Genomic DNA, 55,178 nt, shown 5'->3' with positions numbered 1-55,178 from the left:
CATCGACGTGGTGGCCGCGACCCTCTTCGGCCGTCCGCTGCCCGCCGGCTTCGCCGCCGTCGTCCACCGGGCCCTGCCGGTCGTCGTCGCCGGGGTGGGCCGCAGGGCCTACGGGCCCGCCGCCGCGCTCCTCGACCGGCTGCCCGGCCGCGAGCGGGAGCGCTACCGCACCGCCCTGGACGACATCCACGGCGTCGTGGACGCCCTCATCGACGCGGACCCGCACAACGCCGGCCTGACCCGGCTGTCGGCCGGCGCCGACCGGCGGCAGCTCCACGACGACGTGACCTCCCTGCTGATCGGCGGCTCCCACACCAGCGGCGCGGCCGCCGCCTGGCTGTTCATCCTGCTCTCGCGCCACCCGGAACTGCGCCGCCGGGTCCGCGAGGAGGTCGGCCGGGTCGTCGGCGACCGCCCCGTCGACCCGGCCGACCTCCCGGCGCTCGTCCTCACCCACCGCGTCGTCCGGGAGACCCTCCGGCTCTACCCGCCGATCTGGCTGTTCCCCCGCCGTGCCGCCGGCACGGTGGAACTGGGCGGCCACCGGTTCGCCCCCGGGGCCCAGATCTTCTACAGCCCGTACGCCCTGCACCGCGACCCCCGCTGGTACCGCGCCCCGGGCACCTTCGACCCCGACCGCTGGGACCCGCAACGGCAGCCCGCTCCCCCGCGCGGCGCCTACCTCCCCTTCGCCGCCGGCGTGCACGGCTGCCCCGGCGGCGACTTCGCGCTCGCGGAGCTCGCCCTGCTGACGGCGGCGGTCTCGGCCACCTGGCAGCTGGACCCGGTCCCGGGCAGCCGCCCCCGGCCGGTCGCGGCGGCCACCCTCGGCCCCGCGCCCCTCACCGTGACCGTGACCGCCCATCCCGGCCGCTGATGGGCGGCGGCCGCGCAGGCGGCGGCGCGCGGCTGATGTCGTCATCCATAGACCGTGTCGTATACGAGACCAGCACGTGGGTGCCGCCGCTCAGCGCCTCGTCTCGTACCTGGTCAGGACCACGCCGCCGGGAAACGTCCGTGTCTCCACCAGGTTCAGGTTCACCCAGTTGTCCAGCGCGGTGAAGAACGGCGTGCCGCCGCCCACCAGGACGGGATAGGTGACGATCACGTACTCGTCGATCAGCCCGGCGCGCATGGCCGCCCCGGCGAGCGTCGCACCGCCGATGTCCATCGGGCCGCCGTCCTCGGCCTTGAGCCGGGTGATCTCGGCGATCGCGTCGCCGGTGACCAGGCGGGTGTTCCAGTCGACCTCGCTGATCGTCGAGGAGAACACCACCTTCGGCGTGTCCCGCCAGTTCCGGGCGAACTCGACCTCCGCCGGGGTGGCGTCGGGCTGCTGGTCGCCGGTCGGCCAGTAGGAGCTCATCGTCTCCCACAGCTTGCGCCCGTACAGCGACAGGCCACTCGCCCGCCCCTGGTCGAGCCACCACTGGAACAGCTCGGGGCTCGGCGGTCCGCTCCAGGCGATGTCGTCGCCGGCCGCGGCGATGTAGCCGTCCAGGGTCAGGTTCATGCCGTAGACCAGTTTCCGCATGGCCCAGCCTTCCGTCCGTGGGTGTCCGGCGTACGGACCGGCGCGGCTCGGGACACCCATCGGTGCGCGATCCGGGCTCGCCGGCAGTCCTCGTGCTTCGAGCTCAGCCTGGTGTACTCGGCCGACACTGGCAAACCGCCTGATCCGACCTCACCCTCACGGGGGAATGCCACCGGTTCTGAGACCGGTCATGAGGGACAAGGCCGGTTGGAGGCTGCCCTGCCCTGTGCCGTGGATGCTCGAAAACTCCCCGTTCGACCTGGGCTCGCCCGGAGCCGATCCACTTGAACGCCGGATTCGAACAGCTCCTTCATCGGTTGCCTGCGACGTCCCCGGCACATACCCGAACTCGACTTCCGGGTATGCGTCTTGAAGAGAGCGGTGCCGCAGCAGCAGTCCCCCGTGCCCGCCCGCGAGTCCGAGGAGTCCGCCAGGTGATCGACTTCCAGGTGCTGACCGAGCTGGCCTTCCGCGAGGGCGTCGAGCGGATCGGCGTCGGTGTGGTGGTCCGCGACGCCTCCGGCCGGATCCTGATGATCCGCCGGGCCGCGCACGACGTCCTGCCCGGCCTGTGGGAGTACCCGGGCGGCGGCCGGGAGGACGGCGAACCCGTGCCGGCCGGGGCGGCGCGGGAACTGGCCGAGGAGACCGGGCTCACCGGCCTGCCGCTGGAGTACGCGCGGCACCTGGACTTCAGCAGCCAACGGGGCCTGCGCGTACGCCAGTTCGTCTTCACCGCCGTCGTGCCGGACGGCACCCCGGTCGTCCTCTCGCCCGACCATGACGGCCACCAGTGGGCCGACGCCGAGCGGCTGCCGCCGACCGGCGAAGGGCAGCGTACGGTGATCGAGTGGCTCACCGGCCGTCTGGCCGTACCCGGTTGGCGGCCGGCCGGCGGCTACCTCACCACCGTCGCCCGACCCAGCGCCTACGGCTGCTTCCTGGTCACCGACCCGCGGGGCCGCGTCCTCGGGATGCGCTCCGCCGTCGACCCCGGCGTGTGGAACTTCCCCGGCGGCAACGTCGAGCACGGCGAGACCCCCTTCACCACCGCCCTGCGCGAGGCCCGGGAGGAGCTGGGCCTCGACCTCGCCGCGGAGAATCCCGAAGCCGTCGCCCGCAGGCGCCTGGTCGCCGTCATCCACGAACAGGCCGGCGCCGAGCAGCCCGTCCCCGCCTGCGGCTTCGTCTTCGACGGCGGCGTCCTGACCCGCGAGCAGCAGTCCCGGATCCGCCTCGATCCGGCCGAGCACACCGAGTGGCGGTTCGAGACGGCCCACGACTGGCACGCCCGGATGACCCCCGCCCGGTACCAGCGGCTCCGGCAGGTGCTGCGCGCCCACCGCTCCGGTGTCCCGCTCTACCTGGAGCGCCCCACGCCGACCGACGACGACTTCGAGGGCGTCCTGGTCTTCGTCACCGACCGCGCCGGTCGACTGCTGATGAACCTGCGCGAAGACAGGCCGGGCATGGCCTGGCCCGGCTACTGGACTCCGATCGGCGGCTGGCGGGAGGCCGACGAGAGCGCCCGGGAGAGCGCGGTGCGCGAGGTCCGCGAGGAGGCCGGCCTCGAGATCACCGGCCTGCGGCCCCTCCCCGACCCGCACCACGACCACGGCCTCCCGCTCACCCGCGTCCTGCACGCCGTCTGGGAGGGCCCCGACAGCGACCTGCGGCTCGGCGACGAGGGCCTGGCCGTCCGCATGGTCCCCCTCGACGAGGTGCTCGGCCTCAAGGTCCCGCCCTACCTGCACCACTACCTGCCCCTGCTCGCCGCCGCAGCCGACCAGTCCACCGGGAGCACCGCATCAACCGCACCGACCCCACCGACCACACCGGCCACCTCGCGGACACGGCCGCCGGGGCACCGGGTACCGACCCGCTCGCGCTGGTCGTCGGGGTCCACCTCGTCCTGTTCGACGGCGGCACGGTGCTGCTCGGACGGCGCCGCAACACCAGCTACGCCAACGGGCTGTGGCACCTCCCGGCCGTTCACTAGGCAAGCCTGCTGTCGAGTTTCACGTTGTCGAGTTCGAACCCACCGTACCGGCCGAGGAGAGGACGAGGGACATGTTGAGTGCGGGCCCGCTGGCTGGAGCGAGAGTCTGCTGAACTACTGCTCCGTCCTGAGCAGTTCGTCGATGCCTGTATGGCAGCGAACCTCAGCGACCCGATTGGTGGACTGGCCGAGGCGCCCGGGATTGTGGCCTGGGCTGGGGCAGGTAGGTCCTGGCCCAGCCCAGGTACGTGATCACTGGTGCTTCGACTGGCCAAGGGACGCTGTCGCGGCTCGGTCGAAGGGCAGGTCCTTCAAGGGAAGCAGGTGTTTCGTCAACTCTGGCACCGCCTTAGACAAGCAGTCCATCGCAATTCCCAGCGCCTGTCGATGCTCGCGTGCGAAGAGGTGATCGAACGCCGGCGCCTTCCAGGCGTCGCCGCCGAGTAGGGCGTCAAATACCGCCAGGTCGATAGTCTGCGGTAGCTGGCGGGCGATGGGGCTTCGGCGTCGCAGCCGTTCGGCCAAGTCCATGAAGTTGACCAGCCAAGCTGGCGTCTGCGACATCGTGCTGCGGACGGAGGGGACAGGACGCTCGATCGCGGGTGCACCTGCCGACCGGTATGCCTGATGAATGGTGACGAGCTCCTCGCGGAGCAAGGCATCAGCCATCTCAGCTACCCGCAGGATCTGACGGTCGTGAGGGTCTCCGGTGTTCAGCCCCTGCTCAATCTCTCGGCGCGTCCCTTCGGAACCCACACTGTCGGTCCGGCCTCCGGCACGTAGGGCTGCGGATACCAGCGCTTGGAGAACGTGCCCTGCCAGCAGTTTGGCCAAAGGGTTGGGAAGAACCGTCCCGGCGCGTGTCACCTCATCCAGGGTCAGCAGCGCTCCGAGAACTCTGTGAGGTTCAGCCAAGAGCGCGTCGTGCCTGAGGAAGGAAACGAGCCCCGACGGAAGGTCTCCGATCTTCTTGAGCTGCTGGTCCGCGGCGGCGCTCTCCTCCTTAAAAGCGGTCTCCCCGATGGTGGCGAAGTGCTGCGGGACGTGCTCCAGGACTTGCTCACGACGCTCCAGCTCGGAGCTGGCAAACAGGTCAACCCCAATGTGGCGCGCTACCCCGCGGCCAGCCTCAGTAACGGTTTGGCGAACGAGCGCCGAGCGGTCCGCACCGACGAGTTCCTGCAGCCCCCGCAACCACAGAAGGCGGTCCTGCTCCCCGCTCTGTCCGCGGGTGGACTTGCACTCGCTGATGCCGATGTGGGGACGGAGTCTTGAGTCGAAATCGATCGACAGCACATCGACGTCCGTTACCGTCCGCAGCCGCCCTCCGACGCTCTGCGTGACGGGGTGACGTACACGGACAAGTGCGCCATCTGCGAACTCTGCTCGGGCGAACCGGCGTTCCAGTTCGTCGCCCTTCTCTTTTCCAACCCTACCGGTCATAGCGCCGCCGCCCCATTTCCTGTCGCAGTGCGGCAAGAATATCTTGCGAAGCGCTGGGACTGGGAGCTGCTTCCTTGGGCGACTGAACCAGGCGCCGTGCGCGTTCCGCTTCGGGATGGCGGTAGCCGCGCTGACCCTGGAGGGCACCCGACGTGGTATTTCCGTCCGCGCCATCCTCTAGGTAGGTAATGGCTTCCTCGGCAACGTCAGCCTGCAGGAGGACGAACTTCTTGAACCTGTACGCCGGCTCAACGCGGACGATTCCGGCTGTTTCAAGCATGGAGTAGTCAGTGCCGATATTAGAGGCATCTCCCGCCTCGCCGTTGCGTACCAGTTTTCGCAGGAAGGCCGTTGGCGCGAAAAGCCGATTGCTGGCAAATCTCCGGGCGAACACCATCGAGCCGATGAGCTGACGCACATGCCCGGACGGGTCGGCTCCTGTCGGGGCATCGAACACGGATCTCCCCATATGCGGAGAGAAGAGAAATGCCCGCTCTTGGCCTCCGAGCGTAGTAACGATAGATCGCAGCAGAAGCCCCTGGGAGACGGCAAAGTCCACCCACTTCCGATCCCCAGACCTGATTTCATCCTCGGGCATTCCAGCCGTCGCAGCCACCTCCTCCAAAACGCTGCTCAGTGCCGCTCGCACGACCCCGTCCTCGGCCTGCAAGGCGGCATAAGAATGATCTTTGTCGACTGCCCAGACATTGGGATTGAAGAGCACTTCATCCCCGTCGGCGCTACGCTGACGAGTGCAGAGATGCAGGGATTCAAGGTTCTCGATGGCCCGGAGGGCAAGGTCTTCAGGTCCAATTGCCGCGCACTCCTCCTTTGCCGTCGAAATGGTGATCGGCATTATAGTGGTCGTACGGAGAATCGCGAGAGCCATCATCTCAAGCGGTTCGGGCATGACGTTACCGAGAACGCTGTCGGCACGCTGGTAAAGGTCGTCGACGGGCGGGATTTTCTCGGACACCGCCTTGATGGCGCCCTCATGGTCACGCTCAAGGTCGACAAGGCCCAGCGCCTCAAGGGTGGGAAGGAACTCCCTTCGGATCTCCCGCTTGCTGATGCCTGCACTGACCCCAAGGGCCTCGACACGCTCGGGTGAGCTGACACCGCTGCCTCGTAGGCGCAGAGCGAGTTCAAAGATCCGGCCCGCGAACTCAAGCTGGGCAAGATCGGCCTTGGGCTGGCTGGCCCCGTAGGTGCTCAGGTGTCGTGACATGCCGACAAGAAGCTCTGCAGTTGGTAGCAACGAGGTCTCCAGGAGGGTGGCGACGAGTCGCCACAGCATCGGTGTCGTCCGGCGGCCGGGTGGCCCCGACCACAATCCATGTTGCGCCACATCCTGCCCGAATAGTCTAATTTTCGGGAGATCCGATCTCTGTCTGCGTGATAACGATCAGGCGATCGACGTCGGTGGTGATGGTCAGGAGCACGTGCAGTCAGCTCGCTTGTGGGCCTCAGCGACCCGGGGCCGACAGCCGCCGAGGGACGGCTGCATACCGGGGCCGACGATCGGGATCACCGTGCCGGTGCGGCCATGCTTGCCCTTGAGCTGCTCGTTCTCCATCTCCAGGACGTTGATGATCTGGGCGAAGGCCCGGTACCGGCTGTCAGCCGCTTGCTCTCGGCTTGTTCTCGGCCAGCGGTTCTATGGCCGCCTCCAGGTCCTGCCACAGCTCGCGCTCGCTGTCGGGGTCCTGGGTTCATCCCTGAAGCTCTGCGTGTTCTGGGACGACGAGGGGTCCTGCTGGCGCCGTTTCGGAAGGCGTGTCACGCCAGCGGAGGCACCGAGTTCCGTCTTGGCCTGCTCCAGTTCGAGCGACAGCTCGGCGATGATCCGGCGCATCACCTTGGTCCTCGAGCGCTCCTCGGCCAGATCGGTCCTCAGCTCCGCTGCCTCTGCCTTGAGCGCACGGTTGGCGTCGGCGAGTTCCTGCATCGCGGTCGGGGTGGAGTCCTGAGCCTTGGCTCGGGCCTGGAAGTCCTGGACGAGGTCGGTGTGGCCATAGACGATGTCGCGTCGAAGACCGCTCTCGGTGATCAGCTCGGATGCCGTGAGCTTTCCGGACGATGAGCGCAAGGGTGTGCCGGCCAGGAGGCGGTCGGCAGCCGCGCGGATGGCGGCCCGGTCTGCGCCCCGGTCGCGTGGTCGGCGTCCCATCAGTGCTCCCGCGTCTGGTTGTTGGAAACGGTCATACGCTCGTGCGCATGGATGATGGCTCGGCTGCCGGCTGCCAGGGCTGCGGCACGGTCGCGCAGAGGGCGCGGTGCCAGCCGGTCCCCGGCCGTGACCTCCCACCGCTCGAGCCGCAGTCGCTGCTCGACGATGCTCCGGTCGGTGAAGGCCAGGTTGGTGCAGGCCGAGCGGCATTCCGACTCGTCGGGGCCGTCCTCCGCGGGCAGGCCGGCCTCGAGCCGGGCCTGACGGCAGGCCGCGGTCTCGCGTCGCCACACGCAGGTCATGCCCTCGCCGTGGTGGATGTTCGGGTTCGCCTGGTCCAGGAGCCGCTCCACGCTCTTTCCGGCGGTGACCACGCGTCCGGCGAAGCGGGCACGAGCCCGTACTCGGTGCCGGTATTCGTCGGCCGAGGGCCCGGACACGTGCTCCCCCTTATCGAGCAGGCGCGCGTCCTGTTCGTTCTGTTCCAGCACCATCTCCAGGGTCTCGATGTGGATGTCGTCCATCCACGTCGTGTCGGAGTGCCCCGCGTAGCTCAAGGTCACTTTCGTGTGGACATGGGCGTACTGCAGGGCGGCTGCCACCAAGCCGCGTGGCCGGCGGACGATGAAGTACGCCAGTGTGCGGCGGAAGCGGCTGGCATGGAGGTGCTTGGTCGGATCCGGTGGGATCGGCAGGGCTTCGCCGGGGCGGTGGAAGGTCGCGTTCACCCAGGCCAGGAAGTCCTCCAGGTCGTTGTTGATCGACCAGGTCTGGCGGGCGTTGAACTCGTTCGGGCGTGCGGCGTGCGCGTTGGTGAAGCTGGCGGGAAAGAGGAACGGGTAGTCGCCGAGGCTCTCCAGCAGCGCGATGGCGGCGTGAACGGGGGCGACCACCACCCACGGGCGCTGGTCCTCCGTCGCCTCCTCGGGTAGCAATGAGGCGCGGTCGAAGCCCTTGCCCCGGCGGCCGACGATCAACAGCTCTCCGGTCTCTTCATCGGCTTCCCGGCAGCCGGGCCGCAGGTTGAGCACCTCGCCCGGGCGAGCGCCGCTGAGGTAGCAGATCACCACGAAACAGGCCGCCGCGACCATGCGGACCAGCGTCCGCAGCTCCGTGAGGGTGATGGGCGTCTCGCGCCAGGGCCGGCCGTCGATCAGCCCGGCTATCTGCCCGACGTAGGTGTCCTGTGCGATCGGCAGTCCTGAGTCGATCAGCATCCGTTTCTGGTTCGGGGTGATGCCCACACGAACCTTGAGTTCGGGCGTGCGGATCATGCGCTTGATGGTGTTGCAGTTGACCGTCACCGTGCCGTCCTTGTGCCGGAGGCCCGGAAGGGACTCGCCGGTGCGGCGGCACCGCTCGATGTACTGCAGCAAGCGGTCGGCGGTCGGCCCGCGATACTCGGCTTGGGAGGGATGAACGCCCGCGTTGATCTGCTGGTGGGTCACCCAGGCGTCGCGGACATCCGGGCCCACTGACTCCACGACGTGCAAGGCCCAGGCCAGCAGGGCAGTCATAGTCTCCGGGGCAATCCGGGGCGTCTTGTTCTCGCGGCCTTCGGCTGGGCGCTTCGGGTCGTCGTCGGACGCTTCCGGCCACGGGTAGCCGGTGGACAGGCGTCCTTCCTCGGGCAAGTGGGGGCCGTAGAGCCACAACGTGCGGACCGCGGCGAGCATGTCGATCATTCGGCCCTCTTTGCGTGCGAGGCCAAGGACATGCGCGCGATAGGACTCCAGGTCCTGCGCAGTGACATCGCACAGGCGTGTGATCCCGTGGCCGTCGAGCCACTTCGCGAAGATCTCCAGATCCATGAACCAGTAGCGGAAGGTGGCGACGCCGGCGCGCTCACCGCCACGCTGCAAGGTCGGATCCCCGGGGTAGGGGTGATCGAGTGCGGCCAGGAAGAAGCTCTTGAAGGGGAGTTGGAGGGTGTTCGGATAGCGGACCCAGGACAGAGCGGCGATGTTGACGTGCGCGTCGGGGTGCGCGGGTTTGATGTGCCAGAGCGGATCGCCGAAGCGGGAGAGCAGGGCCGGGTCGGTTCCCGCGCGAAGAGGCCGGTTGCGCAGGACGACCGTGTCCGCGGCCGGCCACGGGCTCTCATGCTGCTCGAACTGCAGGAGCGCGACTGTGGTCATCGCAGGTCCAATCGGCCGTCGAGGAGATCGTCGACCAGGTGCTGGTGGTCGTCCGTGAGGTCCGCGCGAGCCCTGCCGCGCTCGGCGTCGGTGTAGTGGTCGATGATGTCCTCCAGCTGCTGCAGGGGATCACGGAAGCGGGAGCGCCAGATCGCCGGGTCGAGGTTCGGTCGGCGCTGGAGGATGCCGTCGCGCACGGCCAGCTGGACCGGGAGCTGATGCGGAAGGGCCCGGGCGTTCTCGCAGCTCAGGCAGTCCAGAAACGAGGCCGGGCATGGCTGGCCGGGCTCCGCGACGGGGCTGGCGAGATGGTCGACGCACCCGACAGTGGCGGTGTCACGCTGGGCATCGAGGAGTTCCTTGAGCGACTGCGGCTCCAGCCCCACCTGGGCGGCGGCCCCGGCCAGGTCCTGGCGGGCCTGGGCGACGAAGTCCGCGGTGAAGACCGGGACGGCCTGCACGGCGCGGGCCTTGGCCACCTCCTGACGCAGAGCGGCGCCGACAACCCGCCGGCTGTCGGCCTGCACGGTGCGGCTGCCCTTGAGGTAGAGGTCGTTGAGGGTGCGCCGCGAGTGCGCGACAGGATGGCGCCGACGCTCCAGCGCCGTCTGCCGGATCCTCTTCACGTCCACCGCTGGCGGGCCGCCAGGCACGGCGTTCCTGGCAGCGGGAAAGCCGTGAGACCGTGCCCACGCCAGGACGTCGCTGGCGTCCGCCCCCGAGCCCCAGAACGATCCGGTCTTGCCGCTGCCGAGGTACAGCGAGGCGAACGCCGCTGGCGACCCGCTGTGTCGGCGCGCCAACTCGCTCAAAGACAAGAGCAGTTGGTAGAGCCTCAGCGGTGAGAGCATCAGCCGGTTTTCCTCGGCGCTTGCGGCGAACAGGTCCGCGAGATCGGCGGGCAGGTCCTCAAGAGCGGCGATCATGTGCTCCCGCTCGGGACCGCGACGTGGCTTGACTTCCTCGATCAGCACGACTGCGTCGCCCTCACGCGCCCCGCCGGGACGGAAGTTCGCGGCAGGCCAGGCCGCCACTGTGCCGAAGTTCTCCTGGGTCAACCCGGTCAGCAGCAGGCAGAACGCCGTCGCCTCCGACCGCGTCAGACACAGGCGAGCAGCCAGGACACGAAAGCCGCCCGCGCGTGCTACCGCCCGCGTATGGTCGCCAGAAGGTGTGCGAGGAAGCTCTCCGGTGCGGTCGAAAATCTCGAGAAGCGAGCCGACCTCCGCCTGGTGCAGACTCAGGGCCGGGTCGCCGGCGCGCCACCGGGCCAGCAGCTGGCGCCCCGACTCGATCCTCTGCCGAGCAAGCCGGACATCGCGGCGGGCGGCCGTCGTGATCGCCTGCCAGTCCCTGTCCGGATACGCGCCGGGCCGCTCGATCTCAGGCCCCTTGACGCGCACGTTCAGCAGCGCCTGCCGGGCTGCTTCAGGCAGCTCCGGGTCCTCTCGCAGCAGCGTACGCAGGCGCTTCACAGCGTCGTGCTGGCCGTGCCGCCCTTCGTGGTGGTCGACGAACGACTGGATGTGTCGCCCCGTCAGTTGCTCAGGCGACGTGGGCTGCGGATCGCAACCTGCAAGCACGTCGGCGAAGCCACTGGCGGTGTAGAAGTGCCCCTCGGCGGTCCCGAGGCGCTTGCTTGCTGTTCGGGCTGTCCCCACTCTCCGGCTGAAGGACCGGGCCAGCCACTGCTGCATGGCGGGCGCGACCTTGAACGTCGAGAAGTCATACGTCCTGGACCGGCGGCCCGACTCCTCTAGGAAGCGCACCAGCACCCCGCCGTCCTCAGGCAGGAGCCCACGCTGCGGCGGCTGCCAGGACGGCTCCGGCAGGGACGCCCGGCGCCCTCCCCGGCTCACCGCGCTCCCTCCACACCGCGCATCACCAGCGCACTGTCCGCCGCAGCCGCACGGACCAGCGCGTCCACCCCTGCCTGCTCATCCTCATCCAGCAACGCCATCAGGTAGTCGACTTGGAGCCCGGTGAACGGCTCCAGGTAGTAGTCGCGGGTCGTGTCCGGATGCGCATGTCCCATCAAAATCGACAAGGCATACCAAACATCACCGAACTGGTCACGAAGGTCCATGAGCTGTTCATCGGAGAAGCCGTCGACATGGGGCTGCCAGACGAGCGACAGCACCAGGAACCAGCGCAGGGCGAAGGAGTGGCGGAACATATGGGCCCGTGCCCACAACGGGCATTCCGCCCGGCGCCGCTCGCGCTGCTCGGGCGTCAGCTTCTCGGCGGCCAGGTCCACCCACATGTCGGCGATGCGCTCGTTGGCGTCGCGGAAGGTGTCCTCCCAGCCGCCTACCTTCTTCGGCAGCCCGTCGTGCGAGAGCCAGAGCGCCAGCGGCTCAAGGCCATTGGGCGTCCGGCGGAACAGCAGTCTCCGCTGATCCGGGCCGATCACATCGAGCGCCGTCGGCACCGACGATCCCGACCGCCCCTCCAGATGGAGCTCCCGTGTACGCGGGCTGTAGCCCGTCACGATCCACACCCCGGCCAGGCGGTCGTAGCGCCCGGCGCGCTGGGCACGGCGGATTACCTCCGCCCGGGAACCCTCCCACTCATCCATGTAGGAGGCCACCGAGCCCATCACCCGACGCGGGATCCGGTAGTACCGGCCCTCCTTCGCCCCCTTGATGCACGCCGCCGCCAGCCAGGCCCGCGGGAAGCGCCCCTCCTCGGACAGCGGCAGCTCGACATCCAAGATGCTCGCCCACTCCTGGACCCGCAGGCCGGTCCCGTAAAGCCCGTCAACGAAGGCCGTGTCCCGGTCCTCGTTGTACCCGCGCCAGCCGCTTCGCCGCAGGCCGTCAAAGCCGTAGCCGCGCAGACCGATGTTCCGCCACTGCTCGAACCCGGTTCGTAGCAGCCATTTCACCTGGCGCCGTCGAGTCGCGGCTGGCCGGATCGGATCCCGCCCGTTCCTGGCCAGCGGAACTCCATCCTCATTCAGCACGCCGGACGGACGCCTCGATCGCTCGGACTGACTCGGCAGCGACAGCACAGGATTGTCGATGCCGTAGCGCGGCTTGGCCCACGTGTAGAAACAGTTCAGCGCCGCCCGATCGGTATCGAAGCTCGTCCCCCTCACCCGCTCCTCGTTGCGAACGTCCGTGATGCGCCAGTCCTTGAACGCCTCGATGTCGCGCGCTGTGGCCTCATCCCAGGTACGGCCGAAGACGTGAAGGAAAGTCAGCCAGACCGCCAGCGAGTACGCGTACCGGCGCATCGTCCGCGCCGGTGCGCCGGCCATCGAGCCGGTCCGGAAGAAGAGGTTCACTCGCGGGTCCGCATAGCCCGTCGGAGCAATCAAGATCGGAGTGCCGTGCCGGGCCCCGTTCCGAGCAGCTCGCTCGTGGACGTCGCCGAACCACGCGAACTCCTCCTCCGCGACAAACGGAACCGCCCCCACCATCTCGTAGAAGTCAACGGACCAGCGCCCCAGACCATCCATAATTCCCCCATGCTCAGAGAGTTATTTCTACAGCACGCAGATGCCTGGAGAACGGCCGGGCACATGGAGCGGGGCGAGCCGGTCACCCGCGCCATGACGCGCGAGGCGGAGGAGGAACTCGGCATCACCATCGCCGAGGAGGACCTCGAACTCGTCCACACCCTGCACCACCTCGACACCGACCACAGCCGCCTCCAGCTGTTCTTCCGCCCGGCCCGCCACACCGGTCAGGTGCGCAACGCGGAGCCGCACAAGTGCGCGGAACTGCGCTGGTGGCCGCTCGACGGACTGCCGGCCGACACCGTGCCCTACACCGCACACGCCCTCCGCGAGATCACCCACGGCAACCGGCTCTCCGCCCACGGCTGGCCGGTGTGACGCCGGCACCACCGAACCCCCTCGCACCGACCAGCCGCGGAGGTCCGTCTCGCTCGACCTCCCGTGCGTCAGTCCGGCAGCCAGTGCAGTTCGCGTGCCAGGGCCTCGGCGGCGGCGCGGATGCGGCGGTGCAGGGGCGACTGCTCGCGTGGGAGGACCAGGTGGAGCGTCAGGCCGGGCGCACCCCTCAGCGGTCGCCAGGTGAGACCGGCCGGTTGCACCGTGGCCGCGGCTTCTCCGGCCGGGGCGAGGGTGACCCCGTCCCGCAGGTCGCGCTGGGACAGGTCGAAAGCGACAGCGGGCGTGTGGAACCGGGGGTGCGGTCGGGTGTCCCGGAACAGCGCGGACAGCTGATCGTGGACCACGGGGTTGGCCGCACGGTCCGGGAGCCGCAGCGGGTACGCGGCCGCGTCGGCGATCTCGATCTCCGCGCGTTCGGCCAGCGGATGGTGCTGCGCCAGCTGGACCCCGATGCGCGAACGCCGTAGCAGGAACCGGTGTACGCCATCGCCCGGTTGTTCACCGCGGGTGATCCCGGCATCGATGCGGCCGTCGGCGACCGCCGGGGAGATCTCCGGTGTCGCCATCGGGACCGCGCCGACCTCGAGTCCGCTGTTGTCGCGAATCAGCCTGTCCACCAGGGCCGGTGCCGTCTCGGCCCCGGCGCTGAGGCTGTATCCGATGCGCAGCGTGCCCAGTGCACCGGCTGCCGCGCTCCGGGCGGTGTCCCACGCCCGGTCCAGCGCGGCCAACGCGGGCGGAGCGGACTCAGCCAGAGCCGCACCGGCCGTGGTGAGTTCGACGCTGCGCGTGTTGCGGACCAGCAGGGCCGTCCCGAGTTCCGCCTCCAACCGGCGCATCCGGGCGCTGAGTGCGGGCTGTGCGATGCCGATCCGTGCGGCCGCGCGGGTGAAGTTCAACTCCTGTGCCAGCACCAGGAAGTACCGCAGGCTCACCGTATCCGGCGCCATGCGCCCTCCCCGCCGATTGATAACGATCCGTTCTGAGCCTAGTCCGAACAGGTCTTTCCCTCGACCGCCCGTCAAGCCCTAGCCTGCGGATGCCGGGATCGATCGATCCGATTGTCGGTCCGACGTCGGACGTGCCCGGCCGAACACAGGAGGTTTCCATGGCCAAGGGCTACTGGGTCAGCGCCTACCCCGCCGTTTCCGACCCCGAGCGGCTGACCGCCTACGCGGAGCTGGCCGGTCCGGCAGTCCGGGCCGGGGGCGGGCGCCTCCTGTCCCTTGACGGTCGGGTCGTCGCCCACGAGGCCGGAATCACGCAACGCGTCGTTCTGATCGAGTTCGACAGCTTCGAACTGGCCGTCGCGGCCTACGAGAGCGAGGCGTACCAGGAGGCGCTGGTGGCCCTCTCCGGCAGCGTCGAGCGCGACTTCCGCATCATCGAAGGCATCGACTGACCGGCGGGCCCGGCCGTCGCCGAGCATCGGGGGCTCTCGCAGTACCTGGATCACCAGGGTCTCCCAGACGTCCGAAACGCCTGCCAACCTGGTTGAGTCGAACGCGCCGACAACACTCCATGGACACGCACTGCGGCTCTACCTCCATCAGGTCGATTCAGCTGCCCCGTATCCGCGACCATGTCGGCGCGTTCGTCCACGACAGAAGGGGACGGAGACCAATGGCGGACAACCAGTTCACCACCCACACAGGGCTTTTCGATCTGAGTGGGAAGTACGCCCTCGTCACTGGCGGCACCAGTGGCATCGGGATGATGATGGCGCGCGGCCTTCTCCAGGCGGGCGCCCGCGTCGTCATCAGCTCACGCGACGCGGACAGGTGCGCGGAGGCACAGCGTCTACTGTCCGAATTCGGCGACGTTCATGCAATCCCCGCCGACCTGTCCAGGCACGACGAGTGTCAGCGCCTCGCCGATCTCGTCAAGGGCGACTCGGAACGCCTGGACATCCTCGTCAACAACGCGGGAGCGATGTGGCGCGAGCCGCTGGCGACGTTCCCGGACGAGGCCTGGGACGCGGTGATCGACCTCAACCTCAAGTCGCCGTTCTGGCTGGTGCAGGCGCTGCTCCCCGCACTTCGCGGGGCGGGCACCGCCGATGATCCCGCGCGGATCATCAACATCGGCAGTATCGCCGCCATCCACGTCGCCGAGTCGCCCAACTACTCGTACGCCAGCAGCAAGGCGGCACTCCATCAACTCACCAGAGTGCTTGCCAGGGAGCTGGGCCCCCAGCACGTCACGGTGAACGCGGTAGCACCGGGAGTGTTCCCGTCGCGGATGACGGCGTCCGCACTCGATGCCATCGGCGACACGATCGCGGCGGCGGCCCCTCTGCGCCGAATCGGCCGCGACGACGACATGGCGGGTATCGCCGTGTTCCTCGCCGGCCGGGCCGGCTCCTACCTCACGGGCGCCGTGATCCCGGTGGACGGCGGCATCGCGACGACCGCATCGGGTACCCCCTAGACTGCGGAACGGACTTACGGTGAGGAGATGGCCACGATGGATCCACGCACCGAGATCCGGGAGTTCCTCAGCTCGCGTCGCGCCCGCATCGCACCCGCGCAGGCGGGCCTGCCCGCTTACGGCGGCAACCGTCGGGTCAAAGGTCTGCGCCGCGAAGAGGTGGCGCTACTGGCGGGGGTGTCGGTCGACTACTACGTGCGCATGGAGCGCGGCAGCCTCGCCGGTGCCTCCGATGGCGTGCTGGACGCGCTGGCCTCCGCCCTGCGACTCGACGAGGCCGAGCGCCACCACCTGTTCCACCTCGCACGCCAGTCCAGGGCGCCCGGCGCCCCACCCCGGCGTAGGCCCGCCGTGACGGTGCGCTCGACGCTGCAGCAGGTGCTCGACGCGATCTCCGACGCACCGGCCTGGGTCAGTACCGGCCGTTATGACGTGCTCGCCACGAACAACCTCGCTCGCGCGCTGTTCTCACCGGTGCTGGCCGACCCGCGACGGCCCGCGAACACGGCGAGGTTCGTCTATCTGAACCCCGAGGCGGCCAGGGATTTCTTCGTCGACTACGACCAGATCGCCGGTGACGTGGCCGCGAAGCTACGCATGGAAGCCGGCCGCGATCCGCACGACGAGGAGCTGATCGCCCTGGTCGGCGAACTGTCGACGCGCAGTGAGCTGTTTCGGCAGCGGTGGGCATCCCAGGACGTGCGACTGCACCGGTCCGGCCGCAAGCGGGTTCGCCATCCGATCGTGGGCCGGCTCGACCTGGACGTCGAGTCCCTGGAACTGCCCGCCGAACCCGGCCTGCTTCTCAACGTCTACACGGCACCCGCGGGCACACCGACCGCTGACAATCTGGCGCTCCTGGCCTCGTGGGCGGCCACCCACCAGGCGCCGGCGACCGAGCGCGAAGCGGATGACGGACAGTCCAACCGTTGAAGGTGGCGCCATGGCGGCGCGATGATGCTTGACGCCGTGTCGGTGGCTCGGACAGGGCCGGCACTGGCATGGATGTTCCTCGAGCCCCGACCACCGTCCGCTCACCCACCCCGGAGGCAGCACCGTGGAGAGCCTTCTCCAGGCCGTGGCCGTGATCGCCCACGACCGCGACCGGAACCTGGTCGCGACCCTGCACTACGCCGCGAACAGCTGGATCACGGCGTCGGCGTGGACGATCCCCGGCGGCAAGGTCGAGGTCGGTGAGCGCCTCGACGAGGCCGCCGCGCGCGAGCTGCGGGAGGAGACCGGGCTGCTCGTCGAGCCGGCGGACCTGCGGCTCGTACACACCGTCCAGGTGCGCACGGGCTGGGACGGCGAGCACCCGTTCCTGCTGTCGGTGTTCCTCGCCACCGCGTGGCGCGGCGAGCTGACGAACACCGAGCCGGACAAGCACCTCGACGCGGTCTGGTCCCCGGCCGACGGGCTCCCGCTGCCGATGTTCCCGACCGCCCACGCCGCCCTCACCCACCACCTCTCCGGCGGGAGGGGCTTCTCCACCTACGGCTGGGACGACGAAGGCTTCGACCCGCGGGCCCTGATCGGCGCGTGACAGCGGCAGGCCGACGCCGACCGGGCCGCCCGCTTCCGGGGGTACCGTGGCGGCGCGCCACACCCCTCGGGCGACCGGTCGGCGGCGGACTGCCGGCGGGTCAGTGCAGCCAGGGCTGGTAGTTCGGGTTGTCCACGCAGCCGGACTCGACCAGGGAGGCGGTGGCCCGGTCGACCGGGCAGGCCCGGCTGATGAAGTGCCGGTCCACGCCGCCGGGGAACGCGACCTCCACCTGGTCGGCGTACTGGTGCTGGTCGCCGATGGTCGCGTTGACGTCGATGCCGCCGGGGGCGTCGATGAAGTAGTCCCAGGGCACCTTCTTCCACTTCTTGTACAGCTCGGGGTCGTAGGTGGTGCTGACGAACCGCGAGGGCTGGTTCTGCAGGACGTAACTGGTGATGTCGTACTGGCCGTTGACGGTGTCCTTCGGCGCGAAGCCCTGCTCGAAGATGACGGACGGGTCGCGGCCGTCCGAGCGGAAGAGCGGGTGGCAGTTCTTGCGCCAGTGCGGCGTGGGGGTGATGCGGGGTACGTCCACCCGGCGGTCCACGGCGGCGTACAGCGGGTCCGGGCCCTCCGGGATGCTCTCGAAGGTGCTGGCGGGGAGGGTGACGGCGGGCCGGTCGGCGCAGTCGTCGGCACGCAGTTCGGCCTCGTCGGCGAAGTCGATGCGCCGGCCGTCCAGGACGATGGCGACGGCCTCGGTGCCGAGTTCGTGGACGATGACGCCGTCGCACTGGGGGCCGCTCCAGAGCGCCTCCCCGCTGGGGTCGAGACAGCTGAACGGGGCGGCGTCGGCCTGGGCCGCGGGGGCGGCGGCGGCCAGGCTCTCGGGGGTGAGCACGACGGCGCAGGCGAGGGCGACCGCGCTGGCGGCCGTGCGGATTCGAATGTTGATCACGGCCGTTACCCTGGCCGCCCGCTGCCCCGGGGGTACCGCAACTCACCCGATCGAGGGCGTGTCAGCGGCTTTGGTGGACGCCTTCAGGCGTCCCGGTCCGCGTGGATCGGGCGGGCGCGCTCCACGGCGGACCCGCCTCCCCACCGTCAGCCGACGACGACCGGCTCACCGGTCAACTCGACACCGGACCGGCCGAGTTCGGCGACGGCCCGGGCGGTGGTGTCGGCGGCGACGCCCGCGGTGTAGTCGAGCAGGACCCGGACGGCGAAGTCGGCCCGCACGCCGTCGAGCGCGGTGGCCTTCACGCAGTGGTCGGTGGCGATGCCGACCACGTCCACCTCGGTGACGTTCCGTGCGCGCAGCCAGTCCGCGAGGGCGGTCCCGTCCGAGGTGAAGCCCTCGAAACCGCTCTTGGAGGCGGAGTGCGCACCCTTGTAGAAGACCTCGTCCACGATCGTCTCGGCCGTGGGCGCGAAGTCGGGGTGGAACTCGCCCCCTTCGGTGCCGACGACGCAGTGCACGGGGAAGGAGTCCTTGAAGTCCGGGTGGTCGGAGAAGTGGCCGCCCGGGTCGAGGTGGTGGTCGCGGGTGGCGACGACGTGCGTGTACTCGCGGCCGGCGGTGCGTTCGACGAGCTCGGCGATGGCGCGGGCCCGCCCGGCACCGCCTCCGACCGGAACGGCCCCACCCTCGCAGAAGTCCTTCTGCACATCGACGACGATCAGTGCACGCCCCACGGCACAGGCCTTTCTCACGGGAGTCTCGGTCCCCCACCCGTGCCCTGCCGGACGGCGGCCCGCGCCTCCCGTACGCGATGTTCACCCGGGCCGCGCAACCTCGGAGGGGCGGCTCCGCTCACCCGGGCGGGAACCGGACCGGCTGTGGACCGGGCCGCCGAGGGCGACCTCGGGGATTCCGGGCGGATCGGCGCATTCATGGCCATCAGCAATCAGAAGTGGTCAACAGCGGTTCACTACGGGGCAGTTCCGACCTTTCGGTCATGGCCGCCGACCGCACTCCGTACTGTTGTGAAGTGAGCGCGCCCCGGTCGCCTTCCGACCCGGTTTGATCGCTGACTGTTACTATACGGTGACAATTCGCCCATGATCGATGGGCGGCCCAGGACGTCCCCACAGATGGCAGAGCCCGAATCGCGGCATCCACGCCTTCGGGCGAGCAACCACCTCCCCCGGAAAGGGGTACCCGTGATCGTCTCCAAGCGGAACCGCCTGCGCCTGGCCGCCGTGGCCACCCTCAGCACCCTCGCCCTCGGCCTGGCGGGCATCGCCCTGGCGGCCGGCCCCACCGCCACCGACCCCGCGCCCACCGGGCCGTCCGTCACCGCGCCGTCCGTCACGCCCCAGCCCGCCACCCCGCAGGCGGCGGCCACGCAGGCCACCATCACCGCCAAGCCGTCGGTCACCACGGTCCAGGCGTGGGAACTGTTCCGGGTCACCGGCACGACCACCGGGCTCAAGGCGGGAACCACGGTGACCCTGCAGCAGAAGCAGAACGGCGCGTGGGTCACCCTGCCCGCCTCGGTGCCCACGACCAGCAGCGGCGCCTACTCGCTCGGTGTGAAGCTCGGCATCACGGGCCTGAACGAGCTGCGCATCGTCAGCGGGGACGCCGCCTCCCCGGTCTTCACCGTCACCGTGCGCTGACACCGGTCACAGCCCTCTTCTCCGCGACTCGCGGCCCGGGACGGGCGGCACACCAGGATCCACCCGCCCCGGGCCGAACACGAACTGCGCCTGACCCTCGGCCTGTTCGACGCACTCGGTACACCCATCCAGAGGACCTGCGACAGCGCGGCTCCGACGCCTCCCGGTCGAGCGGCGTCTGCCTCGTACGGCCCGGGCATCCCCCGATACCGGGCCGTACGAGCACGCCAGGACCCGCACGGCACCGATCCGACTGCGCGGCCTCAGGGCCGGGCCACCTCGGCACGCCGTGCGGGTCGGCGTCGTGGAGTGCGGGTCAGCGCACCGTGACGGTGAACACGGGCGAGGCGGTGCTGCCGCTGACGATGCGCAGCTCGTTCAGGCCCTTGATGCCGAGCTTCACGCCGAGCGAGTAGGAACCCTTGCTGTTGGTGTGGACGGAGGCGGGCAGGGTGACCCACGCGCCGTGCTGCTTCTGCTGCAGGGTCACCGTGCTTCCGGTCTTGAGGCCGGTGGTCGTGCCGGTGACCCGGAAGAGCTGCCACGCCTGGACGGAGGAGACCGACGGCTTGGCGGTGATGCCGGCCTGCGCGGCGGCCGACTGGGCGGCGGACACGGGCTGGACGGCCGGGGTGGCCGCCATGGCGGTGCCCGCCAGCCCGACGGTGAGCGCGCTGAGGGTGGCCACGGCGGCCAGGCGCAGGGAGTTCCGCTTGGAGACGATCACGGGTGCACTCCTTTCACAGGAGGGTTCGGCCCGAGGCCCGATCGATGCGATCGACGTGACTCGGGCTCTGTCACCTATAGGGACGCCCCGCTGGGCACTTCGGTTGTGGACGGAACGTCACTTCCTTGTAACAGCAGGCGAGTTCGCCATCAGGGTCAGGGCGGACAGGCCGGGCCGGATCACATGAGCTTCCGGCTGCCTGTCTCCTTGTTCAGAGCACCCACGTTGATCGGCTGGAGGATGACGGTGATCGCGCCGGCCGAGAAGTGCTGCACCGGGCCGCCGGTGTTCCGCCCGTGGAAACTGTGCGGCAGCGCCTGCCCGTTGGTCGGGTCCGTGCCCGCCGTATACATGTCGACGATGCCCTCGTACCCCTGCCGGGCCTTGGCGTCGTTGCCGTCCGCGGCCTGCTCCACGGTGATCCGGTCGTCGCCGTCCTCGGCGACGACCGCCGCCACGTGGTAGGGCCACCCGCTGGTGTTGTCCGGGTGCTCGAAGTCCTCGTCCCAGGCGGTCTCCACGATGGCGAACGCCTGGCCGGGGCCCGGCCGTTCCTCGCCGTTCGCGTTCGGGCCGCCGGGCCGGGCGTTCGCGTAGGCCGCGGCGCCCTGCGCGTTCTCCGCGTCGCCCAGTCCGAACTGGTGGCCGCCCAGGGCGAATTCGCTGGCGTCCTGCCCGAGGGCCAGCCGCTGCCGGTGCATGATCTCCTCGGCGGTGTGGGCACAGTCCGCGAGGAAGGACGTCTTCGGCTCGTACTCCGCGTACGTGCGTCCCGCGATCTGCCCGCTCTGCCCGGTGGCCTTGCAGTACCGGGGCGCCGGGGCGCCCTCCGCGACCCAGATGACGGTGGTGTCCGCCCCGGGATCGGCGGTCAGGAGGTAGAGGCCGTTCTGCGAGACCCGTGCGGGCCCCAACTCCTCGGTGGTGACCTGGGCGTAGCGCTGGACGGCCGTCGCGCCGGCGGCGCGCGCCGTACCCCGGGCCGTGGTGTCCGCCCTCCGCTGGACGGGGGCTTCTTCGAGGCCGTGGTCGCTCTGCTCGGGCATCCGGCTCATCACCCGGACCGCGTTGGCCTCGGCCTCGCGCTCGAAGCGGTCCCCGGGGTCGGAGACGCTCAGCCCGGACCCGTTGTCCGTCCCGGCCACCGGACCCTGGCGCTGCTGGATGACGTGCGTCAACTCATGGGCGAGGGTGTGCTTGTCAGCGCCGCCGTCGCCGATGACGACATGGCTGCCGGAGGTGTAGGCACGGGCGCCCACCTCGGCGGCGGAGTCGCGGGCCGCGGAGCCGGTGTGCAGACGGACGTCGGAGAAGTCGGCGCCGAAGCGGGATTCCATGTCCCGGCGCAGCGGTTCGTCCAGCGGCCTGCCCGGCGTGCGCAGCACGTCGTGCACGGCGGAGCGCTGCACCGGCTCCTCCACGGGCGGCTGGTGGCCGCAGCCCGCGCCGTGCCGGTGCCCGTGCCCGCTCCGCTGGAGCATCCGGACGACGGCCGCGTTGCCGACGGTGCGCTGCAGTCCGAGGAGCTCGTCGGGCGCCTGGCCGCCCGGGGCCTCCCCGGACCGTGTGGCCGCGCTCCTGGGGGTGCGCTGCGGCTGCTTCTCGTCCTTCGTCGGCTCGTGCGCGTGCATGGAACTCCGCTCGTGGGGACGGCAGTTTCGTGGTGTTCCCCCTACATACCCGGTGCGGCGGTCGCGGGTAAGGGGCGCGAGGGCACGATGCACTGCCCGTACGGGCAACACGTCCGTCCCGACGAGCGCCGGCGGCCGAGCCCGACCCGGGCGAACCGTCAGCCGCGCGGCGGCAGCCGTCGGGTGATCCGGCCGAACAGGTCCTCCAGCGGCTCGCCGAGGTCCCGGCCGAACTCGGTCAGCCCGTAGGTGACCTGGGGCGGCGTCGTCGGCTCGACCTTCCGCCAGACCAGGTCGTCCTGGACCAGCGCGCGCAGGGTCTGGGCGAGCATCTTCTCGCTGATGCCCTGGATGCTCTCGCGCAGCTCGTAGAACCGGAGGTCGTTGGCCCGCAGGGAGATCAGCACCCAGATGCCCCACCTGCTGGTCACGTGGTCGACCATGTCGCGCGCGGGGCAGTCGGTGTGAAACACCTCATACCGCCGCCCGGTTTCGGCCTGCTTGTCCTGCGCACCTACCTCCATGTCCTGAGCTTACGTCAAGGTACGTCCTTACCAAGGGTTAGCCGCCGCTCCTAGCGTGAGGGCCACAGAGTCCGTCGGGCAAAAGGAGCTGACCATGATCGTGGTGACCGGGGCTACCGGGAATGTGGGCCGACCGCTGACGCGGGCGCTGGCGAAGACGGGCCTGCCGGTGACGGCGGTGTCGCGACACGCGGCGCCCGTGCCGGACGGTGTCCGCCACGTGGCGGCCGACCTGGCCGATCCGGCCGGCCTCGCACCGGCGCTGGCCGGGGCGGAGGCGCTGTTCCTGCTGCTGTCCGGCGACCTGCACGCCGCCGGAGCCGGCCCGGCCGACATCATCGGCCGGGCCGAGGCCGGCGGGGTCCGCCGGATCGTCCTGCTCTCCTCGCAGGGCGTGGCGACCAGGCCCTTCGGCCCGACGCGGATCGCGATGCGCGCGGTGGAGGACGCGCTGCGGGACTCCGGCCTGGACTGGACCATCCTGCGGCCGGGCGGCTTCGCCTCCAACGCCCTGTGGTGGGCCGAGTCCGTCCGCGCGCACCGGGTCGTCGCCGCCCCCTTCGGCGACGTCGGTGTGCCGATCGTCGACCCGGCGGACATCGCCGAGGTCGCGGCGGCCTGCCTGGTGGACGACCGGCACACCGGCGCCGTATACGAGCTGACCGGTCCGGAGGTGATCACCCCGCGCCGGCAGGCGGAGGCCGTCGCCGCCGCGCTGGGCACGCCGGTGCGGTTCCACGACCTCACCCGCGACGAGGCCGGGGCCGCCATGGCCCGGAGCATGCCGGTGGAGCTCGCCGAGGACACCCTGGACATCCTCGGCTCCCCGAACCCCGCCGAGCTGCGCGTCAGCCCGGACGTGCGGCGGGTCCTCGGCACCGCCCCGCGCACCTTCGCCGACTGGGCCGCCCGGCACGCCGCCGCGTTCCGCTGAACCCGGTCGGCACCGCCGGAGCGTCCAGGGCCTGTCGGTCCACTACCGGCACCGGATGCGGGAGTTCACGACGCGTCCTCCTCCGGCACAGCGCACCGGACCGCGGCACCTCCACGCTGGGTGGGAAGGCCGGTGCGCTCGTTCTGCAGGTCCCACAGTTCCCTGAACCGGCCGCCCTCCTCGGCCACCAACTCCGCGAACGTGCCCTCCTGGAGCACCTTCCCGTCCTCCAGGACGACGATCCGGTCGGCGACGGCCACGTTGGTGAGCCGGTGGGTGACCAGGACGACCGCCCGCTCCCGCGCGACCGCCCGCAGGTTCTGGAAGATCCTGTGCTCGGCGCGCGGGTCGAGGGCGGCGGTCGGCTCGTCCAGGACGAGCAGCCCGGCCTCGCGGTGGAACGCCCGGGCGATGGCCAGGCGCTGCCACTGTCCGCCGGACAGTTCCTCGCCGCCCATCCACTCCACCGCGAGCAGGGTGGACAGGCCCCGGCGGAGCCGGGCGACGACGTCGGCGGCCCCGGAGGCGTCGGCGGCGCGCAGCACCGCCGCGTCGCCCTCGGCGGTGGGCTGGCCCAGGGTGATGTTCTCGCGGCAGGTCAGCGGCCAGCGGGCGTAGTCCTGGGGGACGACGGCGACCTGGCGCCACAGGGCGTGCGGGTCGAGGTCGCGGGTGTCGGCCGCGTCCCACCGCACCGCTCCGGCGTCGGGCAGGTAGAGCCCTGCCAGGAGCTTGGAGAGGGTGGTCTTGCCGGAGCCGTTCTCCCCCACCAGGGCCAGGATCTCGCCGCGTTCGACGTGCAGGTTCACCCCGTCCAGCGCCTTGCGGTCGGAGGCGGGGTAGGCGTAGTCGAGGTTCTCCACCGCGATCCGGCGCGGGGCCTCGGGCGTCCCGGTGCCGCGCTTGGGCCGGTGGCCGCCGGCGGTGTCGAGGAAGCTCGACCAGTCGTCCAGGTACATGCCGGTGCGGAAGAGGTCCGCGCCGTAGCCGACGATGCCGCGCAGGCTGGTGCTGACAGCGGTCAGGGCGAACACCGCCGCGCCGCCGCGCGGCAGGCTCATCCGGCCGGTGCTGACCAGCCACAGCATCGCCGCCCACACCACCGCGGTGCCGAGGCCGGAGGCGGCGGCCCCGATCACCGACACCCGGGCGCTCTGCATCGCCGCGCGGCGCGAGGTGGCGTCCAGCCGCCGGCCGACCTGGTCGTACTTGACGAGCAGGAACTCGCCCATGGTGTCGGAGCGGACCTGGTCGGCGTTGCGTTTGAGGTGGATGTACCAGCGCAGGTTCGCCATGATCCGGCGGTCGCCGACGGCCGCCCGGTTCGCCAGGAACTGCACCCGGGCGGCGTGCACCGACGCGATGCCCTGGGGCAGCGCCGCCAGCACCAGCAGCGGCAGGAGGGCGGGGTGGAGCACGGTCAGCACGCCGGCCGCGCCGAGGAGCGAGGCGAGGGAGGCGAGCAGGTTCTGCGCCTCTCCGACGATGTCCACGCAGACCTCGGCGCCGCGGTCGGCGGCCTCCAGTTCGTCGTTGTAGCCGGCGTGGTCGTAGGCGGTCAGTTCGGCCGCCACGGTGGCGCGCAGCACCGCGGCCTCCGCCTCCCGGGAGATGCGGGGCGACAGGTGGATGGTGACGGTCCGGATCGTGATGCCCAGCAGGGAGCGGGCGCCGGCCGCCGCCGCGATGACCAGGATCGACGGCGCCGCGCGGGTGAGCTTGTCGCCGACCTGCCCCGGGCCGAACAGGGCCGAGATGGTGCCGGTGGTCGCGAACAGGCCGGCCGCGCCGAGCACCGCGGAGACGGCCTGGCAGGTCAGGAGCAGCGCGACGGAGGTGCGGTCGATGCGCCAGCCGAGGCGGAAGGCGCGGACGACGAGCGCGGGCAGGCGGCGGGCCATCGCGCTGACGCTGATCGCCTCGATCGCCGCGATGCGGCGTCCGTCGGCGAGCCACTGCAGTTCCTCGTCGGCGGCCTCGGCCGACGCCGTCGTGGTGCTCAAGCGTTCGCCTCCTCGAGCGGAGCGGGGGCCATCGGCAGGCGGGCCGCCAGGGCCCCGGGGACGGGTGGGACGTGGATCGACGGGGCGGGGGAACAGGCCACAGATCCTCCAGGAGCAAAGCGGTGCGCGGACGTGCTGACTCACCGGTCCCGGCCGACAGGAAAGCTCAAGTGGCCTTTCCTCAGGCCGAGTTGACCGGTTCGACGGAGTCGTTACGGGCGGCTGGGCGTCCGATGATGGTGCTGTTCGAGCGCGGCGTTCAAGTGGATTCGCCTCCGGGCGAGCCCGGGTCGAACGGGGACTTTTCGAGCACGTTCCGGGCATGGTTCAGCGCATCTGCCAAGCGGGCGGGCGGCGCACGGCCGTCGCCGGATTCACCCGTTCGGCTGGTCTGCCGCCCGAGGGGCTGCCGCGTCGCCAGGCTCCTGAGGCGGGTGGGGTGGCAGGAGTTGAGTACGGATACTCATGTCCCGGGCCAACTGGATCGGGCACGATGCTCACCGTCAGTGAGCTTGTGCGGAAGGGTTCTTGTGTCCATGGTCCGAAACAACGTCAGGATTCCCCTCGTGGTCGGCGCGGCCGCGATGGCCGCGGCCGTCGTCGCCGGGTGCTCCTCCGACCCCGGAGCGGGGTCGGGAACCGGCCCGGGAGCCGTCCCCGACAAACCGTCCGCGACCTCGGGCGGCGCCGGCTCCCCGGGTGCCGCCCCGACGTCCACGCCGACGCTCCAGGCGTCCGACGCCCCGGCGTTCGGCTCGCCCAGCAGTACGCCGACCGGCCCGCCGATCCCCACCGGAGCCGCCCTGCGCGAGCTGCTGCCGACCGCCGCCACGCTGCCCACCGGGTGGCGGATCGAGGGCAACGGCAGCGAGAACGACTCCGGCACCTACGTCCTGGAGGAGCCGGCCAAGCCGGTGCTGCCCCAGGAGCCGTGCACCCAGATGCGCCTCGCCGGAAGCGTCCTCTCCCTGGACTACAGGGCCTCGGGCGCGACGAACGAGGTCTACGACGGCGAGAACAGGGTCGAGGTCTACCTGGGCGCCTACCACGCCGGCGACGCGGCCAAGCTGCTCGGCGAGATCCGGGCGTACGCGGACCGCTGCACGTCCTTCACCGGCAAGGGGATCGACGGGAAGGCGATTCCGCTGACCGTGACGCTGCAGCCGGTGCCGGGGCTCGGCGACGAGGCCGTCGACGTCAAGAAGGTGCCCCAAGGCCCTTACCACAGCGAGGAGATCGTGGTGACGCGGCTCGGCGACCGGCTGCTGTTCCTCAGCGGCGACAACATCCTCGGCCGGCTGCCCAACCTCATGCAGCTGGCGGTGCCGCTGTCGAAGACGGCCAGGTGAGCGTCGGATGAGCGCCGGGTAGTCGGCCCGCCCGGGACGACGAGCCCCGGGGCGGTGGCGCCGGCGGCGGCCTCGACGCCACCGGCGGCGACATCGGCGTCACCGCCCGCGGCGAAACGGGGCCCGGACGAGGCGCGCCCGCCGCGGCTCAGGGCAGCCGGGAGTACGGGGGCCGGGCGTCGTCCGGAACCCCGTGGTCGCTGGAGACCAGCAGGAGGACCGTGGCGCGCCGGGCCCCCAGGGAGCGCAGCCGGTGGGGCGTCGTGGCCTTGAGGTAGACGCAGTCGCCGGGGTCGAGCGTGATCGCGCGCGACGGGAGGACCAGTTCGACCCGCCCCTCGTGGACGAAGACGAACTCCTCGCCGGGGTGGTCCCGGAACGGGGCGGGGCCGTCGTCGAGCGGCGGGTAGAGCATGAACGGGGTCATGCCCTTGGCGCCGGCGTCGAGCGCCATCCCCTCGTAGCGGGTGCCGGGCTCGTCCGGGGCGGTCAGGGCCTGACGCTCCGCGGCCCGGGTGACGGTAACCTCGCTCAGCTCCTCGGCCTCGGCGAAGAGGCTGTCCAGGGGGACTTCGAGGGCCTTGGCGAGGGAGGCGCAGACGGCGATCGAGGGAACGCTCTGGCCGCGTTCGACCTTCGACAGGTAGCTCTTGGTGACGCCGGACCGCTCGGCCAGCGCCTCCAGGGTCATCAGCCGTTCCTTGCGAAGCTGCCGCACCCGGTTGATCACTGGTTCTTCCTCTCCCGTGCCATCCACCTCCGATGACACACCGTGTCCTCTGGCGGGCCATGCTACGCCGCGCCCCCGCCGACCCACCCGGGAGGCCCCGCCCGCCGGCCGTCGCCCCGCCCACCCTCGCGACCCGTGCCGCCCTCCCCGCCCCTGTCGCCCTTGCTCCCCCTGTCGCCCTTGCCGCCCTTGTCGCAGGAAACCTTGTGTCCTATGGTGAACAATGTTTCCTCCGGAGCCGCGGCTCCGGACACAGGCCTGGCCGCCGGGGCGAGGCCGGAGAACCGGAGCACACACATGGCGAACACCCTGCAGGACTCGAAGGACGTCCTCGTCGACCGCGCCGCGCGGCAGATGGACCGGCACTTCGGGGACTCGACACTGACCACGCGCCAGAAACTGGCGCTCACCTGCCGGATCGCGTACGACGGCGGCCACGACTCGGGGCTCGCCGGGCAGATCAGCTCCCGCGGGCGCGAGCCGGGCACCTACTACACCCAGCGCCTGGGCCTGGGCTTCGACGAGATCACCGAGGACAACCTGCTCCTGGTGAACGAGGACCTGGAGGTCCTGGAGGGCACGGGCATGCCCAACCCCGCCAACCGCTTCCACTCCTGGATCTACCGGGCGCGCCCGGACGTCAACTGCGTCATCCACACCCACCCGCTGCACACCGCCGCACTGGCCATGCTGGAAGTCCCGCTGGTGGTCTCCCACATGGACACCACACCGCTGTACGACGACTGCGCCTTCCTCAAGGACTGGCCGGGCGTGCCGGTCGGCAACGAGGAGGGCGAGATCATCACCGCCGCCCTCGGCGACAAGCGGGCCGTCCTGCTGGCCCACCACGGCCAGCTGGTGACCGGCTCCACGATCGAGGAGGCGTGCACCCTGGCGCTGCTCATCGAGCGGGCCGCCCGCCTGCAACTGCTGGCGATGTCGGCGGGGACCATCCAGCCCCTGGACCCGGCGCTCGCCCGCGAGGCCCACGACTGGACCTCCACCGACCGGCGCAGCCGGGCGAACTTCGCGTACTACGCGCGCAAGGCACTGCGCACTCACCCCGACTGCGTCAACGGACAGGTGGACCTCTGATGGCCAATCCGCCCCTGCAGGGCATCATCTCCTACCCGGTCACCCCCTTCGACGCTGCCACCGGCGAGGTCGACCTGGCCGCACTGCGTGGGCTCACCGGCGACCTGGTCGCCGCCGGAAGCCACGCCGTCGCCCCGCTGGGCAGCACCGGCGAGAGCGCCTACCTGACCGGGAAGGAGTGGGACGCGGTCTGCGAGACCACCCTGGACGCGGTGGCCGGGCGGGTGCCCACCCTCGTCGGCGTCTCCCACTGGAGCACCGAGGGCACCGTCCGCCGCGCCCGGGTGGCCGCCCGCCACGGCGCCACCGCGATCATGGTACTGCCCCAGGTGTACTGGAAGCTGACCGAGGACGAACTCGCCCGGCACTACGACGAGGTGGCCCGCGCCACCGACCTGCCGATGATGCTCTACAACAACCCCGGCACCAGCGGCGTGGACCTGCGCCCGGAGACGGTGGTCGCGCTCGCCCGGAAGATCCCCAACCTCACCATGGTCAAGGAGAGTTCGGGCGAGGTGTCCCGCTTCCGCGCCATCCGGGAGCTGTCCGGCGGAGAGCTGTCCGTCTACAACGGCAGCAACCCGCTCGCCCTGGACGCCTTCCGCGCCGGGGCCGCCGGCTGGTGCACGGCCGCCCCCTGCCTCGTCCCGCAGCCGGTGCTGGAGCTCCACGCCGCGGCCGTCGGCGGACAGCAGGAGCGCGCGGACGCGCTGTTGCGGGAGCTGCTGCCCTTCCTGCGGTTCATCGTCCGGCACGGCCTCCCCCGGACCGTCAAGGCGGGCCTGGAGATCCGGAACCGCCCCGCCGGGCCGCCGCGGCCCCCGCTGCTGCCGCTGCCCCCGGAGGAGACGGCGCAGCTGCGGGAGCTGCTCACCGACCTCCTTCCGCCCTCCGCCGCCTGACGGTGCCCGCCCCCACCGGCTCCCCTGTGCGAGGACACCCGTCCCCGCGCAGGGAGCCGGCGCCACCAGGGCCTACGCGTCGAGCCGGACGGTGGCGACGGTGTCCCAGCAGATCCGCCACCCCGGCAGGTCCGTACCGGGCACCGGGACGCGCCGCCAGAACACCTCGTTGACGATGATCCGGTTCACGGTGAACGGGGCGTGGCCGGGCCGGACCCGGTGGATGGCCTGCGCCAGCTCGTCGCTGTCGGTGTCGGCGGCCGCGTAGGCGGCGGTGGTGTGGAGCACGCCGAGCGGGTACGCGGTGGAGTCGGGGCCGAAGACCCGGTGGACGGCGCCGCGGACGCGGTGCTGGAGGGCGGCGAGTTCGCCGTCGGGGTGGAGGTCGAGGCGGACGCCGGTGCGGTAGGCGAGCGGCGAGCCGGCCTGGAGAGTGACCGGCCCGCTCCCGGCCACCGCGGCCCGCAGCCGGTCGGCGAGGTCGCGGCGTTCGGCGTCGGTGACGGCGTCCGCCGGGGCGGAGGTGAGCATGTCGAGGGTGATGTGCGTCCGCTCGTCCGGCACCGGCAGGACGGGGAAGCCGGCCAGGGCCTCGCGCAGGCCGGCGAGGAGCGTGTGCAGGGCCGAGCCCGCCGGCAGGTCGGGCAGGGCGTACACCTGGAGGGCACGCAGGCCGTCCGGCCAGGGCCGCTGTCCGAAGGTCGGGTGGAACGCTTTCACGTCGCCTCCTGCTGATCCGGTTCGGTGGCGGCCCGGCGGGGCGGCGGCCCGTCCGGGGTGAGGCTGTCGACCGTACGACGGGGTTCAGCGTACGGGCGGATCCCCCGCTCCGTACCGGCCCCGGCGTCAGGCGTCCCGGCGGGACAGGCCGAGGGCGGCCAGGGTGAAGGCGACGGCGAGGTAACCGGCCAGGGCGGCGAAGCAGCCGACCGGGCCGAGGCGGTCGGCGCCCGCCGACGCGACCGTGGTGCCGAGGCCTTCGAAGACGCTCTGCAGGCCGAACCGTGACACCCCGTCGCCGAGCGGTGCCAGCAGCATCGGGGAGAGGAAGAACAGGCCGAACAGGGCGGCGACCGCGCCCGCCGTGTGGCGCAGGACGAAGCCGAGCGCGAGCCCGAGCAGGGCGAAGGCGGACAGGAACAGGCCGCAGCCGACCACGGCGCGCGCCACGCCCGGGGCGCCGAGCGGGACGGCGAGGTGGCGGCCGCTCAGGGCGCGCCGGCCGAGCAGGAAGGTCAGGAAGGCGAGCAGCTGCCCGAGCAGCGCCGAAACCCCGCCGACCACCAGGGCTTTGGCGACGAGCACCTGGCCGCGCCGGGGCACGGCCGCGAGGGTCGTGCGGATCTGGCCGGTGGTGTACTCGCTGGAGGCGGCCAGCGTGCCCAGGGTGCCGACGGCCAGCACGGCGACGTAGAAGCCGCCGGAGAAGCCGTAGCGGACCGGATCGAAGCGCTCGCGTTGCTCGGCGCTCCAGGAGGCCCAGTTGTCGGCCGCGCTCGCGTAGTCGATCAGGCCGATGAACAGCGCGGCGGCCAGGGCCACGACCGCCGCGAGCGGGGTCGCGCGGACGCTGCGCAGCTTGACCCACTCCCCGGCCAGGGCGCCCCGGGTGGTCGGTGCGGTGCTCATGCGGTCCTCTTTCCGGGAGTCGTGACGGAAGACGTGGCGGGAGTCGTGACGGAAGGCGTGGAGGTGGCCCGGTAGTCGACCGCTCCGCCGACGGCGTCCATGAAGGCCTGCTCCAACGAGGCCTGCCGGACGGTGAGTTCGTGGACACCGATGCCGTGCCCGGCGGCCAGTTCGCCGATGGCGGACGGCTCCAGGCCGACGACGGCCAGCGCTCCGGCGGGCTCCTCGCCGACGGAGGCCGCCCCGGCCGCGCGCAGCAGCCGGGCCAGCTCCGCCGGGCGGGCGCAGCGCACCAGGACGTCGGTGCGGGCGTGCTCGGCGAGGAAGTCGGCCGTCGAGCGGTCCGCGACGAGCCGTCCGCGCCCGATGACCACCAGGTGGTCGGCGGTGAGGGCCGTTTCGCTCATCAGGTGCGAGGAGAGCAGGACGGTCCGCCCTTCGGCGGCGAGGTCGCGCAGGAGGGTGCGGATCCACTGGACGCCTTCCGGGTCCAGGCCGTTGACGGGTTCGTCGAGCAGCAGGACGGGCGGGTCGCCGAGCAGGGCGGCGGCGATGCCCAGGCGCTGTTTCATGCCGAGCGAGAAGCGCCCGGCCCTGCGCCGGGCCGCCGTCGCCAGACCGGTGAGTTCCAGCACCTCGCGGACCCGGCGGGGGCCGATGCCGTTGGTGACGGCGAGGCCGAGCAGGTGGTGGCGGGCGGAGCGGGCGGGGTGGACGGCACCGGCGTCCAGCAGCGCGCCGACCTCGCGCAGCGGGTGGCGCAGCGAGGCGTACGGGCGGCCGTTGACGGTGGCCCGCCCCGCGGTCGGGGCGTCCAGGCCGAGGATCATCCGCAGGGTGGTGGACTTGCCGGAGCCGTTCGGTCCGAGGAAGCCGGTGACCCGGCCAGGGCGGACGGTGAAGGTGAGTCCGTCCACGGCGAGGGTGCCGCCGTAGCGCTTGCTGAGGTCGCGTACCTCGATCATCGTGCTGCCTTTCCTTGTGGCGTGCCTCCACGCTCCCGTCCGCGCCGGGGGCCCGGCCTCCCACCGTGGGCGGAATCCCGGCATCGGACGGGGGCCGGTCTCTGCCCGTGGTCGTAGGCCTGGGGGGCGATGCCCCGGCGGCGGGCCGCCGCTAGCCTGGGGCGATGTCCGACATCCCGCGCCCGCCGGTGACCGGAAGGCTCCGCCCGGGCCACTGGGTTCTGGTCGACCTGGCGGTCTCCCTGGCCCTGACCGTGCTCACCTGGCTGCGGGTGCTGGACGCCTACCGGGTGTTCGACCCGCACCACCGGGGCTACGCCGAGCCGACCGCGGCCGAGCTGGTGACGGTGCTGGGGTGCGTGGTCGTCGTCGGCGCGGCGGCGGGCCTGCGGCGGCTCGCGCCGGTGGCCGCCGCCGGGGTGGTGTTCGCCGCCTGGGTGGTGGTCGTGGCGGTGGCCGGACGGCTGACCATCGCCAACCTGGCCGGGTTCCAGGTGGTGCTCGCCGCCGCGATGACGGTCTACCTGGTCGCGGCGGTCGGCGCGCCGCGGATCGGCGCGGCCGCGCTGGCGTTCGGGCTGGTGGGCGCCGGGCTGAGCGGGTTCGGCTCGCGGGAGCTGTGGAACAACCTGGTGTTCGCCGCGCTGGCGGTCGTCACCGCCTGGGCGCTCGGCAGCGCGGCGGCCCGCTACCGCGCGTACGGGGCGGAACTGCGCCGCCACCAGCGGGACCTCGCCAGGGCCGAGCTGGCGGAGGAGCTCGCCGAGGAGCGCATCCGACTGGCCCGGGAGCTGCACGACGTGATCGCGCACAGCATGAGCGTGGTCAACGTCCAGGCGGGGTACGGCCGTTTCGTGATCGGCCGGGATCCGGCGAAGGCCGAGCAGGCACTGGACGCCATCCAGGCGGTGAGCCGGGACGCGATGGTGGAGATGCGCGGCCTGCTCACCGTCCTGCGCGGGGCCCCGGCCGAAGGCGCCGACCGTGGAGCGGGCGCCGAGTTCGCCCCCGCGCCCCGACTCGCCGACCTGGAACGGCTGGTGGCCACCAGCGCGGAGGCCGGGGTGCGGGTCGAGCTGAGGGTCGGCGGCCGGGTGCGGCCGCTGTCGGACGGCGTCGAGCTGTCGGCGTTCCGGATCGTCCAGGAGGCACTGACCAACGTGGCCAGGCACGCGGGCACCGACTCGGCCCGGGTGGACGTGGCGTACGAGGAGGACCGGTTGGTGCTGGAGGTGACCGACCCCGGGTGCGGCACCCTGAACGGTGCCGGGACAGGCGAGGGGCACGGCCTGGCCGGGATCGCCGAACGGGTCGGCCTGTACCGGGGCCGCCTGGAGGCCGGGCCGGGCCCGGACGGCGGCTTCCGGGTCCGGGCCGTCCTGCCGCTGGCCGAGGCCGCGGTCGAGGCCGCGTCATGACGGCGGCCGGGGAGCGCCCCGCCCCGCCGATCCGGGTCGTGGTCGCCGACGACCAGGCGCTGGTCCGGGCCGGCCTGGCCGGGATCGTGGCCGCCGCCGACGGGTTCACCGTGGTGGGCGAGGCCGCCGACGGCGCGCAGGCCGTCCGGCTGGCCCGCACCGAGCACCCGGACGTGGTCCTGATGGACATCCGGATGCCGGGCACCGACGGCCTCGCGGCCACCCGGCGGATCACCGCCGAGAGCGGCGTACGGATCCTCGTCCTCACCACCTTCGACCTGGACGAGTACATCTACGGCGCGCTGCGCGCCGGAGCCTCCGGCTTCCTGCTCAAGTCCACCCCGCCCGAGGACCTGCTCACCGCGATCCGGGTGGTCGCCGCCGGGGAGGCGCTGCTCGCCCCGAGCGTCACCCGCCGGCTGATCCGCGCGTTCACCGCCGCCGCCACCGGCCCCGCCGAGCCGCCGGCGGACCGTGACGGCGAGCGGCAGCGGGTCCTCCAGGCCGTCACCGGACGGGAGTTGGAGGTGCTCACGCTGATCGGCCGCGGGCTCACCAACGCCGAGATCGCCGAGCGGCTGTGCGTCAGCACGGGCACGGTCAAGACCCATGTCGGCCACCTGCTGGCGAAGCTCGCCGCCCGCGACCGCGTCCACCTGGTGATCACCGCCTACCGGGCCGCCCTGGTCTCCTGACACCCGCCCCGGGCTCCTGGACCCCGCCACCCGTGACAGCGGGTGATGACGCTACTCGGCGCAGCGGGTTTGCCGCACGTCAGCGGGCCCGGAACGCTGGGAGCCCGGGGGGAGCCACCCGCCACACCAGGAGTCCCCGCAGATGTCCCCGAAAACCGTCGCCGCCGTCGCCGCGGGCCTCGTCGGCACCATAGCCCTCGCCCACGTCGCCTTCGCGGGCGCCCCCGTCACCCTGAACATGGCCACCGGCAGCGCCGAGTGCACGCTCACCTGGGCGAAGCCCGGCATCACCTTCAAGGCCCTGACGCCCGGCGGCAACGCCGCGTCCTTCCGGGACGTCGACGCCACCGGGACGGTCACCATCGACCTCACCTCCGTCGGCAACCCCGTCACCCTGGCGAACTCCGTCTACATCCGGACGGCGGCCAAGGGCGGCTTCACCCTGACCGACGCCTCCGGCCACTACGTGCAGGTCTCGAACCTCGAAGGCAGCCTCTCCGGCGACAGCACCTTCGTCGTGCAGACCAGCAGCGACCCCGCCGGCACCCGCCTCCCGGTGTACAACATCCCCACCCGGCCCCGGATCAGCCCGGACGTGCAGTCCGTACTGCCGCCGCGCGTCAACCTCGCGCTCTCCGACATCTGGATGAGCGTCCTGCCCGAGTTCGCCACCGTCATGAACCAGACCTTCGGCGACGGCACCCTCCGGCCCGGCGACCAGCTCGGCACCTGCACCGCCCGGACCACCTCCTGACGCGGCCGCCACCGGGCGATACCGGGGCGCCGACGGGGTACAGGTGACGGGGGCGGCCCCGCCCCTGACGCCTCGTCCGGGAGGAAACCCATGTCCGCACCGTTCCAGCACCGCCGGTTCGCCGTCGACGACGACGGCAACGACCTGGGGTACCTGCTGTCGCTGCCGGACGGTTACCAGGACGGGACCGGGCCGTGGCCGCTGCTGCTCTTCCTGCACGGCGCCTTGGAGCGCGGCGAGGACCCGGCGGTCCTGGCCGCGCACGGCCCGGTCCGGCAGATCGCCGAGGGGGCGAGGCTGCCGTTCGTGGTGCTGGCTCCCCAGTGCCCGGCCCACAGTTCCTGGGTGGCGGAGCTGAGCAGCCTCGCCGCCCTCCTGGCGGAGGTGGAGCGGGAGGTCCGGATCGATCCGGACCGCCGGTACGTGACCGGCCTCAGCATGGGCGGCACCGGCTCGTGGGCGCTCGCCGCCCGGTACCCGCGCCGGTTCGCCGCCGCCGTACCGGTCTGCGGCTCCTGGCTGCGGGAGTCCGCACCGCGCCTGACCGCCGTCCCCGTCTGGACCTTCCACGGCGAGGAGGACGAGGTCATCCCGGTCTCGCACACCGAGCGCCTGGTCGACGCGCTGCGCGCACTGGGCGGCCCGGTGCGGTTCACCCGCTACCCGGGCGTCGGCCACGACTCCTGGACCCGGACGTACGACGACCCCGAGGTCTACGACTGGCTGCTCGCCCAGTCCCGCCCCGGCGATCCCACCCTCCGAACGGTCCCCGCGCCCACCGCGCCCACCGCGGACAACCACGTGGAACCCGCTTAGGCCTATGGCCGAGGTCCGCTCGCCCAGGGCCCTCGGCTGACGCCGGTCCACCTGGGCGTTGATCGTCTGTCTACCGCCGTCACGCACGATCGATCCCGCAGAGCGCGCCCCACACGCTCACGGGCGCGAACGGACGAGAGAGGCACACGGGGACATGAAGACGACGAAGAAGCTGCGGCACACCGTGCTCGGGATCGCGGCCGGCATGCTGGCCCTGGTCGGGACGGTGGCGTCGGCGGGGACCGCGCACGCCGACGGCCCGCCCAGCGCGTACCTGGACGAGCCCGGCATCCTCTACCGCGGCGGCCACATCGAGGCGGGCGACACCCAGCTGGTCCTGCAGAACGACGGCAACCTCGTCCTCTACCGGGCCTACCAGGACCCGAGTCTCGTCCACGCCGTGTGGCAGGCGCCCAAGACCTGGGGCTGCGGCTACAAGGCGATCATGCAGGGCGACGGGAACTTCGTCGTCTACGACGTCAACAGCCACCCCTGCTGGAGCGCCGACACCTTCAAGCCCAGTTCCCTGGCGAAGGCCAGCCTCGCGGTCTCCGCCCTCGGCGGCCTCAAGGTCGTCTTCGTCAACCCCAGCGGCGGCCGGAGCATCAGCTGGGCGACGATCCGCAGCTCCGACCTGTACTAGGCACGGTGTCGGCGGTCTGCCGGTGGTGACGGTGATCCATCAGCGGTCTGTGGGTGGCGCGTTGTTCATTGGCCGGGCGGTGCGTCGCCGACGACGCACCGCCCGAGCCGAAGGAGCCCCCGTCATGTCCTCCACCCACCCCAGCCCTCCGTGGGACGTCCACCGGCTGCCCTCCGCCGCCGGCAGGTCCTTCCTGGTCACCGGGGGCAACGCCGGGATCGGCTACTTCGTCGCGGAGCAGCTCGCCGGGACCGGGGCCGTCGTGGTGCTCGGGAGCCGGGACGGGGCGAAGGCCTCGGCCGCCATGGCCTCGATCCGCTCCCGCGTCCCCGGCGCGCGGCTGCGCCACCTCCGGCTGGACCTCGCCGACCTGGCGTCCGTGCGGACCGCCGCGGACGGTCTCGGACTCGACCGCCTCGACGCGGTGGTCCACAACGCCGGGGTCGCGCTCGACGATCCGCCGCGGTGCACGACGAAGGACGGCCACGAGCTGATGTTCGGGGTCAACCACCTGGGGCACGTCGCGCTGACCCGGGCCCTGGCGCCGCTGCTGTCCGCGGCGCCCGCCGCCCGGGTCGTGACGGTGGGGAGCTTCGCGGCACGCTCCGAGCGGCTGGACCCGGACGACCTCCAGTCGGCCCGGGACTACCGCCCGAAGCGCGCCTACGGCCGGTCGAAGCTGGCGCAGATGTCCTTCGCCTTCGAGCTCGACCGCCGCCTGCGCGCCCGCGGCAGCACCGTGCTCAGCCTGGTGGCGCATCCCGGCGGCGCCCTGGACTCGCTGACCCCGGCCCGCCCGGGGGTGCACGCGGCGACCCGCGGCAGCCGGCTGCGGGGCGCGCCCGCCGGGCTGCTGCTCCAGGGCAAGGACCGCGGCGCGTGGCCGATCGTCCGGGCCGTCCTGGACCCGCGGGTGCGCGGCGGACAGCTGTGGGGGCCCAGGGCCTTCGGCCTGCGCGGCGCACCGGAGCTGGAGCCGGTCCGCGCCCACATGACCGATCCGGCCCTCGCCGCACGCCTGTGGGACGCCAGCTGCGAAGCGGCCGGCGTCGAGCCCGGCCTGGCCCTCCTGTAGCGGCGGCTTCGTCCCGGCGGCTCCCCCGGTGCCCGTCCCTCCCAGGAGGTGGCAGGGCGCGCGCGCCGGGGGGACCCTGGAGGGGGCGGTCGGCTGCCCCGCGCGGAGCCGAGGAGGTTGACCCGTGAGGTTCATCCAGATCATCGAGTACCGGACGAGTCGGATCGACGAGTTCAACGCCCTGATCGACAGCTGGGTCGAGAAGAACGCGGGCCACCGGCTGGCGACCCGCTCGCTGCAGACCCGTGACCGCGACGGCGAGAACGTGTACCTGAACATCGTGGAGTTCCCCTCGCACGAGGCGGCGATGCGGAACTCCGACCGCCCTGAGACCTCGGAGTTCGCCGCTCGGGCCGCCGCCCTGTGCGACGGGCCGCCGGTGTTCCGCAACCTCGACCTGGTGAACGAATGGACCTTCCAGGCCTGAGCCGACGCACGGACGCCGTACGGACAGGCGGCGGGGACGGCGGGATTCCGGTCGGCCGGTAGATTCGCTCCCTCACCACCGACCGAGGGAGCCCCCGTGCCCGACCGGCCCAGCCTGCTGTACGTGACCGACCTGGCCTACCCCGCCCGCGGCCGGCGCTACGGCGACGAGGACGTCCTCCTCACCTCCCGGCTGCGGGAGCACTTCGACCTGGCCCTGTGCCACCCGCTCGACGCCCGGGCCCTGATGGGGCGCTTCGACGGGGTCGTGGTGCGCAACAGCGGCCCGGTGCTGCACTACCGGGAGGAGTACGCCCGGTTCCGCTCCCAGGCGCTGGCCGACGGCGTACGCGTCTACAACCCGCTGACCGGGCGGGGCGACATGGCCGGGAAGCGGTACCTGCTGGACCTGACCGCGTCGGGCCACCCGGTCATCCCCACCGTCGACCGGCCGCAGGACCTCGACCGGCTGCCCGCCGCCGAGCGCTACGCGGTCAAGCCCGAGGAGGGCGCCGACAGCATAGGCCTGCGCTTCCTCACCCGCGAGGAGCTGGACGGCGTCGAGTGGGGCGAGGTGCTGGTCCAGCCGCGGATCGACTTCCGGTACGAGGTCTCGTTCTACTTCGTGGACGACGCCTTCCAGTACGCCCTCCACACGCCCGACCCGGCCCGGCGCTGGGTCCTGGAGCCGTACGAGCCGAGCGCCGCCGACCTCGCGTTCGCCCGCGGCTTCGTCGACTGGAACACGCTCGCCCACGGGATCCAGCGGGTGGACGCCTGCCGCGCGCCGGACGGGCGCCTGCTCCTGGTCGAGCTGGAGGACCTCAACCCCTACCTCTCCCTCGACCTGGTCGCCGAGGAGGTCCGGGAGGGTTTCGTCCGGGCCATGGCGGACTCGCTGCGCCGCTTCCTGGACTGACCCCGACCGCGTACGCCGCCGCCCCGGGAATCGCCTCCCGGGGCGGCGGCGTAACCGGTCGGGCCCTCAGCAGATCCGCGGCAGCTGCTCGCCCATCGGCAGGTCGACCACCCGGGTGCCGCCGAAGCCGGTCCGGGCGACGACCATCCCCGGGTGCTCCGCGACGCACTCGCCGATCACCACCGCCTCCGCGCCGAGCGGGTGGGCGCGCATGGCGGCGAGCACCGCGTCCGCCGAGAGACGCGGGACGAAGGCGACCAGTCGGCCCTCGTTGGCGATGTACATCGGGTCCAGGCCCAGCACGGCGCAGGCGTTGGCCACCGGCTCCGGGACGGGGACGGCGCGTTCGCTGAGCACCACGCCCACCCCGGCCGCGACGGCGATCTCGTTGAGCGCCGCGGCCAGGCCGCCCCGGGTGGGGTCGCGCAGCACGTGCAGGTCGGCGGTGGCCGCGAGCATCGCCTCGACCAGGCCGCCGAGCGCCGCGCTGTCGCTGCGCACCTCGACCCCGAACTCCAGGCCCTCCCGGACGCTCATGATCGCGACCCCGTGCAGCCCGATCGGCCCGCTGACGATCACCACGTCGCCGGGGCGGGCGCGCTGCGGCCGGATGTCGACCCCGGCCGGGACGAGCCCGATGCCGGCGGTGTTCAGGTAGACGCCGTCCCCGTGCCCGGCCTCGACCACCTTGGTGTCCCCGGTGGCGATCTCGACCCCGGCGGTACGGGCGGCGGCGCCGAGCGCCCGGGCGACCCGGTCCACCACGGCCATCTCCACCCCCTCCTCCAGGATGAAGCCACAGGACAGGTAGGCCGCCCGGGCCCCGCTCATGGCGAGGTCGTTGACCGTGCCGTTGACGGCGAGGTCGCCGATGCAGCCGCCGGGGAAGAACAGCGGCCGCACCACGTAGGAGTCGGTGGAGAAGGCGAGCCGGGCGCCGCCCAGCTCCAGCACCGCGGAGTCGCCGAGCCCGGCGAGCACGGGGCCGCCGAAGGCCGGCGCGAACAGGTTCTCCACCAGCTCGGCGGACATCGCCCCGCCGCCGCCGTGGCCCATCACCACCCGGGGGTGGTCGCGCAGCGGCAGCGGGCAGCTCCAGCCGGAGAAGTCGGGCCGCTCGGCGCTCGGGTCCGTGCCGGGCCCGCTGAGCAGTTCGGTGTCAGCCAACGCGACCCGCCTCCTGAGGCTCCTGAAGCTCCCGACGTTCCTGCGGCTCCTGGGCCCGGACGGACGTCCCCGGTACGCCCAGCCGCCGGTACAGGTAGTACGCCGCGCACGCCCCCTCGCTGGACACCATCGTGGCGCCGAGCGGCGTACGCGGTGTGCAGACGGTGCCGAAGGCCTCGCACTCGTGGGGCTTCAGCAGCCCCTGCAGCACCTCGCCGCTGCGGCACGCGGCGGGTTCGCGGGTGGTGATCCCGCCGACGTCGAAGCGGTGCTCGGCGTCGTGGTCGCGGTAGCGCGGGGAGAGCCGCCAGCCGCTGCGCGGGATCACGCCGATGCCCCGCCAGGGGCGGTCGGCGACCTCGAAGACGTCCTCCAGCATGGCGCGGGCCGCCGGGTTGCCCTCGGGGCGGACGGCCCGCGGGTAGGCGTTGTCGACGGTGTGCTCACCGCGCTCCAACTGCCGTACGGTGCGCCGGATGCCTTCCAGGATGTCCAGCGGCTCGAAGCCGGTGACGACGATCGGCACCCGGTGGCGTTCGGCCAGCGCCGGGTACTCGGCGGTGCCCATCACGCTGCACACGTGCCCGGCGGCGAGGAAGCCCTGGACCCGGCAGTCCGGCGAGTCCATGATCGCCTCGATCGCGGGCGGTACCCGGACGTGCGAGACCAGCATGCTGAAGTTGCGCAGCCCCTGCTTCCTGGCCAGGTGGACGGCCATGGCGTTCGGCGGGGCCGTGGTCTCGAAGCCGATGCCGAAGAAGACCACCTCCCGGTCCGGGTTCTCCCGGGCGATCCGCAGGGCGTCCAGCGGCGAGTACACCACCCGGACGTCGCCGCCCTCGCCGCGGACCCGGAACAGGTCCCGGTCGGTGCCGGGCACCCGCAGCATGTCGCCGAAGGAGCAGAAGACCACCCCCGGCCGGGCCGCGATCGCCAGGGCCCGGTCGATCGTCTCCAGCGGGGTGACGCACACCGGGCAGCCCGGCCCGTGGATCAACTCGACCTCCTCCGGCAGGAGTTGGTCGATGGCGTGCCGGATGATGCTGTGCGTCTGGCCGCCGCAGACCTCCATCAGCGCCCACGGCCGGGTGACCGTCGCCCTGATGTCGGCGATCAGCCCGGCGGCCAGCTCGGGGTTGCGGAACTCCTCCAGGTACTTCACCGTCCGGCCTCCTCAGCCTCGGTCCCAGAGCCCGCCGCCGCCCCGGCGGCCTCCCAGGGATCGCCGAACTCCTCCTGCAACAGCCCGAGTTCCTCGAAGAGGGCGAGGGTGCGCCGGGCCGACTCCTCGTCCAGGCGCTGCAGCGCGAAGCCCACGTGGACGATCGCGTAGTCCCCCACCGCCAGGTCCGGCAGGTACTCCAGGCACACGTCCTTGACCACTCCGCCGAAGTCCATCACCGCCATCCTCGCCCCGTCCCGCTCCCCGATCTCCGTCACCCTGCCGGGCACAGCCAGACACATCCGCTCTCACTCCTCCCGGGTGGCCGTCGACCGGGCGGCCACCATCAGCTGGCCGAGCGCCAGACCACCGTCGTTGGGCGGCACCCGGCGGTGCCGCAGTACCGTGAATCCGTCCTCCCCGAGGCCGCTCGCGCAGGCCGAGGAGAGCAGTGCGTTGGCGAAGACCCCGCCGCTGAGCGCCACCGTGGTGGTGCCGTACCGGTCCCGGACGGCCGCGCAGCTCCGCCGGACCAGGTCGGCCACCGCACGGTGGAAGCGGACGGCGACCAGGCCCGCGGGGGCACCCGCGGTCACGTCGGCCACCACGGCGGCCAGCACCGGCCCGGGGTCGGCGGTCCAGCCGCCGGCCCGCGCCGACAACCCGAACGCGTAGCCCTCGTCCGCCCGCGCCGTCGGCCCGGCCCCGGGGCCGTCAGCGCGGCCGAACCCGCAGGCCGCCGCCTCCAGTTCGATCGCCGCCTGGGCCTCGTACCCGGCCCGGTGGCAGACCCCGGCGAGCGAGGACACCGCGTCGAACAGCCGCCCCATGCTGGAGCTCGGCAGGCAGTTCAGTCGCCGCTCCAACTGCCGTTCCAGCAGGCCGAGTTCCGCCGCTCCGCAGGCCCGGACCGGCGGCAGCTCCGGCAGCCAGGGCAGGCCGGCCGCGCGCAGGTGGGCGAGCGCCGTCCGGTACGGGCGCTCGACGGCCGCGTCCCCGCCCGGCAGCGGCACGTACCCGAGGTGGGCGAGGCGGCGGAACCCGTCGTAGTCGGCCAGCAGCACCTCGCCGCCCCAGACCGCGCCGTCCGCGCCGTAGCCGGTGCCGTCGAAGGCCACCCCGAGCACCGGGCGGCTGCCGTCCAGTCCGTGCTCGGCCATCACCGCGGCGATGTGGGCGTGGTGGTGCTGGACCCGGTGCACCGGCCGACCGGCGGCGGTCCGCTCGGCGTGCCGGAGCGAGCGGTAGCCGGGGTGCCGGTCGGCAACCAGCAGTTCGGGCCGGACACCGCTGACCGTGCCGAGCTGCTCGACCGCCCGGTCGAAGGCCCGCAGGGTGGCCAGATCGTCCATGTCGCCGATGTGGCCGGACAGCCAGGCGTAGCCGTCCCGGGCCAGCGCGAAGGTGTTCTTCAGGTCGCCGCCGACCGCCAGCGCCGGGCGCACGGGCACCGGCAGCGGGATCGGCAGCGGCGCGTACCCGCGCGAGCGGCGCAGCGGCAGCTGCTCGCCGTCCACCACCCGCACCACCGAGTCCTCGCAGGGCACGTGGATCGGCCGGTCGTGGCCGAGCCAGCCGTCGACCAGCGGGGCGAGCCGCTCCAGCGCCTCCCGGTCCTCGGTGACGATCGGCTCGCCGGAGAGGTTGGCGCTGGTCATCACCAGCAGGTCCGGCCCGGGGGCGGCGAGCAGCAGGTGGTGCAGCGGCGTGTACGGGAGCATCACCCCGAGGTCGGGGCTGCCCGGGGCCACGCCCTCGGGCACCGGCAGACCGGTGCGGCGCAGCAGGACGATCGGCCGGACCGGCCCGGTGAGCAGTTCCCGCTCGACCGGGTCGACGGGCAGCAGGCCCTCGACGGTGGCGAGGTCGCGGGCCATCACGGCGAAGGGCTTGCGGCCGCGCCGCTTGCGCCGGCGCAGCAGGGCGACGGCCGCGGCGTCGCGCGCGTCGCAGGCGAGGTGGTAGCCGCCGATGCCCTTGACGGCGAGGACCGCGCCGTCGGCCAGCAGCCGCCGGGCCTCCGCCAGGGCCTGCTCCCCGCCGAGGTCGGGGCGTCCGGGCACGGTCAGCGTGAGCCGGGGCCCGCAGGCGTGGCAGGCGACGGGCTGGGCGTGGAACCGGCGGTCGGCGGGGTCCGCGTACTCGCGGGCGCAGTCCGGGCACAGCGGGAAGCCGGCCATGGTGGTGTTGGCCCGGTCGTACGGCAGGCCGGTGACGATGGTGTGCCGGGGGCCGCAGTTGGTGCAGCTGATGAACGGGTGCCGGTGGCGGCGGTCGGCCGGGTCGGCGAGTTCGGCCAGGCAGTCGGCGCAGACGGCGGTGTCGGGCGGGATCAGGGTGGCGCGGGCGCCGTCGGGGCGGGAGGGGACGATGCGGAAGCCGGTGGCGCCGGTGGCGGCGAGCGGCGCGTGCTCCACCGCGTGCACCTGGGCGAGCGGCGGCGCGTCGCCGGCCACCCGCCGGCAGAACGCGTCCAGGGCGTCCGGGCTGCCCTCGACCTCGACCAGGACGCCCTCACCGGTGTTGGTGACGGTGCCGGCCAGTCCGAGTTCACCGGCCAGGGTGTGGACGAACGGCCGGAAGCCGACCCCCTGCACCAGGCCGCGGACGGCGACCCGCCGCCGCTCGCGGTCGAGCCCGGGGTGGGCGGCCGTCACGCGTGCTCCCCCACGGCGGTGTGGCCGTGGCCGTGGCCGTGATCCTGAGAGTGCCCATGATCGTGGTCGTGAGAGTGCCCGTGGTCGTGCGGCGCCGCCGCGGCCATCACCGGCCGGTGCGGCCGCGCCCCGTCCAGGAGGCCGAGCGCCCGGTCCAGCAGCGCCCCGACGCCCTCGCCCGTCCGGGCCGAGGTGTTCAGCACCTCCACCCCAGGGTTGACCCGCTGGACGTTGGCCAGGAACGCCGCCTCGTCGAACTCGGCCGCCGCCGCGAGGTCCGTCTTCGTCACCAGCACCAGGTTGGCCAGCCCGAAGGCCGTCGGGTACTTGAGCGGCTTGTCCTCGCCCTCGGTCACCGAGGCCAGCACCACCCGCAGCGTCTCGCCGAGGTCGTAGGAGGCCGGGCAGACCAGGTTGCCGACGTTCTCCACGAACAGCAGCCGGCAGTCGTCCGGCAGCCAGCCGTCCAGGTGCCCGGCGAGCATCCGCGCCTCCAGGTGGCAGAGCCCGTCGGTGAGCACCTGCTTCACCGGGGCGCCCGAGCGGGCCAGCCGGCGCGCGTCGTTCTCGGTGGCGAGGTCGGCGGTCAGCGCGGCGACGGGCACCCCGCGTCGCCGGGCGAGCCCCAACTCGGCCTCCAGCAGGGCGGTCTTGCCACTGCCGGGGCTGGAGAGCAGGTTCACCGCGACCGTCCCCCGTGCGGCCAGTGCCGCCCGCAGTCCGCGGGCGCTGTCGTCGTTGCGGGCGAGGACCGCCTGACGGAGGTCGACCGTGCGGCACATCGGCATCAGCCTTTCTGGTTCGGCCCGGACGTCAAAGCTCCTGGGCCCACTCGACGTCGAGGATCTGCAGCTCGCGGCCGGACAGCAGCTCCACGCCGCCACCGCCGGAGCAGCTCGGGCAGCCGAGGTCCGGCGGCATGCCGACCGCCCACTCGACCGCGCAGGGGGCGCAGCGGGCCCGGGCCGCGACGGACTCGGTGTCCAGCGCCGCGCCCGCCACCAGCGTTCCGGCGCAGGCGAGTTCGAAGCAGAAGTCGAGGGCCTCGGGCACCACGCCGGCCAGCTCGCCCACCCGCAGCCGCACCCGTGCCACCCCGGGGGCCCCGTGTTCGCGCGCGGCCGTGTCCACCTGCTCGACGACGGCTTCGGCGATCGACATCTCGTGCATGGGTCCCTTCCCGGAGCGGGCGGCAACGCGCCCCATTACAGGGCTCGGTGGCGGCGGCGGCCCGCAGCCGCGCCGCCACCGTCCGCGGGGCTGCGCCGTTCGCAGCAGTGCGCGCCTCACATCCGGGAGATGCGCACGTACCGTTTGAGGTCCGGCAGGTTCTGCCAGACCAGTGCGCCGATCCCCGCCAGCAGGGCCGCGCAGAACAGTTTCCTCAGCATGGTGTTGTCTCCTTCTCCGGCTGCTTCTCCGGCTGCGCGGCCTCGTCCACGACCCGCAGGACCATTCGCACCGCCTCCGCCACGGCGGCGGCGACGGGCTCGCTGAGCCCGATGCCCTCCTCCAGCGAGGCCGGCTCGCAGCCGACCACCAGGACGCGTTCGGGCGGCTCGCCGCCGGTGCCGGCGGCGAGCGTGGCGAGCAGGGCCAGTACGGCGTCGGGCCCCATCCGGTGCCCGTCCAGGGCGGGCGGTTCCGGCGGCTGTTCGGCGGCCGCCTCGATCAGGTAGAGGGTGCCGGGCGCCCCGCCCCGGTGGACGGCGTCCACCAGGACGGCGGTGCGGTGGCCGTCGAGCAGCCGGTAGGCGAGGTCGACGCCGCGCACGCCGACGTCGACCACCTCGACGCCCGCCGGCAGCGGGTGGGCGGACAGCCGCCGTACGGTCTCGACCCCGAAGCCGTCGTCGCCGAGGAAGATGTTGCCCACCCCGGCGACCAGTACCGTGCGGTCCGTCATGGCCCCTCCACCGGAGCGGCTCCGTCCAGCGCAGCGCTCCCGTCCAGCGCAGCGCTCCCGTCCACCGGGGCGCTCCCGTCCAGCGGCGTGACCTCGTCGGGCTGGAAGTAGCGGAAGCGCCCCTGGGCCCGCCACAGGTCGGCGCCCGGGTCGTCCTCCACCGTGACGGCCAGGTGCACCGAGCCGTCGAGGTCGTGCAGCACCGCCTCCACGATGCCGGTCCGCCCGTCCAGGAAGAGGTCCTGGGCGTCGGTGCGCCGCCGTCCGGGCCGCAGCAGCACCCGGCTGCCGGCGCCCACCTGGTGGCCGTCGACCAGCACCCGGTCCCGCTCGGGGTCGACCCCGAGGTCGTCGCCCGGGTCCCACCAGGGCTGCTCGGGACGGCCGAGGGCGGTGCTGCCGGTGGCCTCGCGCAGCCCGCGGATCGCGCCGTGCAGCCGGTCCAGCACCTCGGGCGGCATGGACTCGGCCAGGTCGATCACCGCGCCGGCCCGGTCGTCGGTGCCGCGGGCCTCGCGCTTCTCCTCCTCGGTCAGGGCCGCCGTCCGCAGCGCCAGGATCTCGTCGATCTCGGTGGCGTCGTACAGGGTGCCGAGGCTCTCCGGGGCGATCCGCGGGTGGTCCTCCAGGATGATCGGCGAGGACAGCACCACCCCGCGCTCGCCCTCCGGTCCGGCCAGCACCGGCCAGGTGCGCTCGTTGCGGCACCGCTCGACGGCCGGGCGGGCCCACTCGGGCGGGTCGGTGACGGACAGGAAGCGGCCGTGCTCCAGGCCGAGCAGCAGGTGCGCGGAGACCAGCGATCGCGGCAGCGCCTGGTCGCGGGTGGCGTGCCGGGACGGCCGCCAGGCGGAGCTGTTCTCCACCTCCACGGTCAGCCGCTGCGCCCGGTACGGGCCGGGCAGTTCCTCGGCCCGCAGCCAGAGCAGGCCGTCGACCTGCTCGCGGCGCCGTATCACCCGGCCGACGACGGCGTCGTGCTCGTGCACCAGCCCGGTCTCGCCGACGCCCGGCAGCCGGAACGGTCGCTGCACCCCCTCGCCGGCCAACTCCTCGACCGGCACCAGGAGTTCGATCCGCTCCTCGACGCCCTCGTCCCATTCGACGAGGTCCCGGTCGGCCAGCTCCAGCCGTTCCACGGACTCGAAGCCGGCGGCGGTGGCCTTTTCGACGGTGCGCCGCTGGACCCGTAGGAAGCGCAGCTCGACCGCCAGCCGGTCCCCGTCGCGCGCCTCCATCAGGCACTCGGTGCGCTGGTGGGAGTGCTCGCCGCCCTGCGCGGTGTACTCGGGCGGCACCAGGACGCCGAACTGCCAGCGCAGCCGGTTCTTGGCCGCCGAGGCCCGGTACGGGTAGAGGACGTAGCCCTCCAGCAGCACCGCGTCGGCGATCTGCCGGGCGGCCGCGAAGCCGCGTTCGATCCGCTCCGGGAGGCCGCTCACCGGGCCCCCTCCCCGATCGCCGCGGCCGTGAGCAGCTCGCGCACCGTCGCCTCCCAGGAGGGCAGGGCCCGCCGCGAGCGGTAGGCCAGCAGCTCGGCCATGGCGTCCTCCGGCAGCCGCAGCCAGCCGCTGCCGGGGAAGTGCCGGTCGATCGCCTCCCGCCAGACCCGCACCGGCATCCGCACCCGGGCCTCCCGGTCCCAGGGCACCGGGCTGACCTGGAAGCCGCCGGGGCCGGCGAAGGCGGTGCCGGAGAAGAGCAGCAGCAGCGGCACCTCGCCGCCGTCCAGCGCCCGGAAGTAGCGGGCCGAGGCGACGTCCTGGTCGTAGGTGCAGGGCACCGCGAGGTCGATCTCGGTCTCGCCGGTGAAGCCGGGGACGAGCAGCGGCACGGTGGCGAACTGGATCGGGTTGAGCGTGGTCGCCCAGCGCTCCCGTCCGCCGAACAGGTCGGCCAGCCTCCCGCCCTCGTCCTCGCCGTACGGTCGGCGGACCGGTTCGATCCGCAGCTGGACCTGGAGGGCGAGGGCGTGCACCCGGATGTCGGCCGGGGCCGTGATCCGCAGCCGGAACACCAGGGTCGGCCCGGCCGCGTACGGGTCGGACCGCACGCCGGTGCAGGCGAAGCCGAGCGCCGTCACGCCGTCACCTCCGCGGGCAGCGGGCGGGCCCGGTCGGCCAGGCGCGCGAAGAACGCGTCGAGTTCGGCCCGCGCCTCGGCGCCGCCGTCGAAGCCGTGCCAGCACCGCCGCAGCCGGCCGACCAGCTCGTAGCAGATGTCGATCGGCACCAGGAAGCACGCCACGCGCTCCTCGGTGCGGCGCACCAGCAGCGCCTCCACGTCGGGTTCCAGGGCGGCGGCCAGCCGGCTGCCGCCGAGGGCGCGCTGCCAGGCCTGCTCGTCCAGTTCGCTCTCGGTGGCGCCGGCCGGGCCGGGGTAGAAGGCCAGCAGCTGGTCCATCACGGTGCTGCGGAACAGGAAGGCGGTGCCCACCGGGATGCCCAGCACCGACCAGGCCTGCTGGTCCAACTCCCGTTCCGGGTCGGCGAGGTAGCGGTCCGGCACGGTGCGGTAGCGGCCGCCGGCCGCGCCCGGCTGCTGGAACAGCAGGCCGCAGGCGGTGCAGGCGCAGGCCAGGGCGCGGTCCTCGACGTCCACCAGGTGGCGGTGGCCGCCGGGCAGGTCCCGGCCGCAGAAGGCGCACTGCTCGGGGCGCGGCGGCGCCGGTTCGCGCAGCCGGTGCAGCAGGGCGGTCCCGTCGCGGGAGATCCGGCGGGTGTTCATCGCGCCTCCGCGGGCTGCGGCGGGCGGGTGCCGATCTGGAGCAGCTGCGGGGCGCGTTCCAGTTCCACGGCCGTCACCTCGGGCGCGTGGCAGGCCAGGACGGCCTGCGCCTCCTGTTCGCCGCAGCCGCAGCCGGTGGCCGTGCGGCGCAGCCGCAGGACGCCGGTGGCCGGGTCGAAGCCGGCCGCCTCGACCCGCTCGGGCAGGGCCGCGAGCGCCCGCTCGATCCGGGCGGGGAGGTCCTCGGGGTGCAGGTCGTGCAGGAGCAGCAGCCCGGCCACGACCGGGTCGTCCAGCATCCGGTCCAGGGCGGGCGGGGGCAGCGCCGGCACCAGCCGGGCCAGGCCCTGGCCGTAGAACTCCATGAGGTCGCGGACCAGTTGCTCACCGGCCCGCTCGGCGTCTGCGCCGCTGTCGGCCAGCGCGTCCAGGGCCTGCTGGATCCGCAGCCCGGTCTGCTCGGCCGTCATGCGGTGAGCCCGCTCAGGCCGGTGGGCACGTGCATGGTCTGCACGGTGCGCCCGCCGCCGACGTACATGTGCACGCCGCAGGGCAGACAGGGGTCGAAGCTGCGGACCGCGCGCATGATGTCGATGCCCTTGAAGGTGTCCGGCGGGTTCTCCTCGAAGATCGGGGTGTTCTGCACCGCGTCCTCGTACGGGCCGGGCGTGCCGTAGCTGTCCCGGACGCTGGCGTTCCACGGGGTGGGCGGGTACGGGTGGTAGTTGGCGATCTTGCCGTCGCGGATCACCATGTGGTGCGAGAGCACGCCGCGCACGGCCTCGGTGAAGCCGCAGCCGATCGACTCGTCCGGCACCTCGAAGCGTTCCCAGGTCTGGCTGCGCCCGGCGCGGACCTCGTCGAGCGCCTTCTCGGCGAAGTGCAGGGCGGCGGCCGCCGCGTACGCCTGGAAGTAGGTGCGGGCGCGGTTGCGCTCGATGGCGTTGCTCCACTGCGGGATCTTCCACTCGAAGGTGACCTCGGGCTTGGTCATCGAGCGGGGCAGGTTGATCTGCACGCTGTGGCCGGTGGCCTTGACGTAGCCGATGTCGACCAGCCCGGACAGCGCGGTGGACCACAGCCGGGCGATCGGGCCGCCGCCGGTGTCGAGGGCGAGGTGGTCCTTGCCGTCGAACCAGCGCGGGGACATCACCCAGCTGTACTTGTCGTCGAAGTTGCGCTTCTGCGGCTGCGGGATGGTGTGCTGGTTCCAGGGGTGCCGGGGGTCGACGGGGTTGCCGAGCGGGTCGTGGGTGACGAACAGCTCCTTGCCCTGCCAGTCCTCGTAGTAGGAGCTGCCGAGCAGGATGCGGATGCCGAGGTTGATCTCGGTCAGGTCGTTGGTGACGAGCTTGCCGTCCACCACGACACCGGGGGTGACGAACATCCGCCGGCCCCAGTCCGTCATGTTGCGGTACGTGAAGTCGCAGTGGTCCGGGTCGTTGAGGCTGCCCCAGCAGCCGAGCAGGACCCGGCGCCGGCCGACCTCCTCGTAGCCGGGCAGGGCCTGGTAGAAGAAGTCGAAGAGGTCGTCGTGCAGCGGCACGACCTTCTTCATGAACTCGACGTAGCGCATCAGCCGGGTCAGGTAGTCGGTGAACAGCTGCACCGTCGCGACGGTGCCGACGCCGCCCGGGTAGAGCGTGGAGGGGTGCACGTGGCGGCCCTCCATCAGGCAGAACATCTCCCGGGTGTACCGGCTGACCTGGAGCGCCTCGCGGTAGAACTCGCCCTCGATCGGGTTGAGCGAGCGCATGATGTCGGCGATCGTCTTGTAGCCGTGGTCGCCGGCGTGCGGGGCCTCGGTGCGCTCGGCGAGCTCCAGCACGCCGGGGTTGGTCTCGCGGACCATCCGCTCGCAGTAGTCGACCCCGACCAGGTTCTCCTGGAAGATGTTGTGGTCGAACATGTACTCGGCGGCCTCACCGAGGTTGATGATCCACTCCCCCAGGTGCGGGGGCTTCACCCCGTAGGCCATGTTCTGCGTGTAGACGGAGCAGGTGGCGTGGTTGTCGCCGCAGATCCCGCAGATCCGGCTGGTGATGAAGTGGGCGTCGCGCGGGTCCTTGCCGCGCATGAAGACGCTGTAGCCGCGGAAGACCGAGGAGGTGCTGTAGCACTCCGCGACCCGCTTCTGCTTGAAGTCGATCTTCGTGTGGATGCCCAGGCTGCCCACGATCCGGGTGATCGGGTCCCAGGACATCTCGGTCAGGCCGCTGCCGTCGCCGGCCGCCCTGGTGGTCGGTGTTGCCATCGTGTCTGTCGTGTCCTTGTCTCTGGGAGCGGGGCCTCGGCGAGCGGGGGCCGTGCGGACGGGGGCCGTGGGGGCGGGGTCCCCGCGGAGGGGATCCCGGCGGACGGGGCGGGGGAAGGCGGCGGCCGCACACCGGGCGGTGTGCGGCCCCGCGGCGTCACCAGGGCGGGCGGTAACCCGTGGTCAGGCGGCTGCCGGTGCGGCGCCACTTGGGTTCCTTGTCGAGGGTGCTCTGGGTGATCGCGCGCAGCCGGCGGATCACCGAGCCGTACGCGCTGCTGGCGGCGGTGGAGACGTGCGAGCCGGGCGGCGGGTCCATGAAGGGCATGAACTTGTCCGGGAAGCCCGGCATGGTGCAGGCGATGCAGATGCCGCCCACGTTCGGGCAGCCGCCGATGCCGTTGGTCCAGCCGCGCTTGGTGACGTTGCACTTGACGACCGGGCCCCAGCAGCCGAGCCGGACGAGGCACTCGGGCGTGCCGTAGTCGGTGGCGAACTGCCCCTGCTCGTAGTAGCCGCCGCGGTCGCAGCCCTCGTGCACGGTGGCGCCGAACAGCCAGGCGGGCCGCAGCTTGTCGTCGAGCGGGATCATCGGCGCGGAGCCGGCCAGCTGGTACAGCAGGTAGGTGAGCGTCTCGGCGAAGTTGTCGGGCTGGATCGGGCAGCCGGGCACGCAGACGATCGGCAGTCCGGCCTTGGACTTCCAGTCCCAGCCCAGGTAGTCCGGCACGCCCATCGCACCGGTCGGGTTGCCGGCCATCGCGTGGATGCCGCCGTACGTGGCACAGGTGCCGATCGCCACCACGGCGGTCGCCTTCGGGGCGAGCCGGTCCAGCCACTCGCTGGTGGTGATGGGCTGGCCGGTGGCGGGGTCGTCGCCGAAGCCGCACCAGTAGCCCTCCTTCTTGATCTTCTCGTTGGGGATGGACCCCTCGACGACCAGCACGAACGGCTCGATCTCGCCGCGCTCGGCCTTGAAGAACCACTCGACGAAGTTGTCCGCGCCCTGGACCGGGCCGCACTCGAAGTCGATCAGCGGCCAGTGCACGGCGACCTTGGGAAGGCCGGGCAGCGCGCCGGTGACGATCTCCTCGATGCTCGGCTGCATCGCGGCGGTCAGCGAGACGGAGTCGCCGTCGCAACTGAGGCCCGCGTTGATCCAGAGGATGTGCACCGCGTCGGCGTCGGGCTTCGCGGCGGCCTCGGCCGTCCCGGCCGTCGAAGCGGTTGGAGCTGTTGCAGCACCCATGAGGATGCCTCCTCGGGGATGGGAGCCGGAGGGAATGGCTCGAAGCCAGTCTTAGCAACGGTCCGGGCCGGGCGCCGGTCCGCGCGGCGGGAGCCGGCGCCCGGGGAGGCAAGCCCGGCGGGGCCGTTCGGGTCACGCTCGCGCGGCGGGCCCCGTCGGCACCGGGCGCTTGTGGACGAACGCGGAACGCAGCGCGTGATACGGCGATTCGGGTGTGAAGAACTGCCGGTGCATCACCGCGAGCTCCTCCTCCCGGTACGCGTCGAGCGGCTTCGTCCGCTCGTCGGCCTCGCGCGCGGCCTTCTTCGCCGCGATCCGCTGCTGGGCGGTGGGCGAGGCGGCGAGCAGCCCGGCCAGGTGGGCCGCGGACGGCCCGAACTCCTCCGGCCCGCAGGCCAGCACCCGGTCGACCAGGCCGATCCGCTCGGCCGTGGCCGCGGAGACCGGGAGCGCCTGGCGGGTCAGCCGCTCGGCCGCCGCCGCGCCGACCCTGCGCGGCAGGGTGTACGTCCAGTACTCCGAGCCGTGCAGCCCCATCAGCCGGTAGTGGGGGTTGAGGACGGAGCCGGCGCGGCACCACACCTCGTCCGCCGCCAGGGCCAGCATCACCCCGCCCGCCGCCGCGTTGCCGCCGACGGCGGCGACCACCAGCCGGTCGGTGGTGGTGAGCACCGCGTCGACCAGCTCGTCCATCGCGGTGATGTTGTCCCAGGACTCGACGGCCGGGTCCGGCGCGGCCTCGATCACGTTGAGGTGGATGCCGTTGGAGAAGAAGTCCCGGCCGCCGCCGAGCACCAGCACCGAGGTCGGACGGGCCGCGGCGAAGCGGTACGCGGCCAGCAGCCGGCGGCAGTGGCCGGTGGACATCGCGCCGCCCGGGAAGGAGAAGCGCAGGAAGCCCACCGGGCCGTCCTCGCGGTAGCGCAGGTCCGACCAGACCGGGCCGTCCCCCTCCCCCGGCATCAGCGGCGCCGCCACCTCCGGCAGCGCCGGCAGCAGCCCGCCGAGGGCCGTGGCCGCCGGGAGCTTGACGCCCGCCGGGCCGCCGGGGGTGCGGCGGCGGAGCTCGGGGATCCAGACCGCGCCGTCCGAGGTGGCCCGGCAGACGGCGCCGGCCCGGGTGGCGATCAGCTCGCCCGGGCGGCCGCGCAGCACCGGCTCGCGGTGCCCGCCGTGCAGGTACCAGGCGCCGCCGCACAGCTCGTCGAGCACGCCGGGGCGCGAGTCCGCCGCGCGGAGCCTGCGCAGCACCGCCTCGGTGGGGTCGGCCGCCCAGTCGATCCGGCGCTCCTCCTGGCGCAGCGCGGGCCGGGTCCGTACGGTGCCGCTCCAGCCGGGGCCGGACTGCGGCTCCGGCGCGTACCCGCCGGAGGCGAAGCGTTCGACGGCGAGCAGCGCGGCCGCCACCGCCGCGTCGGCGACCTCATTGCGGTACAGGTCGCTCTTGCCGTACCCGGGCAGCCGGCAGGGCGCCCAGGCCCAGACCGGCCCGGCGTCCAGCTCCGCCTCGGCCTGCAGCACCGTGACGCCCCAGTCGGTGCGGCCCTCCTGGACGGCCCGGTCGAGGGAGGACGGGCCGCGGTCGCCCGGCGGGCCGGGGTGGACGACCAGGCAGGTGAGCTGTGACCAGAGCTCGCGCGGGATCGCCGTGCGCAGCATCGGCGCGAGCACCAGGTCGGGTTTCAGGCGGTGCACCGCGTCGAGCAACTCCTCGTCGTCACCGGCCAGTTGGACGTCCACGGTGTGGAGCCGGTCGCGCAGTTCGGCGTGCAGCCGCTGGCTGAGGCTGTTGAACGCGCTGGCGAGGAGAAGAATCCGCATGTACGACTCCGACGGGGTGGGGTTCCGGGAACCCGGCGATCATCGCTTCCGCCCCCGTGACGCCCCGTCCCGTCCGGTATGTCGCGCCGCGCGTTCACCCGAGCGGCCGGAGCCGGGCGGCGGGGCCGAGCGGGTAGCATGTAAGGTATGAATCCGAATAGTGACCCTTACGAGATCCGCCCCGGCGTGCCCACCGTCGAGGTCTTCCGCCGTCTGCGCACCGACGCCGGCCTCTCCGACAAGGCCCCCGAGGCGGTCGCGCTCGCCCTCCCCAACACCTGGTACGGCGTGGTCCTCCACCACGAGGGCGAGCCCGTCGGCATGGGGCGGATCATCGGCGACGGCGGCACCGCGTTCCAGGTCACCGACATCTGCGTCCACCCCGCGCACCAGGGCCACGGCCTCGGCAAGCGCATCATGGCCGCGCTCACCGGGGAACTGGAGCGCCGGGCACCCGCCACCGCGTACGTCTCGCTGATCGCGGACGGGCCCGCGCGCTTCCTCTACGAGAAGTTCGGCTTCGCGGACACCGCCGCCCACGACTCGATCGGCATGTACCGCCTGATGGGCGGGCGCTGACGGCCCGACGGCCTGGACTGTCGGTGGCGCGGTGTGTACTGGTGCCCGACCCGCCGCCCGCCCGCACGACCCCGGAGGTGCCCCGATGGCCCGACTCCACGTCCGTTCCGGCCTCGACCCCGATGAGCCGGACACCCCGGCGGCCGCCCTGGTCGTCGACCCCGACGGCACCCCGGCGGAACAGGCCCTGGAACGCCTCGGCGGGCACTGCTACGAGGGCGACGAGGTCCTCTACCTGGTGCAGACCGACGGCTGGGCCGAACACAGCTACGACGGGGGCCTGTTGACCGTCGCCGTCGCCGTCCACCCGGCCGTCCTGGAACGGGCGGAGATCGACCCGGCCGGCTTCCCGCTCCGCTCGGCGGCCGACCCGACGGCCGTCCTCGTGCTGCGCGCCGAGACCGCCGTCGCCCCGGCCGTCGCCGAGCGGCTCGCCGAAGGCGCCGCCGTCCTCCTCGGCCCGCCGGACGCCCCGCTCGACGACCTCCTCGGCCCCGACGGCGACTGGCCGATCATCCTCGCGGGGCCCCCGCAGCCGTAGGCGGCCGCTTCGGCCATCCGCCCGGCCGGGTCCATCCGGTCCGGGGACGGCCGAGGGCGCGCCTAAGTCCTGCGGCGGCGCAGCAGAAAGGGCCCTTCCGGTGGCGACCGGCGGGGCCCTTTCCTCACACCGAAGCGTGGGCCTGTCACTCCCCGTCGGCGGCCACCGGGACCTCGTCCTCCCGGAGGATGATGTG

At 72.5% G+C, this 55,178-nt stretch carries 55 protein-coding genes (2 of these 55 cut by a window edge); 22 read left to right on the top strand and 33 right to left on the bottom strand.

Translation table 11 applies throughout. The annotated features are described in order from the left end of the window. Window positions 1–877, top strand: the 3' portion of a protein-coding gene (locus ACFY4B_RS23315) for a cytochrome P450 (RefSeq protein WP_387970552.1). 476 nt of this gene lie to the left of the window's left edge; only the last 877 of its 1,353 coding nucleotides appear in the window; its start codon lies off the left edge, out of view; its stop codon occupies window positions 875–877. 90 nt (window positions 878–967) lie between these two features. Here the strand turns inward: ACFY4B_RS23315 and ACFY4B_RS23310 are convergent, their stop codons facing one another. Further along, window positions 968–1,534 carry a dihydrofolate reductase family protein gene (locus ACFY4B_RS23310; protein WP_387970549.1) on the bottom strand — a complete coding sequence of 189 codons (567 nt, stop codon included), beginning with the start codon at window positions 1,532–1,534 and terminating at the stop codon, window positions 968–970. A 434-nt stretch (window positions 1,535–1,968) separates the two neighbouring features. Between ACFY4B_RS23310 and ACFY4B_RS23305 the strand changes: the two genes are divergently transcribed. Next, complete coding sequence (locus ACFY4B_RS23305; protein WP_387970546.1) at window positions 1,969–3,942, top strand: NUDIX domain-containing protein; 1,974 nt, start codon at window positions 1,969–1,971, stop codon at window positions 3,940–3,942. Between the two features lie 1,023 nt (window positions 3,943–4,965). Here the strand turns inward: ACFY4B_RS23305 and ACFY4B_RS23300 are convergent. The 5 genes from ACFY4B_RS23300 to ACFY4B_RS23280 form a co-directional block, all read right to left on the bottom strand. Then, entirely contained in the window at window positions 4,966–6,273 is a 1,308-nt protein-coding gene (locus ACFY4B_RS23300; protein ID WP_387970543.1) for a hypothetical protein, read from the bottom strand. 360 nt (window positions 6,274–6,633) lie between these two features. Continuing rightward, window positions 6,634–7,146, bottom strand: a complete 513-nt coding sequence (locus ACFY4B_RS23295; RefSeq protein ID WP_387970540.1) for a hypothetical protein — start codon at window positions 7,144–7,146, stop codon at window positions 6,634–6,636. Next, on the bottom strand, window positions 7,146–9,284 hold the full coding sequence (locus tag ACFY4B_RS23290) for an integrase (RefSeq protein WP_387970537.1): 2,139 nt from the start codon (window positions 9,282–9,284) through the stop codon (window positions 7,146–7,148). Before ACFY4B_RS23290 ends, ACFY4B_RS23295 begins: the two co-directional genes overlap by 1 nt. Beyond that, the gene (locus ACFY4B_RS23285) at window positions 9,281–11,059 is read right to left on the bottom strand and encodes a hypothetical protein (RefSeq protein ID WP_387970534.1); all 1,779 of its coding nucleotides are present in this window, start codon (window positions 11,057–11,059) and stop codon (window positions 9,281–9,283) included. The genes ACFY4B_RS23290 and ACFY4B_RS23285 overlap by 4 nt, the downstream gene beginning before the upstream one ends. An 80-nt stretch (window positions 11,060–11,139) precedes the next feature. Then, window positions 11,140–12,747, bottom strand: a complete 1,608-nt coding sequence (locus ACFY4B_RS23280; RefSeq protein ID WP_387970532.1) for a site-specific integrase — start codon at window positions 12,745–12,747, stop codon at window positions 11,140–11,142. Window positions 12,748–12,810: 63 nt separating this feature from the next. On the opposite strand from ACFY4B_RS23280, the gene ACFY4B_RS23275 reads away from it, so the two are divergent. Continuing rightward, a complete protein-coding gene (locus ACFY4B_RS23275) occupies window positions 12,811–13,125 on the top strand; it encodes an NUDIX domain-containing protein (RefSeq protein ID WP_387970529.1) in 315 nt (104 codons plus the stop codon). Window positions 13,126–13,193: 68 nt separating this feature from the next. Here ACFY4B_RS23275 and ACFY4B_RS23270 read toward each other — a convergent pair whose 3' ends face one another. After that, the gene (locus ACFY4B_RS23270) at window positions 13,194–14,096 is read right to left on the bottom strand and encodes a LysR family transcriptional regulator (RefSeq protein WP_387970527.1); all 903 of its coding nucleotides are present in this window, start codon (window positions 14,094–14,096) and stop codon (window positions 13,194–13,196) included. A gap of 158 nt (window positions 14,097–14,254) precedes the next feature. Between ACFY4B_RS23270 and ACFY4B_RS23265 the strand changes: the two genes are divergently transcribed. The 4 genes from ACFY4B_RS23265 (at window position 14,255) to ACFY4B_RS23250 (ending at window position 17,119) form a co-directional block, all read left to right on the top strand. Continuing rightward, a complete protein-coding gene (locus tag ACFY4B_RS23265; protein WP_117485813.1) occupies window positions 14,255–14,548 on the top strand; it encodes a DUF1330 domain-containing protein in 294 nt (97 codons plus the stop codon). 221 nt (window positions 14,549–14,769) lie between these two features. Further along, window positions 14,770–15,576, top strand: a complete 807-nt coding sequence (locus ACFY4B_RS23260) for an SDR family oxidoreductase (RefSeq protein ID WP_387970524.1) — start codon at window positions 14,770–14,772, stop codon at window positions 15,574–15,576. 36 nt (window positions 15,577–15,612) lie between these two features. After that, window positions 15,613–16,509 (top strand): helix-turn-helix transcriptional regulator, encoded by an 897-nt coding sequence (locus tag ACFY4B_RS23255; protein WP_387970789.1) that lies wholly within the window; start codon window positions 15,613–15,615, stop codon window positions 16,507–16,509. A 124-nt stretch (window positions 16,510–16,633) separates the two neighbouring features. Beyond that, window positions 16,634–17,119: an NUDIX domain-containing protein gene (locus ACFY4B_RS23250; protein WP_074003274.1), complete on the top strand. Its 486-nt coding sequence runs from the start codon at window positions 16,634–16,636 to the stop codon at window positions 17,117–17,119. A 100-nt stretch (window positions 17,120–17,219) separates the two neighbouring features. On the opposite strand, the gene ACFY4B_RS23245 is transcribed toward ACFY4B_RS23250, so the two are convergent. Both ACFY4B_RS23245 and ACFY4B_RS23240 read right to left on the bottom strand, forming a co-directional pair. Continuing rightward, complete coding sequence (locus ACFY4B_RS23245) at window positions 17,220–18,020, bottom strand: ADP-ribosyltransferase (protein WP_387970521.1); 801 nt, start codon at window positions 18,018–18,020, stop codon at window positions 17,220–17,222. Between the two features lie 146 nt (window positions 18,021–18,166). Further along, the gene (locus tag ACFY4B_RS23240; RefSeq protein WP_049649126.1) at window positions 18,167–18,757 is read right to left on the bottom strand and encodes an isochorismatase family protein; all 591 of its coding nucleotides are present in this window, start codon (window positions 18,755–18,757) and stop codon (window positions 18,167–18,169) included. Window positions 18,758–19,225: 468 nt separating this feature from the next. Between ACFY4B_RS23240 and ACFY4B_RS23235 the strand changes: the two genes are divergently transcribed. Further along, window positions 19,226–19,684 (top strand): hypothetical protein, encoded by a 459-nt coding sequence (locus ACFY4B_RS23235; protein ID WP_387970517.1) that lies wholly within the window; start codon window positions 19,226–19,228, stop codon window positions 19,682–19,684. 316 nt (window positions 19,685–20,000) lie between these two features. Here the strand turns inward: ACFY4B_RS23235 and ACFY4B_RS23230 are convergent, their stop codons facing one another. The 3 genes from ACFY4B_RS23230 to ACFY4B_RS23220 all read right to left on the bottom strand — a co-directional run bounded on the left by ACFY4B_RS23230 (window position 20,001) and on the right by ACFY4B_RS23220 (window position 22,566). Further along, window positions 20,001–20,411 (bottom strand): hypothetical protein, encoded by a 411-nt coding sequence (locus ACFY4B_RS23230; RefSeq protein ID WP_387970514.1) that lies wholly within the window; start codon window positions 20,409–20,411, stop codon window positions 20,001–20,003. Window positions 20,412–20,590: 179 nt separating this feature from the next. Beyond that, window positions 20,591–22,042: a DUF4157 domain-containing protein gene (locus tag ACFY4B_RS23225; RefSeq protein WP_387970511.1), complete on the bottom strand. Its 1,452-nt coding sequence runs from the start codon at window positions 22,040–22,042 to the stop codon at window positions 20,591–20,593. Window positions 22,043–22,200: 158 nt separating this feature from the next. Next, the gene (locus ACFY4B_RS23220) at window positions 22,201–22,566 is read right to left on the bottom strand and encodes a winged helix-turn-helix transcriptional regulator (RefSeq protein ID WP_387970508.1); all 366 of its coding nucleotides are present in this window, start codon (window positions 22,564–22,566) and stop codon (window positions 22,201–22,203) included. Between the two features lie 94 nt (window positions 22,567–22,660). Between ACFY4B_RS23220 and ACFY4B_RS23215 the strand changes: the two genes are divergently transcribed. Continuing rightward, the gene (locus ACFY4B_RS23215) at window positions 22,661–23,500 is read left to right on the top strand and encodes an SDR family oxidoreductase (protein WP_387970506.1); all 840 of its coding nucleotides are present in this window, start codon (window positions 22,661–22,663) and stop codon (window positions 23,498–23,500) included. 65 nt (window positions 23,501–23,565) lie between these two features. Here the strand turns inward: ACFY4B_RS23215 and ACFY4B_RS23210 are convergent, their stop codons facing one another. After that, on the bottom strand, window positions 23,566–25,503 hold the full coding sequence (locus ACFY4B_RS23210) for an ABC transporter ATP-binding protein (RefSeq protein WP_387970503.1): 1,938 nt from the start codon (window positions 25,501–25,503) through the stop codon (window positions 23,566–23,568). A gap of 536 nt (window positions 25,504–26,039) precedes the next feature. Between ACFY4B_RS23210 and ACFY4B_RS23205 the strand changes: the two genes are divergently transcribed. Beyond that, window positions 26,040–26,852 carry a hypothetical protein gene (locus ACFY4B_RS23205; RefSeq protein ID WP_387970500.1) on the top strand — a complete coding sequence of 271 codons (813 nt, stop codon included), beginning with the start codon at window positions 26,040–26,042 and terminating at the stop codon, window positions 26,850–26,852. 148 nt (window positions 26,853–27,000) lie between these two features. Here the strand turns inward: ACFY4B_RS23205 and ACFY4B_RS23200 are convergent, their stop codons facing one another. Continuing rightward, the gene (locus tag ACFY4B_RS23200) at window positions 27,001–27,582 is read right to left on the bottom strand and encodes a helix-turn-helix domain-containing protein (protein WP_387970497.1); all 582 of its coding nucleotides are present in this window, start codon (window positions 27,580–27,582) and stop codon (window positions 27,001–27,003) included. A gap of 297 nt (window positions 27,583–27,879) precedes the next feature. Between ACFY4B_RS23200 and ACFY4B_RS23195 the strand changes: the two genes are divergently transcribed. Continuing rightward, complete coding sequence (locus ACFY4B_RS23195; RefSeq protein WP_049649115.1) at window positions 27,880–28,677, top strand: aldolase; 798 nt, start codon at window positions 27,880–27,882, stop codon at window positions 28,675–28,677. Next, the gene (locus tag ACFY4B_RS23190; RefSeq protein WP_387970494.1) at window positions 28,677–29,579 is read left to right on the top strand and encodes a dihydrodipicolinate synthase family protein; all 903 of its coding nucleotides are present in this window, start codon (window positions 28,677–28,679) and stop codon (window positions 29,577–29,579) included. The genes ACFY4B_RS23195 and ACFY4B_RS23190 overlap by 1 nt, the downstream gene beginning before the upstream one ends. 72 nt (window positions 29,580–29,651) lie before the next feature. Here the strand turns inward: ACFY4B_RS23190 and ACFY4B_RS23185 are convergent, their stop codons facing one another. The 3 genes from ACFY4B_RS23185 to ACFY4B_RS23175 all read right to left on the bottom strand — a co-directional run bounded on the left by ACFY4B_RS23185 (window position 29,652) and on the right by ACFY4B_RS23175 (window position 32,173). Beyond that, window positions 29,652–30,299, bottom strand: coding sequence for a 2'-5' RNA ligase family protein (locus ACFY4B_RS23185; RefSeq protein WP_387970491.1), 648 nt, complete (start codon window positions 30,297–30,299; stop codon window positions 29,652–29,654). A gap of 126 nt (window positions 30,300–30,425) precedes the next feature. After that, window positions 30,426–31,208 carry a hypothetical protein gene (locus ACFY4B_RS23180; protein WP_387970488.1) on the bottom strand — a complete coding sequence of 261 codons (783 nt, stop codon included), beginning with the start codon at window positions 31,206–31,208 and terminating at the stop codon, window positions 30,426–30,428. Then, window positions 31,205–32,173 carry an ABC transporter ATP-binding protein gene (locus ACFY4B_RS23175; RefSeq protein ID WP_387970485.1) on the bottom strand — a complete coding sequence of 323 codons (969 nt, stop codon included), beginning with the start codon at window positions 32,171–32,173 and terminating at the stop codon, window positions 31,205–31,207. The genes ACFY4B_RS23180 and ACFY4B_RS23175 overlap by 4 nt, the downstream gene beginning before the upstream one ends. A 164-nt stretch (window positions 32,174–32,337) precedes the next feature. Between ACFY4B_RS23175 and ACFY4B_RS23170 the strand changes: the two genes are divergently transcribed. The 8 genes from ACFY4B_RS23170 to ACFY4B_RS23135 all read left to right on the top strand — a co-directional run bounded on the left by ACFY4B_RS23170 (window position 32,338) and on the right by ACFY4B_RS23135 (window position 38,919). After that, window positions 32,338–33,591, top strand: a complete 1,254-nt coding sequence (locus tag ACFY4B_RS23170) for a sensor histidine kinase (protein WP_387970482.1) — start codon at window positions 32,338–32,340, stop codon at window positions 33,589–33,591. Beyond that, complete coding sequence (locus tag ACFY4B_RS23165; RefSeq protein WP_387970479.1) at window positions 33,588–34,286, top strand: response regulator; 699 nt, start codon at window positions 33,588–33,590, stop codon at window positions 34,284–34,286. Before ACFY4B_RS23170 ends, ACFY4B_RS23165 begins: the two co-directional genes overlap by 4 nt. A gap of 142 nt (window positions 34,287–34,428) precedes the next feature. Next, on the top strand, window positions 34,429–35,040 hold the full coding sequence (locus tag ACFY4B_RS23160) for a hypothetical protein (RefSeq protein ID WP_387970476.1): 612 nt from the start codon (window positions 34,429–34,431) through the stop codon (window positions 35,038–35,040). A gap of 90 nt (window positions 35,041–35,130) precedes the next feature. Further along, window positions 35,131–35,856 (top strand): prolyl oligopeptidase family serine peptidase, encoded by a 726-nt coding sequence (locus tag ACFY4B_RS23155; RefSeq protein ID WP_387970474.1) that lies wholly within the window; start codon window positions 35,131–35,133, stop codon window positions 35,854–35,856. 154 nt (window positions 35,857–36,010) lie between these two features. After that, window positions 36,011–36,499 carry a hypothetical protein gene (locus tag ACFY4B_RS23150; protein WP_387970471.1) on the top strand — a complete coding sequence of 163 codons (489 nt, stop codon included), beginning with the start codon at window positions 36,011–36,013 and terminating at the stop codon, window positions 36,497–36,499. A 124-nt stretch (window positions 36,500–36,623) separates the two neighbouring features. Next, complete coding sequence (locus tag ACFY4B_RS23145) at window positions 36,624–37,574, top strand: SDR family NAD(P)-dependent oxidoreductase (RefSeq protein ID WP_387970468.1); 951 nt, start codon at window positions 36,624–36,626, stop codon at window positions 37,572–37,574. Between the two features lie 124 nt (window positions 37,575–37,698). Further along, complete coding sequence (locus ACFY4B_RS23140; RefSeq protein ID WP_117485848.1) at window positions 37,699–38,001, top strand: hypothetical protein; 303 nt, start codon at window positions 37,699–37,701, stop codon at window positions 37,999–38,001. Between the two features lie 96 nt (window positions 38,002–38,097). Next, window positions 38,098–38,919, top strand: coding sequence for a hypothetical protein (locus ACFY4B_RS23135; RefSeq protein ID WP_387970465.1), 822 nt, complete (start codon window positions 38,098–38,100; stop codon window positions 38,917–38,919). A gap of 66 nt (window positions 38,920–38,985) precedes the next feature. Here the strand turns inward: ACFY4B_RS23135 and hypE are convergent, their stop codons facing one another. The 15 genes from hypE to ACFY4B_RS23060 all read right to left on the bottom strand — a co-directional run bounded on the left by hypE (window position 38,986) and on the right by ACFY4B_RS23060 (window position 53,862). Then, window positions 38,986–40,071 (bottom strand): hydrogenase expression/formation protein HypE, encoded by a 1,086-nt coding sequence (gene hypE, locus ACFY4B_RS23130; RefSeq protein WP_387970787.1) that lies wholly within the window; start codon window positions 40,069–40,071, stop codon window positions 38,986–38,988. 7 nt (window positions 40,072–40,078) lie between these two features. Next, on the bottom strand, window positions 40,079–41,248 hold the full coding sequence (gene hypD, locus ACFY4B_RS23125) for a hydrogenase formation protein HypD (RefSeq protein WP_387970462.1): 1,170 nt from the start codon (window positions 41,246–41,248) through the stop codon (window positions 40,079–40,081). Further along, window positions 41,245–41,550 carry a HypC/HybG/HupF family hydrogenase formation chaperone gene (locus ACFY4B_RS23120; protein ID WP_074002677.1) on the bottom strand — a complete coding sequence of 102 codons (306 nt, stop codon included), beginning with the start codon at window positions 41,548–41,550 and terminating at the stop codon, window positions 41,245–41,247. The genes hypD and ACFY4B_RS23120 overlap by 4 nt, the downstream gene beginning before the upstream one ends. Window positions 41,551–41,556: 6 nt before the next feature. Beyond that, complete coding sequence (gene hypF, locus ACFY4B_RS23115) at window positions 41,557–43,905, bottom strand: carbamoyltransferase HypF (protein WP_387970458.1); 2,349 nt, start codon at window positions 43,903–43,905, stop codon at window positions 41,557–41,559. Further along, on the bottom strand, window positions 43,902–44,687 hold the full coding sequence (gene hypB / locus ACFY4B_RS23110) for a hydrogenase nickel incorporation protein HypB (protein WP_387970455.1): 786 nt from the start codon (window positions 44,685–44,687) through the stop codon (window positions 43,902–43,904). Before hypB ends, hypF begins: the two co-directional genes overlap by 4 nt. Window positions 44,688–44,718: 31 nt before the next feature. Further along, complete coding sequence (gene hypA / locus ACFY4B_RS23105; protein WP_375873133.1) at window positions 44,719–45,075, bottom strand: hydrogenase maturation nickel metallochaperone HypA; 357 nt, start codon at window positions 45,073–45,075, stop codon at window positions 44,719–44,721. 116 nt (window positions 45,076–45,191) lie between these two features. Beyond that, complete coding sequence (locus ACFY4B_RS23100) at window positions 45,192–45,296, bottom strand: DUF6893 family small protein (protein ID WP_375873132.1); 105 nt, start codon at window positions 45,294–45,296, stop codon at window positions 45,192–45,194. Further along, on the bottom strand, window positions 45,290–45,811 hold the full coding sequence (locus tag ACFY4B_RS23095) for a hydrogenase maturation protease (protein WP_117485856.1): 522 nt from the start codon (window positions 45,809–45,811) through the stop codon (window positions 45,290–45,292). The genes ACFY4B_RS23100 and ACFY4B_RS23095 overlap by 7 nt, the downstream gene beginning before the upstream one ends. Further along, window positions 45,808–47,253 (bottom strand): hypothetical protein, encoded by a 1,446-nt coding sequence (locus ACFY4B_RS23090; RefSeq protein ID WP_387970452.1) that lies wholly within the window; start codon window positions 47,251–47,253, stop codon window positions 45,808–45,810. The genes ACFY4B_RS23095 and ACFY4B_RS23090 overlap by 4 nt, the downstream gene beginning before the upstream one ends. Then, complete coding sequence (locus ACFY4B_RS23085) at window positions 47,250–47,894, bottom strand: DUF6084 family protein (protein ID WP_387970449.1); 645 nt, start codon at window positions 47,892–47,894, stop codon at window positions 47,250–47,252. Before ACFY4B_RS23085 ends, ACFY4B_RS23090 begins: the two co-directional genes overlap by 4 nt. Further along, window positions 47,891–48,538, bottom strand: a complete 648-nt coding sequence (locus ACFY4B_RS23080; protein WP_234348427.1) for a DUF5947 family protein — start codon at window positions 48,536–48,538, stop codon at window positions 47,891–47,893. The genes ACFY4B_RS23085 and ACFY4B_RS23080 overlap by 4 nt, the downstream gene beginning before the upstream one ends. Continuing rightward, complete coding sequence (locus tag ACFY4B_RS23075; RefSeq protein WP_049652591.1) at window positions 48,535–49,008, bottom strand: hypothetical protein; 474 nt, start codon at window positions 49,006–49,008, stop codon at window positions 48,535–48,537. Before ACFY4B_RS23075 ends, ACFY4B_RS23080 begins: the two co-directional genes overlap by 4 nt. After that, window positions 49,005–50,792 carry a nickel-dependent hydrogenase large subunit gene (locus ACFY4B_RS23070; protein WP_049652594.1) on the bottom strand — a complete coding sequence of 596 codons (1,788 nt, stop codon included), beginning with the start codon at window positions 50,790–50,792 and terminating at the stop codon, window positions 49,005–49,007. Before ACFY4B_RS23070 ends, ACFY4B_RS23075 begins: the two co-directional genes overlap by 4 nt. Window positions 50,793–50,949: 157 nt before the next feature. After that, complete coding sequence (locus tag ACFY4B_RS23065) at window positions 50,950–52,041, bottom strand: hydrogenase expression protein HypE (RefSeq protein WP_049652595.1); 1,092 nt, start codon at window positions 52,039–52,041, stop codon at window positions 50,950–50,952. 132 nt (window positions 52,042–52,173) lie between these two features. Beyond that, entirely contained in the window at window positions 52,174–53,862 is a 1,689-nt protein-coding gene (locus ACFY4B_RS23060; RefSeq protein WP_074002683.1) for an enoyl-CoA hydratase-related protein, read from the bottom strand. 147 nt (window positions 53,863–54,009) lie between these two features. On the opposite strand from ACFY4B_RS23060, the gene ACFY4B_RS23055 reads away from it, so the two are divergent. Further along, entirely contained in the window at window positions 54,010–54,441 is a 432-nt protein-coding gene (locus ACFY4B_RS23055; protein WP_387970445.1) for a GNAT family N-acetyltransferase, read from the top strand. An 85-nt stretch (window positions 54,442–54,526) separates the two neighbouring features. Then, window positions 54,527–54,982, top strand: a complete 456-nt coding sequence (locus tag ACFY4B_RS23050) for a hypothetical protein (RefSeq protein WP_387970442.1) — start codon at window positions 54,527–54,529, stop codon at window positions 54,980–54,982. Between the two features lie 145 nt (window positions 54,983–55,127). Here the strand turns inward: ACFY4B_RS23050 and ACFY4B_RS23045 are convergent, their stop codons facing one another. Next, window positions 55,128–55,178: the final stretch of a hypothetical protein gene (locus ACFY4B_RS23045; RefSeq protein WP_259316342.1), read on the bottom strand. Its footprint extends 72 nt past the window's final position; only the last 51 of its 123 coding nucleotides appear in the window; its start codon lies off the right edge, out of view; the stop codon is at window positions 55,128–55,130.

This window comes from Kitasatospora sp. NPDC001261, from assembly GCF_042896795.1.
Taxonomy (GTDB): domain Bacteria; phylum Actinomycetota; class Actinomycetes; order Streptomycetales; family Streptomycetaceae; genus Kitasatospora.
The sequence above is the reverse complement of the archived record's forward strand: the minus strand, read 5'-3'. Positions and strand labels throughout refer to the sequence as shown.

Excerpts from the sequence above, each read along its gene's own strand:
- ACFY4B_RS23195 (WP_049649115.1), top strand. The coding sequence starts at position 27,880 with ATGGCGAACACCCTGCAGGACTCGAAGGACGTCCTCGTCGACCGCGCC.
- ACFY4B_RS23150 (WP_387970471.1), top strand. The coding sequence starts at position 36,011 with ATGAAGACGACGAAGAAGCTGCGGCACACCGTGCTCGGGATCGCGGCC.
- hypA (WP_375873133.1), bottom strand. The coding sequence starts at position 45,075 with ATGCACGAGATGTCGATCGCCGAAGCCGTCGTCGAGCAGGTGGACACG.
- ACFY4B_RS23160 (WP_387970476.1), top strand. The coding sequence starts at position 34,429 with ATGTCCCCGAAAACCGTCGCCGCCGTCGCCGCGGGCCTCGTCGGCACC.
- ACFY4B_RS23065 (WP_049652595.1), bottom strand. The coding sequence starts at position 52,041 with ATGGGTGCTGCAACAGCTCCAACCGCTTCGACGGCCGGGACGGCCGAG.
- ACFY4B_RS23270 (WP_387970527.1), bottom strand. The coding sequence starts at position 14,096 with ATGGCGCCGGATACGGTGAGCCTGCGGTACTTCCTGGTGCTGGCACAG.
- ACFY4B_RS23300 (WP_387970543.1), bottom strand. The coding sequence starts at position 6,273 with ATGCTGTGGCGACTCGTCGCCACCCTCCTGGAGACCTCGTTGCTACCA.
- ACFY4B_RS23095 (WP_117485856.1), bottom strand. The coding sequence starts at position 45,811 with ATGACGGACCGCACGGTACTGGTCGCCGGGGTGGGCAACATCTTCCTC.
- ACFY4B_RS23290 (WP_387970537.1), bottom strand. The coding sequence starts at position 9,284 with ATGACCACAGTCGCGCTCCTGCAGTTCGAGCAGCATGAGAGCCCGTGG.
- ACFY4B_RS23190 (WP_387970494.1), top strand. The coding sequence starts at position 28,677 with ATGGCCAATCCGCCCCTGCAGGGCATCATCTCCTACCCGGTCACCCCC.
- ACFY4B_RS23215 (WP_387970506.1), top strand. The coding sequence starts at position 22,661 with ATGATCGTGGTGACCGGGGCTACCGGGAATGTGGGCCGACCGCTGACG.
- ACFY4B_RS23075 (WP_049652591.1), bottom strand. The coding sequence starts at position 49,008 with ATGACGGCCGAGCAGACCGGGCTGCGGATCCAGCAGGCCCTGGACGCG.
- ACFY4B_RS23145 (WP_387970468.1), top strand. The coding sequence starts at position 36,624 with ATGTCCTCCACCCACCCCAGCCCTCCGTGGGACGTCCACCGGCTGCCC.
- hypB (WP_387970455.1), bottom strand. The coding sequence starts at position 44,687 with ATGTGCCGCACGGTCGACCTCCGTCAGGCGGTCCTCGCCCGCAACGAC.
- ACFY4B_RS23100 (WP_375873132.1), bottom strand. The coding sequence starts at position 45,296 with ATGCTGAGGAAACTGTTCTGCGCGGCCCTGCTGGCGGGGATCGGCGCA.
- ACFY4B_RS23280 (WP_387970532.1), bottom strand. The coding sequence starts at position 12,747 with ATGGATGGTCTGGGGCGCTGGTCCGTTGACTTCTACGAGATGGTGGGG.
- ACFY4B_RS23205 (WP_387970500.1), top strand. The coding sequence starts at position 26,040 with ATGGTCCGAAACAACGTCAGGATTCCCCTCGTGGTCGGCGCGGCCGCG.
- ACFY4B_RS23060 (WP_074002683.1), bottom strand. The coding sequence starts at position 53,862 with ATGCGGATTCTTCTCCTCGCCAGCGCGTTCAACAGCCTCAGCCAGCGG.
- ACFY4B_RS23225 (WP_387970511.1), bottom strand. The coding sequence starts at position 22,042 with ATGCACGCGCACGAGCCGACGAAGGACGAGAAGCAGCCGCAGCGCACC.
- ACFY4B_RS23155 (WP_387970474.1), top strand. The coding sequence starts at position 35,131 with ATGTCCGCACCGTTCCAGCACCGCCGGTTCGCCGTCGACGACGACGGC.
- ACFY4B_RS23255 (WP_387970789.1), top strand. The coding sequence starts at position 15,613 with ATGGATCCACGCACCGAGATCCGGGAGTTCCTCAGCTCGCGTCGCGCC.
- ACFY4B_RS23165 (WP_387970479.1), top strand. The coding sequence starts at position 33,588 with ATGACGGCGGCCGGGGAGCGCCCCGCCCCGCCGATCCGGGTCGTGGTC.
- ACFY4B_RS23260 (WP_387970524.1), top strand. The coding sequence starts at position 14,770 with ATGGCGGACAACCAGTTCACCACCCACACAGGGCTTTTCGATCTGAGT.
- ACFY4B_RS23120 (WP_074002677.1), bottom strand. The coding sequence starts at position 41,550 with ATGTGTCTGGCTGTGCCCGGCAGGGTGACGGAGATCGGGGAGCGGGAC.
- ACFY4B_RS23055 (WP_387970445.1), top strand. The coding sequence starts at position 54,010 with ATGAATCCGAATAGTGACCCTTACGAGATCCGCCCCGGCGTGCCCACC.
- ACFY4B_RS23070 (WP_049652594.1), bottom strand. The coding sequence starts at position 50,792 with ATGGCAACACCGACCACCAGGGCGGCCGGCGACGGCAGCGGCCTGACC.
- ACFY4B_RS23265 (WP_117485813.1), top strand. The coding sequence starts at position 14,255 with ATGGCCAAGGGCTACTGGGTCAGCGCCTACCCCGCCGTTTCCGACCCC.
- ACFY4B_RS23080 (WP_234348427.1), bottom strand. The coding sequence starts at position 48,538 with ATGAACACCCGCCGGATCTCCCGCGACGGGACCGCCCTGCTGCACCGG.
- ACFY4B_RS23175 (WP_387970485.1), bottom strand. The coding sequence starts at position 32,173 with ATGATCGAGGTACGCGACCTCAGCAAGCGCTACGGCGGCACCCTCGCC.
- ACFY4B_RS23050 (WP_387970442.1), top strand. The coding sequence starts at position 54,527 with ATGGCCCGACTCCACGTCCGTTCCGGCCTCGACCCCGATGAGCCGGAC.
- ACFY4B_RS23275 (WP_387970529.1), top strand. The coding sequence starts at position 12,811 with ATGGAGCGGGGCGAGCCGGTCACCCGCGCCATGACGCGCGAGGCGGAG.
- ACFY4B_RS23295 (WP_387970540.1), bottom strand. The coding sequence starts at position 7,146 with ATGGGACGCCGACCACGCGACCGGGGCGCAGACCGGGCCGCCATCCGC.
- ACFY4B_RS23310 (WP_387970549.1), bottom strand. The coding sequence starts at position 1,534 with ATGCGGAAACTGGTCTACGGCATGAACCTGACCCTGGACGGCTACATC.
- ACFY4B_RS23170 (WP_387970482.1), top strand. The coding sequence starts at position 32,338 with ATGTCCGACATCCCGCGCCCGCCGGTGACCGGAAGGCTCCGCCCGGGC.
- ACFY4B_RS23220 (WP_387970508.1), bottom strand. The coding sequence starts at position 22,566 with ATGGAGGTAGGTGCGCAGGACAAGCAGGCCGAAACCGGGCGGCGGTAT.
- ACFY4B_RS23180 (WP_387970488.1), bottom strand. The coding sequence starts at position 31,208 with ATGAGCACCGCACCGACCACCCGGGGCGCCCTGGCCGGGGAGTGGGTC.